41 protein-coding genes and 2 pseudogenes are annotated in these 57,671 nt (G+C 64.8%); 21 read left to right on the top strand and 22 right to left on the bottom strand.

Translation table 11 applies throughout. The features are described 5' to 3' along the window. Window positions 1–319 precede the first annotated feature (319 nt). The 3 genes from tldD to H3V53_RS19140 form a co-directional block, all read right to left on the bottom strand. Window positions 320–1,786, bottom strand: a complete 1,467-nt coding sequence (tldD, locus tag H3V53_RS19150; RefSeq protein ID WP_336599324.1) for a metalloprotease TldD — start codon at window positions 1,784–1,786, stop codon at window positions 320–322. A gap of 94 nt (window positions 1,787–1,880) precedes the next feature. Further along, window positions 1,881–2,729 carry a carbon-nitrogen hydrolase family protein gene (locus H3V53_RS19145; protein ID WP_336599323.1) on the bottom strand — a complete coding sequence of 283 codons (849 nt, stop codon included), beginning with the start codon at window positions 2,727–2,729 and terminating at the stop codon, window positions 1,881–1,883. Window positions 2,730–2,858: 129 nt separating this feature from the next. Further along, window positions 2,859–7,160, bottom strand: coding sequence for a YhdP family phospholipid transporter (locus H3V53_RS19140; protein ID WP_336599322.1), 4,302 nt, complete (start codon window positions 7,158–7,160; stop codon window positions 2,859–2,861). Between H3V53_RS19140 and glnE the strand changes: the two genes are divergently transcribed. Further along, entirely contained in the window at window positions 7,111–10,134 is a 3,024-nt protein-coding gene (gene glnE, locus H3V53_RS19135; protein WP_473766660.1) for a bifunctional [glutamate--ammonia ligase]-adenylyl-L-tyrosine phosphorylase/[glutamate--ammonia-ligase] adenylyltransferase, read from the top strand. The genes H3V53_RS19140 and glnE overlap by 50 nt on opposite strands. Window positions 10,135–10,245: 111 nt before the next feature. On the opposite strand, the gene recN is transcribed toward glnE, so the two are convergent. Both recN and H3V53_RS19125 read right to left on the bottom strand, forming a co-directional pair. Then, window positions 10,246–11,913: a DNA repair protein RecN gene (gene recN, locus H3V53_RS19130; protein ID WP_336599320.1), complete on the bottom strand. Its 1,668-nt coding sequence runs from the start codon at window positions 11,911–11,913 to the stop codon at window positions 10,246–10,248. 2 nt (window positions 11,914–11,915) lie between these two features. After that, window positions 11,916–12,818: an NAD kinase gene (locus tag H3V53_RS19125; protein WP_336599319.1), complete on the bottom strand. Its 903-nt coding sequence runs from the start codon at window positions 12,816–12,818 to the stop codon at window positions 11,916–11,918. A 284-nt stretch (window positions 12,819–13,102) separates the two neighbouring features. Here H3V53_RS19125 and hrcA point away from each other — a divergent pair, with 284 nt between their 5' ends. From hrcA to H3V53_RS19110, 3 genes are all read left to right on the top strand, one after another. Beyond that, window positions 13,103–14,122, top strand: coding sequence for a heat-inducible transcriptional repressor HrcA (hrcA, locus tag H3V53_RS19120; protein ID WP_054919064.1), 1,020 nt, complete (start codon window positions 13,103–13,105; stop codon window positions 14,120–14,122). Between the two features lie 159 nt (window positions 14,123–14,281). Further along, a complete protein-coding gene (hemH, locus tag H3V53_RS19115; protein ID WP_336599318.1) occupies window positions 14,282–15,352 on the top strand; it encodes a ferrochelatase in 1,071 nt (356 codons plus the stop codon). A gap of 69 nt (window positions 15,353–15,421) precedes the next feature. Continuing rightward, window positions 15,422–15,829, top strand: a complete 408-nt coding sequence (locus H3V53_RS19110; RefSeq protein ID WP_054919078.1) for a S4 domain-containing protein — start codon at window positions 15,422–15,424, stop codon at window positions 15,827–15,829. Here H3V53_RS19110 and H3V53_RS19105 read toward each other — a convergent pair. Continuing rightward, entirely contained in the window at window positions 15,801–15,962 is a 162-nt protein-coding gene (locus H3V53_RS19105; RefSeq protein WP_336599317.1) for a hypothetical protein, read from the bottom strand. The genes H3V53_RS19110 and H3V53_RS19105 overlap by 29 nt on opposite strands. A gap of 355 nt (window positions 15,963–16,317) precedes the next feature. On the opposite strand from H3V53_RS19105, the gene grpE reads away from it, so the two are divergent. The 5 genes and pseudogenes from grpE to H3V53_RS19080 all read left to right on the top strand — a co-directional run bounded on the left by grpE (window position 16,318) and on the right by H3V53_RS19080 (window position 22,824). Continuing rightward, window positions 16,318–16,920 carry a nucleotide exchange factor GrpE gene (gene grpE / locus H3V53_RS19100; RefSeq protein WP_336599316.1) on the top strand — a complete coding sequence of 201 codons (603 nt, stop codon included), beginning with the start codon at window positions 16,318–16,320 and terminating at the stop codon, window positions 16,918–16,920. A gap of 15 nt (window positions 16,921–16,935) precedes the next feature. Then, window positions 16,936–17,412: a thioredoxin family protein gene (locus H3V53_RS19095; RefSeq protein ID WP_336599315.1), complete on the top strand. Its 477-nt coding sequence runs from the start codon at window positions 16,936–16,938 to the stop codon at window positions 17,410–17,412. Window positions 17,413–17,565: 153 nt separating this feature from the next. Continuing rightward, complete coding sequence (gene dnaK, locus H3V53_RS19090; RefSeq protein ID WP_054919086.1) at window positions 17,566–19,518, top strand: molecular chaperone DnaK; 1,953 nt, start codon at window positions 17,566–17,568, stop codon at window positions 19,516–19,518. Window positions 19,519–19,783: 265 nt separating this feature from the next. Beyond that, window positions 19,784–20,917 (top strand): molecular chaperone DnaJ, encoded by a 1,134-nt coding sequence (gene dnaJ / locus H3V53_RS19085; RefSeq protein ID WP_054919087.1) that lies wholly within the window; start codon window positions 19,784–19,786, stop codon window positions 20,915–20,917. Between the two features lie 24 nt (window positions 20,918–20,941). Continuing rightward, a pseudogene (locus tag H3V53_RS19080) lies at window positions 20,942–22,824 on the top strand (chorismate-binding protein). Between the two features lie 326 nt (window positions 22,825–23,150). Here H3V53_RS19080 and panB read toward each other — a convergent pair. From panB to H3V53_RS19045, 7 genes are read right to left on the bottom strand one after another with little or no spacing between them, the layout of a single operon-like run. Continuing rightward, on the bottom strand, window positions 23,151–23,966 hold the full coding sequence (gene panB / locus H3V53_RS19075; RefSeq protein WP_336599314.1) for a 3-methyl-2-oxobutanoate hydroxymethyltransferase: 816 nt from the start codon (window positions 23,964–23,966) through the stop codon (window positions 23,151–23,153). Between the two features lie 43 nt (window positions 23,967–24,009). Beyond that, complete coding sequence (locus H3V53_RS19070; RefSeq protein WP_054919093.1) at window positions 24,010–24,705, bottom strand: deoxynucleoside kinase; 696 nt, start codon at window positions 24,703–24,705, stop codon at window positions 24,010–24,012. After that, on the bottom strand, window positions 24,702–25,295 hold the full coding sequence (gene folK / locus H3V53_RS19065; protein ID WP_336599313.1) for a 2-amino-4-hydroxy-6-hydroxymethyldihydropteridine diphosphokinase: 594 nt from the start codon (window positions 25,293–25,295) through the stop codon (window positions 24,702–24,704). Before folK ends, H3V53_RS19070 begins: the two co-directional genes overlap by 4 nt. A 48-nt stretch (window positions 25,296–25,343) precedes the next feature. After that, entirely contained in the window at window positions 25,344–26,954 is a 1,611-nt protein-coding gene (gene pcnB, locus H3V53_RS19060) for a polynucleotide adenylyltransferase PcnB (protein ID WP_336599312.1), read from the bottom strand. Beyond that, window positions 26,951–27,637: a histidinol-phosphatase gene (locus tag H3V53_RS19055; protein WP_054919096.1), complete on the bottom strand. Its 687-nt coding sequence runs from the start codon at window positions 27,635–27,637 to the stop codon at window positions 26,951–26,953. Before H3V53_RS19055 ends, pcnB begins: the two co-directional genes overlap by 4 nt. Beyond that, the gene (gene hda / locus H3V53_RS19050) at window positions 27,630–28,391 is read right to left on the bottom strand and encodes a DnaA regulatory inactivator Hda (protein WP_054919098.1); all 762 of its coding nucleotides are present in this window, start codon (window positions 28,389–28,391) and stop codon (window positions 27,630–27,632) included. The genes H3V53_RS19055 and hda overlap by 8 nt, the downstream gene beginning before the upstream one ends. Window positions 28,392–28,435: 44 nt before the next feature. Further along, window positions 28,436–29,512 carry an AI-2E family transporter gene (locus H3V53_RS19045; RefSeq protein ID WP_336599311.1) on the bottom strand — a complete coding sequence of 359 codons (1,077 nt, stop codon included), beginning with the start codon at window positions 29,510–29,512 and terminating at the stop codon, window positions 28,436–28,438. A gap of 97 nt (window positions 29,513–29,609) precedes the next feature. On the opposite strand from H3V53_RS19045, the gene purM reads away from it, so the two are divergent. After that, window positions 29,610–30,677 carry a phosphoribosylformylglycinamidine cyclo-ligase gene (gene purM / locus H3V53_RS19040; RefSeq protein WP_336599310.1) on the top strand — a complete coding sequence of 356 codons (1,068 nt, stop codon included), beginning with the start codon at window positions 29,610–29,612 and terminating at the stop codon, window positions 30,675–30,677. Between the two features lie 102 nt (window positions 30,678–30,779). Here the strand turns inward: purM and miaA are convergent, their stop codons facing one another. Both miaA and mutL read right to left on the bottom strand, forming a co-directional pair. Next, on the bottom strand, window positions 30,780–31,757 hold the full coding sequence (gene miaA / locus H3V53_RS19035; protein WP_336599309.1) for a tRNA (adenosine(37)-N6)-dimethylallyltransferase MiaA: 978 nt from the start codon (window positions 31,755–31,757) through the stop codon (window positions 30,780–30,782). A gap of 91 nt (window positions 31,758–31,848) precedes the next feature. Next, window positions 31,849–33,936, bottom strand: coding sequence for a DNA mismatch repair endonuclease MutL (gene mutL, locus H3V53_RS19030; RefSeq protein ID WP_336599308.1), 2,088 nt, complete (start codon window positions 33,934–33,936; stop codon window positions 31,849–31,851). 219 nt (window positions 33,937–34,155) lie between these two features. On the opposite strand from mutL, the gene H3V53_RS19025 reads away from it, so the two are divergent. Then, window positions 34,156–34,845, top strand: coding sequence for a DedA family protein (locus H3V53_RS19025; protein ID WP_336599307.1), 690 nt, complete (start codon window positions 34,156–34,158; stop codon window positions 34,843–34,845). A 147-nt stretch (window positions 34,846–34,992) separates the two neighbouring features. On the opposite strand, the gene H3V53_RS19020 is transcribed toward H3V53_RS19025, so the two are convergent. The 4 genes from H3V53_RS19020 to H3V53_RS19005 form a co-directional block, all read right to left on the bottom strand. Continuing rightward, entirely contained in the window at window positions 34,993–35,805 is an 813-nt protein-coding gene (locus H3V53_RS19020; RefSeq protein ID WP_336599306.1) for a mechanosensitive ion channel family protein, read from the bottom strand. A gap of 329 nt (window positions 35,806–36,134) precedes the next feature. Then, window positions 36,135–36,596: a hypothetical protein gene (locus tag H3V53_RS19015; protein ID WP_336599305.1), complete on the bottom strand. Its 462-nt coding sequence runs from the start codon at window positions 36,594–36,596 to the stop codon at window positions 36,135–36,137. A 300-nt stretch (window positions 36,597–36,896) separates the two neighbouring features. After that, a complete protein-coding gene (locus H3V53_RS19010; protein WP_336599304.1) occupies window positions 36,897–38,396 on the bottom strand; it encodes an MFS transporter in 1,500 nt (499 codons plus the stop codon). Between the two features lie 148 nt (window positions 38,397–38,544). Continuing rightward, window positions 38,545–39,609, bottom strand: a complete 1,065-nt coding sequence (locus tag H3V53_RS19005) for a GlxA family transcriptional regulator (RefSeq protein ID WP_336599303.1) — start codon at window positions 39,607–39,609, stop codon at window positions 38,545–38,547. A 188-nt stretch (window positions 39,610–39,797) separates the two neighbouring features. Between H3V53_RS19005 and galU the strand changes: the two genes are divergently transcribed. Next, window positions 39,798–40,730 carry a UTP--glucose-1-phosphate uridylyltransferase GalU gene (galU, locus tag H3V53_RS19000; RefSeq protein ID WP_336599302.1) on the top strand — a complete coding sequence of 311 codons (933 nt, stop codon included), beginning with the start codon at window positions 39,798–39,800 and terminating at the stop codon, window positions 40,728–40,730. Window positions 40,731–40,940: 210 nt separating this feature from the next. Here galU and H3V53_RS18995 read toward each other — a convergent pair whose 3' ends face one another. From H3V53_RS18995 to H3V53_RS18985, 3 genes are all read right to left on the bottom strand, one after another. Next, window positions 40,941–41,414, bottom strand: coding sequence for a GDP-mannose mannosyl hydrolase (locus tag H3V53_RS18995; protein ID WP_054919116.1), 474 nt, complete (start codon window positions 41,412–41,414; stop codon window positions 40,941–40,943). A 61-nt stretch (window positions 41,415–41,475) separates the two neighbouring features. After that, a complete protein-coding gene (locus tag H3V53_RS18990) occupies window positions 41,476–41,616 on the bottom strand; it encodes a hypothetical protein (RefSeq protein ID WP_336599301.1) in 141 nt (46 codons plus the stop codon). Between the two features lie 210 nt (window positions 41,617–41,826). Next, window positions 41,827–43,803 carry a glycoside hydrolase family protein gene (locus H3V53_RS18985; RefSeq protein ID WP_336599300.1) on the bottom strand — a complete coding sequence of 659 codons (1,977 nt, stop codon included), beginning with the start codon at window positions 43,801–43,803 and terminating at the stop codon, window positions 41,827–41,829. 961 nt (window positions 43,804–44,764) lie between these two features. Here H3V53_RS18985 and H3V53_RS18980 point away from each other — a divergent pair. The 9 genes and pseudogenes from H3V53_RS18980 (at window position 44,765) to H3V53_RS18940 (ending at window position 57,317) form a co-directional block, all read left to right on the top strand. Continuing rightward, window positions 44,765–45,766 carry a GlxA family transcriptional regulator gene (locus tag H3V53_RS18980; protein ID WP_336599299.1) on the top strand — a complete coding sequence of 334 codons (1,002 nt, stop codon included), beginning with the start codon at window positions 44,765–44,767 and terminating at the stop codon, window positions 45,764–45,766. A gap of 71 nt (window positions 45,767–45,837) precedes the next feature. Next, window positions 45,838–47,440 (top strand): annotated as a pseudogene (locus H3V53_RS18975) (mannose-1-phosphate guanylyltransferase/mannose-6-phosphate isomerase). Window positions 47,441–47,508: 68 nt separating this feature from the next. Next, window positions 47,509–48,894: an undecaprenyl-phosphate glucose phosphotransferase gene (locus H3V53_RS18970; protein WP_336599298.1), complete on the top strand. Its 1,386-nt coding sequence runs from the start codon at window positions 47,509–47,511 to the stop codon at window positions 48,892–48,894. Window positions 48,895–48,949: 55 nt separating this feature from the next. Further along, window positions 48,950–50,086 carry a polysaccharide biosynthesis/export family protein gene (locus H3V53_RS18965; protein ID WP_336599297.1) on the top strand — a complete coding sequence of 379 codons (1,137 nt, stop codon included), beginning with the start codon at window positions 48,950–48,952 and terminating at the stop codon, window positions 50,084–50,086. 86 nt (window positions 50,087–50,172) lie between these two features. Further along, a complete protein-coding gene (locus H3V53_RS18960; protein WP_336599296.1) occupies window positions 50,173–52,398 on the top strand; it encodes a polysaccharide biosynthesis tyrosine autokinase in 2,226 nt (741 codons plus the stop codon). 63 nt (window positions 52,399–52,461) lie between these two features. Beyond that, window positions 52,462–53,589, top strand: coding sequence for a GDP-mannose 4,6-dehydratase (gene gmd / locus H3V53_RS18955; protein ID WP_336599295.1), 1,128 nt, complete (start codon window positions 52,462–52,464; stop codon window positions 53,587–53,589). A gap of 5 nt (window positions 53,590–53,594) precedes the next feature. Then, window positions 53,595–54,650, top strand: a complete 1,056-nt coding sequence (locus H3V53_RS18950; RefSeq protein ID WP_336599294.1) for a GDP-L-fucose synthase family protein — start codon at window positions 53,595–53,597, stop codon at window positions 54,648–54,650. 103 nt (window positions 54,651–54,753) lie between these two features. Next, window positions 54,754–55,896 (top strand): glycosyltransferase family 4 protein, encoded by a 1,143-nt coding sequence (locus H3V53_RS18945; RefSeq protein ID WP_336599293.1) that lies wholly within the window; start codon window positions 54,754–54,756, stop codon window positions 55,894–55,896. 113 nt (window positions 55,897–56,009) lie between these two features. Continuing rightward, window positions 56,010–57,317, top strand: a complete 1,308-nt coding sequence (locus H3V53_RS18940; protein WP_336599292.1) for a glycosyltransferase WbuB — start codon at window positions 56,010–56,012, stop codon at window positions 57,315–57,317. Window positions 57,318–57,671: the final 354 nt, after the last annotated feature.

Here is a 57,671-nt window from a genome sequence, read left to right as displayed (position 1 = left end):
GAACTCATCAACAGGCTAAAAAGGTCAAAGTCAAAGTGGGTAGGGACGAAAAAAAAAACCGCCAGACTCGCTGGCGGTTTTTTCGGGAATTTCAGGTGCCTATGTACGTTCACACCCCTCTCGATCCGCCAGCGGTCTGAGATGCCCCAAAAAAGTAAAAATAAAACTTGGCGGACATGGCGAAAAAGGGTTGCTCGTCGAAAGGTTGATTTACTTTATAACCCGAGGTTCGCTCAGCTGGCAAGCCGCAGGCCGTGAAAATGCGGAAAATCCGCACGATTGGCGCAATCAATGCGCGAATCGTGCGAGCGACGCGAAATCAGACCGTGCCGCCAACCGTCATTTTCTCGATGCGCAGCGTGGGCTGTCCGACGCCGACGGGCACGCTCTGGCCTTCCTTGCCGCACACGCCGACGCCCGTATCCAGCGACATGTCGTTGCCGATCATGCTGACGTACTTCAGCGATTCCGGGCCGCTGCCGATCAGCGTCGCGCCCTTGACGGGATAGGTGATCTTGCCGTTTTCGATCATGTACGCCTCGGACGCCGAGAACACAAACTTGCCGTTCGTGATATCGACCTGGCCGCCGCCGAAGTTCACCGCATACAGGCCGTTCTTCACGGACGCGATGATTTCCTGCGGGTCCTTGTCGCCGTTGAGCATGTACGTGTTGGTCATGCGCGGCATCGGCAGCGCGGCGTACGACTCGCGGCGCGCGTTGCCCGTCACGGGCATCTTCATCAGGCGCGCGTTCAGCGTGTCCTGGATGTAGCCCTTCAGGATGCCGTCTTCGATCAGCGTCGTGCACTGCGTCGGGTTGCCTTCGTCGTCGATGTTCAGCGACCCGCGGCGGTTCGGCAGCGTGCCGTCGTCGACGACGGTCACGCCCTTGGCCGCAACCTGCTCGCCGATGCGCCCGGCAAACGCCGACGAGCCTTTACGGTTGAAGTCGCCTTCCAGACCGTGGCCGATCGCTTCGTGCAGCAGCACGCCGGGCCAGCCCGGTCCGAGCACGACCGTCATTGCGCCGGCGGGCGCCGGGCGCGCGTCCAGATTCACCAGCGCCGCGTGCACGGCATCGTCGACGTATTTCGACAGGAGTTCGTCCGTGAAATAGCCGTAGTCGTAGCGGCCGCCGCCGCCGCCGCTGCCGATTTCGCGGCGGCCGTTCTGCTCGGCGATCACCGTCACCGATACGCGCACGAGCGGGCGGATGTCCGCCGCAAGCGCGCCGTCGCTGCGCGCGACGAGCACCACGTCGTATTCGCCTGCGAGTCCCGCCATCACCTGCGTGATGCGCGGATCACGGCTGCGCGCCATCTGCTCGATGCGCTCGAGCAGCTTGACCTTGGCCGTCGCGTCGAGCGAATGCAGCGGATCGGACGGCAGATACAGATCGCGGCCGGACACACCCGTGAGCGTCGACGCCGCCTTGATCTTCTGCTTGCCACCGCCCGCCTTGGCGATTGCGCGGGTGGCGATCGCCGCCTGGCGGATCGCCTCGGGTGACAGGTCGTCCGAATACGCGAACGCCGTGCGGTCGCCCGACACGGCGCGCACGCCGACGCCCTGGTCGATGCTGAAGCTGCCCGATTTGACGATGCCTTCTTCCAGGCTCCACGCCTCGCTGCGCGTGGCCTGGAAGTAGAGATCGGCGTAATCGACGCGATGCGTGAAGATTTCGGCGAGCGTGCGGGTCAGCACGGCTTCGTCCAGGCCGTAGGGCGTGAGGAGCACGTCTTTGGCCGTCGCGAGGTTACGGATGCTGGGTTCGATGATGTTCATGCGAAGTTCGCTCGATTCAGGGTGTTCGGTTGTGCACGCCCGTCAGATGGGTGACGGCAGCGGCACTTTCAATGTCTCGTTGATGCAATGCAGCTCAGTTGAGCACGCGATGACGCCAGGCCGGCAGGCTCTGCCGGACTTCGTCGATCCGTGCGCGCTCGATATTGCCCGCGACGACGGCCGCGCCTTCGTCGCGCACGTCGATGATTTCGCCCCACGGGTCGATCAACATGCTGTGGCCCCACGTGCGCCGGCCGTTTTCATGCTTGCCGCCTTGCGCGGCGGCGAGCACGTAGCATTGGTTCTCGACGGCCCGCGCGCGCAGCAGCGTTTCCCAGTGCGCGCGGCCCGTCGTGTACGTGAACGCCGACGGCACAACGATCAGCGCGCAGTCGCCCATGCGCCGGTACAGCTCGGGAAAGCGTAGATCGTAGCAGACGGACAGGCCCACGCGCCCGAACGGCGCATCGAACGTGCGCACCGTGTCGCCGGGGCGGATCGTGCGCGCCTCGTCGAACGATTCCTCGCCTTTCTCGAAGTTGAACAGATGGATCTTGTCGTAGCGCGCGGCCTCGTTGCCTTGCGGATCGAACACGAGCGTCGTGTTCAGCACGCGCGTTGCTTCGGGCGCCGTCAACGGCAGCGTGCCGCCGATCACCCAGACCTCGTGCCGGCGCGCGGCATCGGCCAGAAAGCGCTGGATCGGGCCGTCGCCGTAGGGTTCACGCACGGTGAGCTTGTCGGTGTCCTTGAAGCCCATGAAGCAGAAATACTCGGGCAGCAGGACGAGCTGAGCGCCTTCGGCGGCGGCTTGCGCGATCAGTCGTTCGGCGTCGGCAAGATTGCGCTCGCGATCGGGCGTGCTCACCATCTGCAACGCGGCGACGCGGAAGGGATCGGCTGGGAGGAAAGACTTCGCGGACTGCGTATTCAGGTCGCTCATGGGCGTTCGAAAAACTCCTGCAAGGGGCAGTGCGGACAAGCGGAAAGGCCAACGGCAGCGGCGTTCGCTGGGCCGCGAAACCCGGCGCCGAGGCTTGCCCCGGGCTCGCGCCTGGCGCTGGTCGGGCCCTCAGTTCGGCGTCGCGAGGGTAGCTGGCGCGTTCATATTACCGCGATCGTCGTGCACCCGCTCGACGTGCGGCTTGGCCCACGAACCCGTGATGGAGTAGTAGCGCGCAAACGCGTGTTCGAGCGAATGCGACAGGGCGACATCGCCGACCAGCGCGGCGAGTCCGAGCAGCGGGTTGATCACGGCCGCCACGATGACACCCGCGCCCGCGCTGACGGTCGGCACGACGTGCACGGTCAGATCCTGGGTTTCGTGCGTGAGGTCGACGGTACCCTTCATTTCGACGCGCCCGGGCGCCGTCACCAGTTCGAAGTTGTTCGTCGTGCCGATGCCGTGGTCGACCGTCGCCGTGCCCGTCACGTGTTCGAACGGCAGCCCTTCGCCGATCACGTCGCGGAAATCCATCGACGCATAGCGCGCGAGGCTTTGCAGGCTCAGCACGCCAAGCAGTTTCGCGACGCCCGGATCGACCTTGAGAATCTGCCCGTGCCGCAGGTCCACGGCGACGCTGCCGTCGAGCGTCGGATAGTCGGGCTTGGTCGGGCTGCCGCGCCAGCCGAGCTTGCCCGACAGCGAACCTTCGCCCGACTTCAGCGTGCGCGGCAGGCCGGCGCGGTCGAGCAGCAGCCCCGCGTCCTTGATGTCGAGCTTGAAATCGACTTCCGTGCCGCGCCCAGCTTCGTCGTCCTGATTCGCGCCGTAGTTGCGGCCGGTGCGCCAGTTCGCCGTCGCCTTGAGCACCGCGGCGGGGTTGCTGATCTGGAGCGAATCGAGCTGCCAGACGGGCGTGCCGTTGTCCTCGAAGTTGTGCGCGTTGACTTCGAGCTTGCCAAGATTGCGCTCGCGCACGATCAGTTCGTTGACGACGAGATCGATCGACGGAATGTTCTGCGCCGGCTGGTTGATCGCGGGACCGAGCAGGTCCTTCTCGGTCGCCGACGGAATCACGAGCCGCGCGAGCCGCGCCTGCAGCGTGCCGGGCGAACCCGGCTGGGCGCCCGGCAGCCATGACACGTGGCCGGATACCTGATTCGACGCGATGTTCGCCTGCCACTGGCGGTCGTCGTGCGACGCGCCGACCACCACGCTCTCCCAATGCCGCTTGAGCAGCGTCAGCGTGCCGATGTGGATGGCGAAGCGGTTCGGCATGAACTGCGCGGCCGTCGCACTGGGCGGCACGGGCGCGACGCCCTCGTTCGCCTTGCGCATTTGCAGGAAGAGGGCGCGCCAGGCATCGGCGTCGAGCGCGTCGATGTCGACGGCGGCGATCACGCCTTCGGACGGCAGATCGGCCGGCCGGTTCACGCCGACCGTGCCGCGCACGACTTCGGGCGGTTGGCCGGGCGTGTGGCGCAACACATACGCGGCCGCGATCGGGCCGAACGTGAGGTCGGCGCGTTCCAGTGCGGCGTTGTCACTGCCGGCGTCGGAGTCGGCGCCGCCGCTGGAAGCCACAGCTGCCGCACCTGCCGCACCTGCCAATCCGCTGGCGTTGGTGTTCGCATTGACGCTGGCGGCAGTCGGCCGGAAAGTGAAGTCGAGCGGCATCGGCGTGCCGACTGGCTTGTTGAACGGCGCGGGGAAATCGAGCGCGAGCCCCGTCAGGTCCGAGTGCACGGCAAGCTCTGGCAGACGGCCCTTCGCGCCGCGCACGCTAATGCTGTACGGCGCGCTGCCGTTCATCCGCGTGAGCATTTGCGCAGGCAGGCCGCGCAGATTCAAGCCGCGCGCGGCGTCGACGGCGACTTTGCCGGACAGGTCGAGCGCGTACGTGCCCTGCTCGGTCAGCCCGCCCTTCGCGCGCAGATCGCCGCCCATGAACTGTCCTGACAGTCCGTCGATCTGCGCCGTGTGGTCGCTGAAATGCACGGTGCCGCGCAGTTGCGACAGCGGCGGAACGTTGTCCACCGAGAGTTTGTCGTTTTCGAACGCCAGCGACCCCTCCACCGACACACGCACCTTCGGCGGCGTGACGCCCGGCGGCATCGGCGGGTTGCGCGGCACCGTCAGCTTGAGTGCGAGGGCGGCAGGGCCATCGGCGTGCAGCTTTTCGGTCTGATGTTTCGACAACCCGGCGAGCGCGCTGTTGTTCACGTAATCGAGCATGTCGGCGAGTGGTCCGTGGCCGCTGCCCGTGATCACGAGGCTCGACTCGCGCCGGCCAAGGTCGTCGATCTTGCCCGTCACCTTGCCCATCGCGATGCCCTTGTAGTGCGCACGGTCGACGTCGAAGCGCAGCAGCTGTTGCTGCAGCAGGAACGTGCCGTCGATGCCGTCGAACGCGGGCCACACGTTCGGCGTGCCGTTCTTCAGCGTGCGCGGCGGATACGGCGACGGATCGAAGCGTCCGCCCGTGAACGGCGCGACGATCTTAAAGACGCCCGCATCCGGATCGCGCGAGTAGGGAAATTTCTCAAGGTTGCCGTGAATCTCGATGGTTGCGCCGCGCGAGATGCCCGCCTGCAGCCCGTGCGTCAGATAAATCCGCAGCTTCTCGCTGATGCTGGTCGGCAGATAGCGCGTGATGCGCGTGACCTGCGCGCGCTCGAAGTCGGCTTTCAGATCGAGCGAGCCGCGCCCGCTGCCGACGTTCGAATAGCTGGCCGTCGCCTTGGCCGCCGTGTCCGCGTTCGACACCCTCAGCTCCGACACATCGACCTTGAACGCCTTATGCCGCTGGCCCGGATCGATGTTGGGCGAGATCGTCCACGTGCCTTTGCCGCTCAGATGATCGAAGGTGAGGCGCGGATCGTCGAACACACCGGGCAGCGTGAGCGCCGCGTTGGCCGTATCGAGGGCGATCGAGCCGTGCTTTTCGTCGGCATCGACGCTGCCCCACAGGTTCTCGACGCCAGGAATGCCCGCGCGCGGGTGAAAGCGCGCGGTGAGGCCCGGCGGCGGCTCCTGCGCGGCGACGCTGATGCCTTGCAGATCGGCCTTGAAGCGATAGCGGACGATCGGCTCCGCGCCCGGCTCGCGATGCTCGCTCGCCGCTTGGCCCGAATCGGGCTTGCCGCGCTCGACTTCGATCGTGTAGTTCGCGACCAGCCCGCGCGGGTTGAAGCGCACGAGGCTGTTCAGGAGGCGCGTCGGCAGCGGCAGCGCGCGGCTGAATTCCGCGAGAACGCCCAGGTCGACGCGGTCGCCTGAGATGCTGATCAGCTGACCATGCTGGACGCTCGGCATCCGGTAGCGGCTCGACAGTGTTTGCAGCGCGAGAATGCGTGCGACGGGCGTGCCGTCGTCGAGCGGCGGCTGGCCGAGTTCGGCGCGCAGGTTGTTGAGGTCGAGCGTCCATTCGTCGCCGTCGTGCGCGACCGCCCACGAAAAGCGCGCGACGGGCACGTCGAGCTTCGGCTGCGCCGGCTTGACCCGCAACGCGATGTTGCTGCCCGACAGCTCGCCCGACGCGGATCGCACGCGGCCCTGCCCGAACTGCAGCCAGATCGCGTTATCGATGCGGCCCGCGTACGTCTCGATCGGGAATTCGATATAGCGGGCGAGCATGGGCAGATCGACGGGGCCCGTCGAAATGTACGCTTCGCCCGTCCAGTTGATCGGCTTGCCCATTGCCGCGAGACGCGCATGGCGAAAGTTCGCGCGGAAGTCGAGCGGGCCGAACAGCACCTTGCCGTCAGGCGGCGCCTGCAGCGCAAACCGGTGGTCGTAGCCGTCGCTGAGGATGGCGAGGCGGATATTCTGCAGGGCGATCTCGGGCGCGTCGCGGCGCGCGTCGTGCCAGCGCAGCGTGCCGCCGCGCAGGATGATCGCCTGCTGCCGAAGCAGCCATGTGCTGAACGTGTCGTTGCCGGAATGGGCGGTCGGCAGCATGACGCCCGCGACCGTCAGCGCGCCGTCCGTCTCGCGTTCGACGAGCAGATCCGGCTGATCGACGATCACGCTCGACAAGATCGGCGCGAGCTTCCAGACAGACGACCACGACACCGTTGCGCTCGCATGCGGGATGCTCAGCGCGGTCTTGCCTTCGCGGTTGCGGATGGTGACGTCGGTGACTTCGAGGCCGGGCTGGAAGCCCGTCCAGTGCGGCGCGATCTTGCCGATCGTGATCTGGGCGCGGATTTTCTCGGAGATGGCCGACTCGATTTGCGGCCGGAACGAGTCGACGCGCGGCAGCACGATATAGCGCAGCCCGAGCACGGCGAGCCCGACGACGAAATACAGGAATAGCGCAACGACGAGCAGCACGCGCAACGTGTGGCGCAGCACCGCGTGATCGCTTCCGCCTACGGGCATGACGCGTCCAGCTTCGTGCGGGTCGGCGGATGAGTTTCGCTCGGACATGCTGCGACGGGGTAGGCGTATGGTAGTTTTGCGGTCTAACGACGAAATGTATCACACGGACCTGCGGCAAAGCCTGACAGGGGCGGCTTGTGTGCGCGAGGCCACACGGCGCGCCGGCGGGTTGCGCGCACGCATCGACCATCTGAAGACAGAAACCAGCAACGAACGAGCCAGCTCCTTGATGACCGAACCCTCCCTGTTGAGTTCCAGCTATTCGCACTACGCATCGCGCGCCTATGCGGCGCAACCCGATCTCGCGTCGCGGGTCGCTGCGCTGGCGGCGGCGCCCGTCACGCGTGCGCGCATCGACGAGCGCCTCGATGCCTTGCTCGCCGCGCTGCGCCCGTCGCCCGGCGCGCATCTTTCCGAAGATGCGCTGAAAAAGGCGCTGCGCCAGCTTCGCATGGAAGTGTTCTGCGCCGTCATGGAGCGCGATCTTGCGCGCGCCGCCGACGTCGCCGAAGTCACGGGCACGATGACCGATCTCGCGGAAGCGACGGTCCAGTGCGCGATGTCCGTCGTGTCCGCCGATCTCGAAGCGCTGTACGGCGAGCCGCGCGGTTCGCAGGGAGAGCGGCTGGCGCTGGGCGTGGTCGGCATGGGCAAGCTGGGCGGGCGCGAGCTGAACGTGTCGTCGGATATCGACCTGATCTTCGTCTACGAAGACGACGGCGAGACGACGGGCGGCCAGCGCTCGTCCATCGCGACGCAGGACTTCTTCACGCGCCTGGGCAAGCGGCTGATCGCGGCGCTCGCCGAGGTGACGGCGGACGGCTACGTGTTTCGCGTCGACATGCGGCTGCGGCCGAACGGCGATTCCGGGCCGCTTGTGTGCAGCCTCGGCATGCTGGAAGAGTATTTCTACGTCCAAGGGCGCGAGTGGGAGCGCTATGCTTGGATCAAGGGCCGGCTCGTGTCGGAGCACGACAGCGACGCGGCGCGCCGGCTGTCGCGGCAGCTCGACGCGATCGTCAAGCCGTTCGTGTACCGGCGCTATCTGGACTTCGGCGTGATCAGCGCGATCCGCTCGCTGCATCTGCAGATTCGCCAGGAAGCGCAGCGGCGCGCGTCGATGCGTCCCGACAAGGCCGACGACATCAAGCTTGGACGCGGCGGCATCCGCGAGATCGAGTTCAGCGCGCAGGTATTCCAGTTGATCCGCGGCGGTCAGGATGCGGGCTTTCGCGTGCGCCCGACGCTCGCCGTGCTGCGCCATGCGGCCGCGCGCGGTTTGATCGCGCCGAACGTGTGCGCGGACCTGTCGGCCGCGTATCTGTTTTTGCGCGAGCTCGAGCATCGGCTGCAATACCGGAACGACGCGCAGACGCACGCCATGCCCGTCGATCCCGGCGAGCGCGCGCATCTGGCCGGGGCGATGGGTTTTGCCGACTACCCGTCGCTGATGGCGACGCTGGAGGCGCACCGCGAACGGGTCGAACAGCAGTTCGACCAGATCTTCGCCGACAAGGTGAGCGGACAGGGCGGCTGCGGCGCGCCCGAAGACGGCGCGGGCGTCTGGGTCTGGAGCAGCGCGCTCGCCGACGACAGCGCCGACGAGGCGCTTTCCGCGCGGCTCACGGAGCTCGGCATCGATGCGCCGGGCGAACTGCTCGCGCGGATGAAAGGCGTGTGGCAGTCGTCGCGTTACGCGGGGCTGGCCGAGCGCAGCCGCCAGCGCTTCGACATCGTCGCGCAGCGTGCGCTCGAGGCCGCGCGCACGCTGGAGCCGCCCGAGCGGCGCGCCGGCATTCTCGCGCGCCTGTTCGATCTGCTCGAAGCCATTTCGCGGCGTGGCGCGTACCTCGCACTGCTGACGGAATATCCGCAGGCGCTGCATCGCGTGCTGTCGGTGCTCGGCGCGTCGCGGTGGGCAGCGGGCTATCTGATCCGCCATCCGCAACTGCTCGACGAGCTGCTCGACGACGAAGCGATGGCGAGTCCGTTCGACTGGCCCGAGTTCAAGCGCAGCCTGCGCCTGCGGCTCGCGGCCGCCGACGGCGTCGAGCAGCAGATGGACTTGCTGCGCCACGCGCACCAGGCCGAGGTGTTCCGCATTCTGCTGATCGATCTGGCGGGCAAGCTGAGCGTGGAGCATGTCAGCGACCGGCTGTCGGAGCTCGCCGACGCCGTGCTCGACGTGACCATCGAAGCCGTCTGGAACCAGCTCGCCAAGCGGCATCGCGAGGTGCCGCGCTTTGCGATCATTGCGTACGGAAAGCTGGGTGGAAAGGAACTCGGCTACGCGTCGGACCTGGATCTGATCTTTTTGTACGATGATCCCGACGACGCCGCGTCCGACGTCTACGCAACCTTCACGCGCCGGCTGATCACGTGGCTCACGACGGCCACGGGCGCGGGCACGCTGTTCGACGTCGATCTGCGGCTGCGTCCGAACGGCGAGTCGGGTCTGCTGGTCACGGATCTCGACGCGTTCCGCCGTTATCAGCTGCGCGAGGGCGACGCGGCCAACACCGCGTGGGTCTGGGAGCACCAGGCGCTGACGCGCGCGCGTTACTGCGCGGGCGATCCGTCGATCGGCGCGCGGTTCGAGGCGATTCGCGAGCAGGTGCTGACGACCCCGCGCGATGCCGCGACGCTCGCCGCGGAAATCGTCGACATGCGGCAGCGTGTCGAGGACGGACACCCGAACCGCACCGAGCTGTTCGATCTGAAGCACGATCGCGGCGGCATGGTCGATATCGAATTCGCCGTGCAGTATTGGGTGCTGCTGCACGCGGCGCGCGATCCGGAGCTGATCCGTAACACGGGCAACATCGCGCTTTTGCGCGAAGTGTCGCGGTTCGGGCTGATGAGCGGCGAGGAGGCGGATACCGTCGGCGCGGCTTACCGGACCTATCGGAAGCTGCAGCACAAGCTGCGGCTCGACGGCATGGAGAAGGCGCGCGTGGAGCCGCAGACGGTTGAAAAAGAGCGCGAGGCCGTGCTGCGGCTGTGGAAGCGGGTGTTCGGTTAAGGCGTGATGCGGGCGCGGCTTGATTGGGCCCGAGGCTGCGGGCTCGCTGGTGCTTCGTGCGTTTCGTGCGCTGCACGGCTGGCGCGGGTCGCGCCGCCGCGTTTGCAAGCCTCACGCCGTGGTCAGCATTTCCTTCGCGTGCTTGCGCGTGGTGGCCGTAATTTCCAGGCCGCCCAGCATTCGCGCGACTTCCTCGATGCGGCTCGCCTTGTCGAGCGACGTGACCGTGCTGAGCGTGCCGCCCTTGCCATTGCTGCTCTTTGCGACCTGGAAGTGACGATCGCCGCGCGCGGCGACCTGCGGCAAGTGCGTCACGCATAGCACCTGACGCTGCTCGCCAAGCTGGTGCAGCAGACGTCCCACCACTTCGGCGACGCCGCCGCCGATGCCCGTGTCCACTTCGTCGAAGATCAAGGTGGGCGTGGGGCTGGCGGCGCTCGCGATCACGGCGAGGGCGAGGCTGATACGCGCGAGTTCGCCGCCCGACGCGACCTTGGCGAGCGGCCGCAGCGGCACGCCTGCATGGCCGGCGACGCGGAATTCGATCTGCTCCATGCCATGCGCGCCGCCTTCGGGCTGCGGCACCAGCGCGACTTCGAAGCTGCCGCCCACCATCGACAGTTCCTGCATGCCCGTCGTCACGGCAGCGCCGAGCGCCTTCGCGGCCTTCGCGCGCGCCTTCGACAGCACCTTTGCTTCGGCGGCGTAGGCCGCTTTTGCTTTGGCTTCGGCGGCACGCAGCGCGTCCAGGTCGGCGGCGGCGTCGAGCTTCGCGAGCTGCTCGCGGCGCTCCTGATGTTCCTGCGGCAACGTTTCGGGCTGCAGCCGGAATTTGCGCGCGGTCGAATGCAGCGCGTCGAGGCGCTTTTCCACCTGGGCCAGGCGGTCGGGGTCGAGGTCGAGCCGCTGCGCATAGTGGCTCAGCGAATACGCGGCTTCCTGCAGCTGGATTTCGGCGGGCTCGAGCGCGGCCAGCGCGTCGTTCAGCGCGGGATCGATCTCGGCGAGATCGCGCATCTTCGAGACGATCGACGACAGATGGCCGATCATCGCGTCGTCGGATTCGGATAGCGCCGACAGCGCGCCCTGCACGCCGTCGATCAGATTGGCCGAATGCGACAGCCGCCGATGCTCGGCGTTGACTTCTTCCCACTCGCCGGGCTGCGGCGACAGCTTGTCGAGTTCGGCGAGCTGCCAGGCAAGGCGCTCGCGTTCCAGTTGCAGTTCGCGGTCCTTGCTCTGCGCGGTTTCGACGGCCTGTGCCGCGTCGCGCCATGCGCGCCACGCGCGGGTCACGGACGCCGTGGTGTCGAGCAGCCCCGCGTGGGTATCGAACAGTTCGCGCTGCGCGTCGGGCCGCATCAACAGTTGATGCGCGTGCTGCCCGTGGATATCGACGAGCATCTCGCCGACTTCGCGCAGTTGCGTGAGCGTGGCCGGCGTGCCGTTGATGAACGCGCGCGAGCGGCCGTTTGCATCGACCACGCGGCGCAGCAGCACTGTGTTGCCGTGCTCCGAATCGTCGGCGGCGAGCGCCTGCTCGTCGAGCCATGCGTCGACGAGGGGATGCGTGTCGAACTCGGCCGTGATGTCCGCGCGGGCCTCGCCCGTGCGCACCACGCTCGCATCGGCGCGCGAGCCGAGTGCCAGCGCGAGCGCGTCGATGAGGATGGATTTGCCGGCGCCCGTTTCGCCGGAGAAAACCGTAAAGCCGCTGTCGAATTCGAGGTCGAGCGCGGCGACGATGACGAAGTCGCGTATCGAGAGGTGGCGGAGCATGTTCAGTCTCTCGGATCGTCTTCGTGCGAAGGATACTCGTTCCAGTGCAGCTTCTTGCGCAGCGTCGCGTAGTAGCTGTAGCCGACGGGATGCAGGAAGGGCACCGTGTGACGCGAACGGCGTACGTCGATCGTGTCGTTCAGTTCGAGTGCCGTGAAAGACTGCATGTCGAAGTTCACGTTAACGTCCCGGCCCGAGATGATCTGGATGCTGACCTTCGACTCGTCGGGAATCACGATCGGGCGGTTGGACAGCGCGTGCGGCGCGATCGGCACCAGCACGAGCCCCTGCAGCTGCGGATGCAGGATCGGCCCTTGCGACGACAGCGCGTAAGCCGTGGAGCCCGTAGGCGTCGCGACGATCAGGCCGTCCGAGCGCTGGTTATACATGAAGCGCCCGTCCACCGACACGCGCAGCTCCGCCATGCCCGAGAAGCCCGAGCGGTTCACGACGACGTCGTTAAAGGCGAGTGCGTGGTAGATCGGCTGGCCGTCGCGCATGATCCGCGATTCAAGCAGCGTGCGCTCTTCCCGCTCGAAACTGCCTGACAGCATCTGCGGGATGATCTCGCGCATGTCGGAGAACGGAATGTCCGTGATGAAGCCCAGCCGGCCGTGGTTGATGCCGATCAGCGGCGTCTTGTACGGCGCCAGTTGCCGTCCGATGCCAAGCATCGTGCCGTCGCCGCCGAGCACGATGGCGACGTCCGCGCGCGCGCCGATTTCGGCGGGGCGCAGCGCGGGCCATTGCGAGACGCCGATCTCCTGCGCCGTCTCCGCCTCGAATGCGACTTCATAGCCGAGCTTTTCCAGGCACGTGGCGAGCGCGGTCAACGGCTCTCCGATGCCCGGCGTATTGCTGCGCCCGACGAGCGCAACGGTCTTGAACTGGCTGTTAGCTTGCATGCCGGCATTACACCATAGGTGCGACCTGAAAAGAACCGTCGACGGCAGCGGCGGTGCGGCGGCCCGGGCGGTTGCGCCGAGGCCGCGTTACGCCGTCCAGCCTTCGGCCGATTATCGTTAGAATGGTGAAGTCCTCATGACAGACGTGATGGCTGCATAGACAAATGCGATGCGGCTCGTGCGCGGGCGGGGTGCCGCGCGAGGTGCGCCGGGCAGCCGGCCGGACGCGCCGCGAGCCGCCGCGCGCTCGCCGCGATGCGGTGGTTACGCTAAAATTTTTCGCCATGCTAGATCCTCGCGCACAAACCCTCCTGAAAACGCTGATCGAGCGGTATATAGCCGAAGGTCAGCCGGTCGGCTCGCGCACGTTGTCGCGGTACTCCGGGCTCGAGCTGAGCCCGGCTACCATCCGCAACGTGATGTCCGATCTGGAGGAGCTGGGGCTCGTCATCAGTCCGCATACGTCCGCTGGGCGGATTCCCACACCGCGAGGCTACCGGCTGTTCGTCGACACGATGCTGACCGTCGAACCCGCCGCCGACGAAGATGCCGTCATGCGCGCCGTCAAGACCACGCTGCAGCCGGGCGAGCCGCAGAAAGTGGTGGCGGCGGCCGCAAGCGTGCTGTCCAACCTGTCGCAGTTCGCGGGTGTCGTGCTGACGCCGCGCCGCAGCCACGTGTTCAAGCAGATCGAGTTCCTGCGTCTGTCCGACAAGCGGATTCTGCTGATCATCGTGACGCCGGAAGGCGACGTTCAGAACCGCATCATGGCGACGCAGCGCGATTTCACGCCGTCTCAGCTGGTCGAGGCATCCAATTACATCAACGCGCACTTCGCGGGCCTGTCGTTCGACGAGGTGCGCCGGCGTCTTCGTGAAGAAATCGACGAATTGCGCGGCGACATGACGACGCTGATGCACGCGGCCGTCACGGCGAGCACGGACGTCACGGATACGGGCGAAACCGTGCTGATTTCCGGCGAGCGCAATCTGCTCGAAGTGGCCGATCTGTCGTCGGACATGGCGCGGCTGCGCAAGCTTTTCGATGTGTTCGATCAAAAGACGAGTCTCCTGCAGTTGCTCGATGTGTCCAGTCACGCGCAAGGCGTGCAGATTTTCATTGGAGGCGAATCGAACCTCGTTCCCATCGAGGAAATGAGCGTGGTAACCGCGCCGTACGAAGTGAACGGCAAGATCGTCGGCACGCTCGGCGTGATAGGCCCGACGCGCATGGCCTACAACCGCGTGATTCCCATCGTCGACATCACGGCGCGCCTGCTATCGTTGACGCTCAGCCAGCAATAGAGCAGATCCATCCGGCAATGCTGCGATGGTGTTCATCATGCGCGGCGTTTTTGGCCTTGCCAATTGGCCGAATGGCCAGGTATCGGCGGCAGACCGCGCCGCTATAATGAGCTTCAGTCCATTGCGTGCCGCGCGTCGCGCGGCTCTTTCCTTCTGCCTATGCGCTTCGATCTCGAGCGGCCGTCGCAGTCCGCTGCGGCACATCGTGTCGCCGTGTTGCTGATCAATCTTGGTACGCCCGACGCGCCCACGCCTCGCGCCGTGCGGCGCTATCTGGCGCAGTTCCTGTCCGATCCGCGCGTCGTCGAGATTCCGTCGTTGCTGTGGCAAATCATCCTGCGTCTGCTGATTCTGCCGTTTCGAGGCGTAGCTTCGGCGAAGAAGTACGCGGCCGTGTGGATGCCGGAAGGCTCGCCGCTGCGCGTGCACACTGAGAAACAGGTAGAAGGGCTGCGGCATCTGCTGCAGCTGAACGACTATTCCGTGATCGTCGATTACGCGATGCGCTACGGCACGCCCGGCATTCCCGCCATGCTCAATCAGTTGAAGCTGGCGGGCGCCGAGCGCATTTTGCTGATGCCGATGTACCCGCAGTATTCGTCGTCGACAACGGCCACTGCCTTCGACGACGCGTTCGCCGCGCTCAAGCGCATGCGCAACCAGCCGGAAATCCGCACGGTGCGTCAGTACGCGGATCATCCCGCCTATATCGCAGCGCTCGCCGCGCAGGTGAATCACTACTGGCATGCGCACGGCCGCCCGGATTTCGCGGCGGGCGACAAACTGGTGCTGAGTTTCCACGGCGTGCCGAAGCGCACGCTCGATCTGGGCGACCCGTACCACGAGCAATGCCAGCAGACGGCGTCGCTGTTGATGCATGCGCTCGGGCTCACGCCCGTCGAGTGCCGGGTTACGTTCCAGTCGCGTTTCGGCAAGGCAGAGTGGCTGCAACCCTATACGGCGCCGACGCTGAAGGAACTGGGTGCGGCGGGCGTGCGCCGGGCGGACGTGTTCTGTCCGGGTTTCACGGCCGACTGTCTGGAAACGATCGAGGAGATCGGCATGGAAGTGCGCGACGAATTCGTGCACGCCGGCGGGAAAGTTTTTCACGCGATTCCCTGCCTGAATGCATCGCACGCGTGGATCGCGGCGCTCGGCGAAATCGTTGCCCAGCACCTGCAAGGCTGGCCGGTGCAGGCAAGCGCGCCGCAAACCGTGCCCGTTGCCTGAATTGTCATGTCCGGCATGCAATCTGCATCCGGACGACAGCTAACGTTTGAAAAGCCTGAAGAAGGACCGATGAACTACAAGATCTCTACCGAACCGGGCGCTCGCTTGCGCATCGACAAGTGGCTGTGGGCGGCGCGCTTCTTCAAGACGCGCTCGCTGGCTGCTGATGCCGTCGAGAAGGGGCGGGTGCGGATCGGAGGTGCGACCGTGAAGCCGGCCAAGGACGTGCGCGTCGGCGATCGGGTCGACATCGAGATCGAACGGATCGTGTGGCAGGTGGAGGTGCTGGGCGTGTGCGACGTGCGCGGCCCGGCGAGCGTCGCGCAGACGCTCTATGCGGAAACGGAAGAGAGCCGGCTGCGGCGCGAGCAGGAGCACGAGCGGCGCAAGACGTATCGCGAGCCGACGGCGGGGCTACATGGCCGGCCGACAAAACGCGACCGGCGCGTCATCGACAAAATTTCCAGTGGGGGTTGAACAGTTGCTCGATGGTCGCGTGAACGCCGCCATATTCGGTCGTGTGGTCGTTCACTACCCCGGACATGCAGATGGTCGTGGTGCCGGCGACGAGTACCAATGCGACCACCGATATTGCGAAGGTCAGTTTCACGGTACTCCCCTTGGTTGAAGGCGGAAACGGGCTATTCAGCTGGTGGTAAGGCTGGCGTCAGGTTAGGGTTAACGTGCCTTTTCGGACGCACAAGTTGAGTTTAGGTCACTCGCGCAGCGCGCTCAATCTCAATATGATGCCGCGCTCGAAATGGTTGTTACGCCGCATTTCGTGGCCCCCGGACGGTGCAAAAAGCTCGGACGGGAGCCTTGAAATGCCGTTCGCGTGCCCTTATTTGCACCGTTAATGCGCGGCCGGCATGTTGTATCGGCGCCACGCCTGCTGGACAACGTCCCAGGCGAGTCCCGTTAGACTGCCGCCGTTTTTTGGCCTTCATTTTTGAAACTTCAGCGACATGGAAAACACGCAAGAGAATCCGACGAGCCAGAATCCCACGCCCGCCGACGACGCCGCGCGCCAGGCCGCAGAGGCCGTATCGGGCGAGGCTCAGGCCCAGCAGCCGGAAGCGGCGGCTGCCGAACAGCCCGCTCAGGCGGCACCCTCGGCGGCTGATGCCGCGCTGGCCGAAGCCCAGGCAAAGTTGTCCGAACTGCAGGAAAGCTTCCTGCGCGCAAAGGCGGAGACGGAGAACGTCCGGCGCCGCGGTCAGGAAGACGTCGCCAAGGCACATAAATTCGCCATCGAGAGTTTTGCCGAGCATTTGCTGCCCGTCGTCGACAGCCTCGAAGCCGCCGTCGCGCATTCGACCGACGATCTGGCAAAGGTCCGCGAAGGCGTCGAGCTGACGCTGCGCCAACTGACGGGCGCGCTGGAAAAGGGCAAGGTGGTGGCGCTCAATCCCGTCGGCGAAAAGTTCGATCCGCATCGCCATCAGGCCATTTCGATGGTCCCGGCCGATCAGGAGCCGAACACCGTCGTCGCGGTGCTGCAAAAGGGCTACGTGATTGCCGACCGCGTGCTGCGTCCGGCGCTCGTCACGGTCGCGGCGCCCAAGTAAGGCATCTGTCGCGTCATGGCCGGCATCCCCGTCGACAGCACCGCGTTCGCGGTGTTCGACATGCAGGAACTCACCGCCGATACCTTCGACGCTGGCCTTGAGTCGGCGGGCGAAGAACTGGCCGTGGTGTTCTTCTGGGGACTGGACTGTTTCAATTGCGAGATCGCGAAGAAGGCGATGCTCGCGCAGCCGGACGCGATTCGCGCGCTCGGCCTGCGCTGGTTTCACAGCAACGTCTATCAGCATCGCGATCTCGGGCGGCGCTTCGTGCTGCATGGGGTGCCGACCTGGTTCTTCTTTTACCGGGGCAAGCGGCTCGGCCGGGCCACGGGCTGGCATGGACTCGCGCAATTCGAAGCTGCAGTCGGCGCGGCTCGTGAGAAAATCCGCGCGGCCGGCGCACGGGCAACGGAAAGCGTCGGCGCGCAGGCTGCGTCGCCCGCTTCCGGCAGCGCGGCGGAGTCCGGCGCGCGCGGCAGACAGACCGATTGAAAAAATTTAATGACCGCATCGGTTAAGGGGTCTTGAAAACGATGCGGCTGCACTTATGTTGGGTGCAGGATGAAATTCAGGGGCGGGGCGCCCGGGGGCCAGATGGGCCAGCCAGCGATGCCCGCAGCGATCAAAGTCAGGAGATTAGTAAAAATGGGCAAAATCATCGGCATCGACCTCGGCACCACCAATTCGTGCGTGGCGCTGATGGAAGGCAATCAGGTCAAGGTGATCGAGAACTCGGAAGGCGCGCGTACCACGCCGTCGATCATCGCCTACATGGACGACAATGAAGTCCTCGTTGGCGCGCCCGCCAAGCGTCAGTCGGTCACGAACCCGAAGAACACGCTGTACGCGGTCAAGCGCCTGATCGGCCGCCGCTTCGAAGAAAAGGAAGTGCAGAAGGACATCGGCCTGATGCCGTACAAGATCGTCAAGCACGATAACGGCGACGCATGGGTCGAAGCGCATGGCAACAAGCTCGCGCCGTCGCAGGTGTCGGCGGAAGTGCTGCGCAAAATGAAGAAGACGGCTGAAGACTACCTGGGCGAGCCGGTCACGGAAGCCGTGATCACGGTGCCGGCGTACTTCAACGACAGCCAGCGTCAGGCCACGAAGGACGCAGGCCGCATCGCCGGTCTGGAAGTCAAGCGGATCATCAACGAACCGACGGCGGCTGCCCTGGCGTTCGGTCTGGACAAGGCTGAAAAGGGCGACCGCAAGATCGCCGTGTTCGACCTGGGCGGCGGCACGTTCGATATTTCGATCATCGAAATCGCGGACGTGGACGGCGAAATGCAGTTCGAAGTGCTGTCGACGAACGGCGATACGTTCCTCGGCGGTGAAGACTTCGACCAGCGGATCATCGATTACATCATCGGCGAGTTCAAGAAAGAGCAGGGCGTCGATCTGTCGAAGGACGTGCTCGCGCTGCAGCGCCTGAAGGAAGCGGCTGAAAAGGCGAAGATCGAGCTGTCGTCGGGCCAGCAGACGGAAATCAACCTGCCATACATCACGGCGGATGCGTCGGGTCCGAAGCATTTGAACTTGAAGATCACGCGCGCCAAGCTGGAAGCGCTGGTCGAAGACCTGATCGAGCGCACGATCGAACCGTGCCGCATTGCGATCAAGGACGCAGGCGTGAAGGTGAGCGACATCGATGACGTGATTCTCGTCGGCGGCCAGACGCGTATGCCGAAGGTGCAGGAGAAGGTCAAGGAGTTCTTCGGCAAGGAACCGCGCCGCGACGTGAACCCGGACGAAGCCGTTGCAGTCGGCGCTGCAATCCAGGGCCAGGTGCTGTCGGGCGACCGCAAGGACGTGCTGCTGCTGGATGTGACGCCGCTGTCGCTGGGCATCGAAACGCTCGGCGGCGTGATGACGAAGATGATCAACAAGAACACCACGATCCCGACCAAGCACGCTCAGGTCTATTCGACGGCAGACGACAACCAGGGCGCCGTGACGATCAAGGTGTTCCAGGGCGAGCGCGAAATGGCGGCGGGCAACAAGCTGCTGGGCGAGTTCAACCTGGAAGGCATTCCGCCCGCACCGCGCGGCGTGCCGCAGATCGAAGTGACCTTCGACATCGACGCGAACGGCATTCTGCACGTCGGCGCGAAGGACAAGGCGACGGGCAAGGAAAACCGCATCACGATCAAGGCGAACTCGGGTCTGTCCGAAGCCGAAATCGAGAAGATGGTGAAGGACGCGGAAGCAAACGCGGAAGAAGATCACAAGCTGCGTGAACTGGCCGATGCCCGCAACCAGGGCGACGCGCTGGTCCATAGCACGAAGAAGGCGCTCACCGAGTACGGCGACAAGCTGGACGCGGGCGAGAAGGAAAAGATCGAAACCGCGCTGAAGGACCTCGAAGACACGCTGAAGAGCGGCTCGGCCGACAAGGCTGCCATCGAAGCGAAGATCGAAACGGTCGCAACGGCGTCGCAGAAGCTCGGCGAAAAGATGTACGCCGACATGCAGGCGCAAGGTGCGGCGGGCGCTGCGGGCGCGGGCGCAGCGGCCGGCGCGGAAGCAGCGGGCGGCGCGAGCCAGCAGGCCGATGACGTCGTCGACGCCGAGTTCAAGGAAGTGAAGAAGGACTAAAGCCGGGTCGCTGTTCGAAGACCGCAAGGCTGCGCATGGTGAGATGCGCAGTCCGGCTGCAAGAAGGTTGGGCGCCTGGCAACATACAGGCGTTTGAACCGGTCACGCGCCTGGCGAGCCTTTTGGCTCTCCGGGCACATTTGTTTTATGGAGGGCGCGGCTTTTGACCCGTAATCGAGGGCAAAGCTGCTGTCTTACGAGTCGCGAGACTCCAGCATTCAAGAGGAGCCGCCGCGCCGCATCGCGCGGATGGCGTTGAACCGATATGGCGAAACGGGATTACTACGAGGTTCTGGGCGTCGCAAAGAACGCGAGCGACGACGAAATCAAGAAGGCGTATCGCAAGCACGCGATGAAGTACCACCCTGACCGCAATCCGGGCAACAAGGATGCGGAAGAGCATTTCAAGGAAGGGAAGGAAGCCTATGAAATGCTGTCAGACTCGCAAAAGCGTGCCGCCTATGACCAGTATGGGCACGCAGGCGTCGATCCGAACATGGCGGGCGCGGGCGCCCAAGGCTTCGGCGGTTTTGCTGACGCATTCGGCGATATCTTCGGCGACATTTTTGGCCAGGCAGCGGCCGGCGGACGCGGTGGCCGTGGCGGCCCGCAGGTGTATCGCGGCGCCGATCTGCGCTACAGCATGGAAATCACGCTCGAGCAGGCCGCGCACGGCTACGACACGCAGATCCGCGTGCCGAGCTGGGTGTCGTGCGAAATCTGTCACGGCTCAGGTGCGAAGCCGGGCACCAAGCCGGAAACCTGCCCGACCTGTAACGGCTCGGGCGCGGTGCGGATGTCGCAGGGTTTCTTCAGCATCCAGCAGACCTGTCCGAAGTGCCACGGCACGGGCACCTATATTCCTGAGCCTTGCACGCACTGCCACGGCGCCGGCAAGACCAAGGAAACCAAGACGCTGGAAGTGAAGATTCCGGCGGGCATCGATGACGGCATGCGCATCCGTTCGGCCGGCAACGGCGAGCCGGGCATCAATGGCGGCCCGTCGGGCGATCTGTACGTCGAAATTCACATCAAGCCGCACACTGTCTTCGAACGCGACGGCGACGACCTGCATTGCCAGATGCCCATCCCCTTCACCAAGGCAGCGTTGGGCGGCGAGATCGAAGTGCCGACGCTCGCGGGCCGCGCGAGCTTCACGGTGCCGGAAGGCACGCAGTCGGGCAAGACGTTCCGTCTGCGCGGCAAGGGCATCAAGGGTTTGCGCTCGAGCATCGCTGGCGATCTCTACGTGCATGTCCAGGTGGAAACGCCCGTCAAGCTCACGGACTCGCAGCGAGAACTGCTGCAGCAGTTCGAAAAGTCGCTCTCGGAAGGCGGCGCGCGCCACAGCCCGCAGAGCAAAAGCTGGTTCGACCGGGTCAAGAGTTTCTTCGACTAAGGCATTCTGAAGTTGGCGGCATGCATGACGCCTTACGAAACGGCGGATCGCGAACCAGGCTCCGTGTTCGCGTTGCTGGACGACTGCGACTCGACGGCAAGTCGCCCGTCAAGCCGTTTATACACGGGCTTTCGGCACGAGCGCGTCTGCACTGACGGCGCTCAACTGGATGCCGTCTGCGCAGCGGCGTGCGCCGATGTCGACAGCGGCCTGTTCGCCGTCGTGCTCGCCGACTATGAATTCGGCCAGGCTTTGCAACAGAACACGCAGCGTGCCAACGGCGCGCTGCGTTTTTTATTGTTCGATGACTGCCGCAAGATGTCGCGAGACGAGGTCGACGCGTGGCTCGCGCTCTACGACAGCGGTGCCGTAGAGCCGTCGGTGGCGGGCATCGGCGGCGTGCAGGCGAGCGTCGACGAAGCAGAGTTCGGGCAAGCCATCGGGTCGATTCACGATGCCTTGCGCGCCGGCGATTCGTATCAGGTCAACTACACTTACCGGCTGAATTTCGATGTGTTCGGCGCGCCCGCTGCGCTGTTCCGGCGGCTGCGCGCGCGGCAGGCAGTCCAGTACGGCGCGCTGATCGCGTTGCCCGACGACGGCTGGATCGTGTCGTGTTCGCCGGAGCTGTTCGTCGACAAGAAGGGCGCGTCCTTGCGCGCGCGGCCGATGAAGGGCACGGCGCCGCGTTCGGCGGATGCCGCGGCGGATCGAGCAGCCGCCGACTTTCTGGCCAACGATCCGAAGAACCGCGCGGAAAACGTGATGATCGTCGATATGCTGCGCAACGATCTGTCGCGTGTCGCCGAGACAGGCACCGTGAAGACGCCCGCGCTGTTCTCGATCGAGCCTTATCAATCGGTGTGGCAGATGACATCGACGGTGACGGCGACGTTGCGCGCGCGCACGTCGTTCGCGGACGTTCTGCGCGCGCTCTTTCCGTGCGGCTCGATTACAGGCGCGCCCAAGCACAGTACGATGCAACTGATCGAGCAGCTCGAATCGACGCCCCGCGGCCTGTACACGGGCGCCATCGGCTGGCTCGACGCGCAGCCGGATCTCGGCGAGGCGGTTGGCAAGCAGACGGGCGACTTCTGTCTGTCGGTCGCGATCCGCACGCTGACGCTTGGCGCAAAAACGCGCGACGGCGCGCGGCGCGGCGAGATGGCATCGGCGCGGGTATCGTGCTCGACAGCGTCGCGCACGACGAATACGCGGAGTGCAAATTGAAAGCACGTTTCCTGACGGAGGCCGATCCCGGTTTCCAGCTGTTCGAAACGATGTTCGCGACGCGTGACGGCGGCGTGCGGCATCTCGACCGACATCTCGCCCGGCTTGGCCATAGCGCCCGCTGGCTGGGCTTTTCCTGCGACGAAGCCGACGTCCGCGCGAAACTCGGCGCGCAATGCGACGCGCTGCGCGGCGGCGACGCGCCGTACCGGATGCGGCTCACGCTCGACAAGAGCGGCACGGTGGAAATCACCCACGCGCCGCTCATGCCGCTGCTCGAAGAGACCGTCGGCGTGATGCTCGGTTGGGAACACGGATTCTCTGCGCTGCAGGCGGCCGATCCGCTGCTGCTGCATAAAACGACGCGTCGCGCGGAGTACGACCGGGGCTGGCGCGAAGCCGAATCGCACGATGCGTTCGACACGCTGTTCTTCAACGATCGCGGCGAGTTGACCGAGGGCGGCCGGTCAAACGTTTTCGTGATGCTGGATGGGAGATGGTGGACGCCGCCGTTGTCGTCGGGCGTGTTGCCGGGCGTGATGCGCGGCGTGCTGCTCGAAGATCCCGACATGCAGGCGGGCGAGCGGATTCTGACGCGTGACGATGTGATGAATGCGCAGGCGCTGATGCTCTGCAATGCGTTGCGTGGGGCGCTGCCGGCGCGGATTGTCGCTTGATGGTTTTAGCCGGCAACACGCGGCACGCGCATCAGGCGTGATGGCGCTGAAACAGGCGCCCGATCTATTCGGCGAGCCGCGCATGCCAGGTTGCGCCCGATTCGTGCGAATGGTTGGCGTAGTCACGGATGCTCGTGACGTCGATCGGGCAGAACGGGCTCATGGGCGTTACTCCGTCGGGGCGCGAGGCACGCATTGAAGAGAGCACGAAGATAGAGGACCCGGCTTTCACACCGAATCGGACCGCTCTTAAAAGACCGGCGATGATCCCACGGACCGATCCGACGTTGGGGCATAAAAAAGCGGCGCCATGCCGCTTTCTTGCGTCAGAACATATGTTCGGGCCCCGGAAACGTCCCCTCCTTGACGGCCCGCACATACGCTTCGATGGCGGCCAGAATGCTCGGCTGGCCTTGCATGAAATCCTTCACGAAACGCGGACGCTTGCCGGGGAAAATGCCCAGCATGTCGTGCAGCACGAGCACCTGACCCGAGCACTGCGCGCCTGCGCCGATGCCGATGGTCGGAATGCGCAATTGCTTCGTGACTTCAGCGGCGAGCAAGGTGGGCATCGCCTCCATCACCAGCAGTTGCGCGCCCGCGTCCTGCATCGCGCGCGAATCGCGCAGCAACTGGCTCGCACCCGCTTCCGTCTTGCCTTGCACCTTGAAGCCGCCGAACGCGTGCACCGATTGCGGCGTGAGCCCCACGTGCGCGCACACGGGCACCGAGCGCTCGACCAGAAAGCGCACGGTGTCCGCAAGCCATTCGCCGCCTTCCAGCTTCACCATTTGCGCGCCCGCCTGCATCAGCTTGACGGCGCTCGCGAACGCATCGGCGGGCGTGCCGTACGTGCCGAACGGCAAGTCGGCGACGATCAGCGCCGACGGCTTGGCGCGCGCGACGCACGCGGTGTGATAAGCGATCTCGTCGAGCGTGACGGGCAGCGTCGTGGATTGTCCTTGCAGCACGTTGCCAAGCGAATCGCCGATCAGCAGCGTGTCGACGCCCGCGCGATCGAGTAGTGCCGCGAAGCTCGCGTCGTAGCAGGTGAGCATGACGATTTTTTCGCCGGCGTCGCGCATCGCCTGGAGTTTCGGAACCGTGACGGCGCTGCGGCTCGTCTCCTGCAAATAGGTCATGGGTCAATCCGTTGGAAGTGAGACTGCAGGCTACAGCCACACGCTATAGCGCGCTGCCTTTGACAAAGAATTCCTTGCGCCCGCGCATCGCTTCGATGCGTTCGACGAGCAGGGCAAGATCCGCGTCGGAATCGAGCGGATTCAGATGTTCGGCGTTGACGGTGAGAACGGGTGCGCCGTCGTAGTGATAGAAGAAGTCGTTGTACGCGTCGCATAGCGAGCGCAGGTAGGCATCGGAAATCTGCAATTCCATCGGCACCGCACGCTTCTGGATGCGCGAGAACAGCACTTCGGGGCTGGCCTGCAGATAGACGATCAGATCGGGCGTGGGTCCCGGCTTGTCGAGCTTCGCCGAGAGCGCGCGATATAGCTGGTACTCGTCGTCCTGCAACGTGAGGCGCGCGAAGATGTCGTTCTTCTGCGTCATGAAATCAGTGATGAGGCGCGCGCCCGCCGTGCGCAGCGCGTCGATATCCAGCACCTGCTGCGCGCGCTGCAACGCGAACGCGAGTTGCGCGGGCAGTGCATAGCGGGACGTGTCGCGATAGAAGCGCTCGAGAAACGGATTGTCCTGCGGACGCTCGAACAGTTCGTGCATCGACCAGCGCTGCGCGAGGCGCCGCGCCAGCGACGTCTTGCCAACGCCGATCGGCCCTTCGATCGTCAGATAGCCGTGCGGCGGACGCAGGTCGGGCGCCGTCACGGTGAGGGGCGGCGTGGTGTTCGGCAGTGAACTCATCGGCAGGGGCCTTTGGGGGCGTTGTCAGCGGCGTTGTCACCGGCGTTGTCCGCCGCGCCGTCAGACCGAGCGGAGGAACCGGCGGCCGTATTGGGCGCGAGACATTGACACGGGGACTTCAGCTTCTCGATCCGCTGATCCATGACGGCGGCCAGAAACGCATCGGCGCGGCCGCGTTGCGGAATGATCAGCGTGGGCTCGATTTCGACGAGCGGGACGAGCACGAACGCGCGCTCCGTCATGCGCGGGTGCGGCACGATCAGGTCGGGTTCGTCGATGGCGTGTTCGCCGTACAGCAGGATGTCGAGATCGAGCGTGCGCGGCGCATTGCGAAAGGGACGTTCGCGGCCGAAGTGATGCTCGATCGTGTGGCACAGTGCGAGCAGATGCCGCACGGGCATCGTCGTGTCGAGCTTCACGACGAGATTCAGATAATCGTCGCCGCCCGCGTCGATCGGGGCGGTGCGATAGAAGCTCGATTTCGCGAGCACGGTGATGGTGTGCTGTTGTGCGAGACACACCACCGCGTCTTTCAGGGTCTGGCGCGCGTCCCCGAGATTCGCGCCGAGGCCCAGATAGGCAACCGTCATGGCATCACTTCCTGCAACTTGCGTTCGACGGCGCGTGCCCGAACCGCGTCAGTCCTCATGCGGGCCGTCGTGGCCCGCATCGTCGGCTGCGCGGTTTGCTGGACCCGTGCCGCCCTCCATTCCGTCGCCCTGTTTGCTGCGGTTTCGGCTATTGCTACGCCGCCGTCGTTTTCTGGGCGCCCGGTCCTTCCCGCCTTGCGAAAGTAGTGCTTCGCGCGCGGCAGCGTCTCCTTCGATGAACTCCGTCCACCACGAACCGACCGACTCATCCAGTTCGCCCGATTCGCAGCGCAACAGGAGGAAATCATACCCCGCTCTAAATCTTTGGTGTTCCAGCAGCTTCAGCGCGCTGCGGCCCGAGCGCTTTTCGAGCCGATGCTGCAAGCCCCAGATTTCGCGCATATCCGACGAGAAGCGCTTGTGGATAGCGAGTTTCTCGGTCTGCATGTCGAGCACGTCGTCCATCGCGCGATGCAGCGCGGGCACGGGGTATTCGCCGTTCGCCTCGTATTGCTGCCAGCGCTGCTGCATGTCGTGCCACAGCAAAGTGGCGAAGAGGAAGCCCGGCGACACCGGCTTGCCGGCGCGCACGCGCGCGTCGGTGTTGTTCAGCGCGAGCGTGATGAAGCGCTCGCCTTGCGGCTGTTCGAGCACGACGTCGAGCAGCGGCAGGAGACCGTGATGCAGGCCTTCCTTGCGCAGCCGCTGCAGGCACGCGAGCGCGTGGCCCGACAGCAGCAGCTTGAGCATCTCGTCGAACAGACGCGCGGCGGGTACATTGTTGATGAGGTCGGCGAGTTCGGTGATGGGCTCGCGCGTCGCTTCGTCGATCTCGAAACCGAGCTTCGCCGCAAAACGCACGACGCGCAGCATCCGCACCGGGTCTTCGCGATACCGCGTAGCCGGGTCGCCGATCATGCGCAGCAGGCGCGCGCGGACATCGGCCATGCCATTGTGGTAATCGAGCACGGTCTGCGTGGCCGGGTCGTAGTACATCGCGTTGACGGTGAAGTCGCGACGCGTGGCGTCTTCGTGCTGCTCGCCCCAGACGTTGTCGCGCAGCACGCGGCCGCTCGCGTCGACGGCGTGCGTGCGGCGGTCCAGCTCGTCGCGCTTCAGACGCTTGGGCGGCGCGGAATCGGCGGCGGGCGGCGCATCCACCAGCGCGCGGAATGTCGACGTTTCGATGATTTCCTGGCCGAACTGCACGTGCACGATCTGAAACCGCCGGCCGATGATGCGCGCGCGGCGGAACAGCTTCTGCACCTGTTCGGGCGTGGCGTCGGTGGCGACATCGAAGTCTTTCGGTGCGATGCCGAGCAGCAGATCGCGCACCGCGCCGCCGACGATGAACGCGCGAAAGCCCGCCTGCTGCAGGCCTTCCGTTACGCGAATGGCGTTGCGCGAAATCAGCGATGGGTCGATGCCGTGAATCTCGGAGGAGATGATGACGGGCACGTCCGGCTCAGGCACGGCGGCCGCGGCTGGCTTGCGCCGGGAGCCGCCTTTCGATGAAGCGGCTTTCGATGCAGGGCGGCTCGCGCGGCCATTGTGCGCGTGTTCGTCGCGCGCGGACTCGTCGGGTTCTGCTGACGGCGCGGTCTCGTCGACGGACTCGGCGTCCTGTCCGAACAGCTTGCGAATGAGTTTCTTGATCACGTGGGTTGAAAGAGTTCGAGGATGCGCCAGCCTTGCTTTTGCGCGTGGGCGCGCAGCGTGTCGTCGGGGTTGGTCGCGATCGGGTCCGTGACCTTTTCGAGCAGCGGAATGTCGTTATGCGAATCGCTGTAGAAATAGCTGCGCTCGAAGTCCGACCACGTTTTGCCTAGCGACGCGAGCCATTCTTCCGTGCGGACGATCTTGCCTTCGCGGTAGCTCGGCGTGCCTTTGGGGAAGCCGGTGTAGTCCGATGCCGGATGGCCGTCGATCGTCTCCACTTCGCACGCGATCAGCTTTTCGACGCCGAACGCTTCCGCGATAGGCGCCGTGATGAACTCGTTGGTCGCGGTGACCATGCAGCACAGGTCGCCCGCATCGCGGTGCTGGCGCACCAGTTCCATCGCGGCCGGGACGATTGCCGGCTTGATGACTTCATGCATGTACTGGTCGTGCCAGATTTTCAGCTGCGCGCGGGGATACTTTGCGAGCGGCGTGAGCATTGCCACGAGATACGCGTGAATGTCGAGCTTGCCGGCCTTGTAGTCGGCAAAGAAGCGATCGTTTTCACGCGAGAAGCTTTCGGCTTCGACAATGCCGAGTTTCACCATGAAGCGGCCCCATTCGTGGTCGCTGTCGGTGGGGATGAGCGTGTGATCGAGGTCGAAGAGAGCGAGATTAGCCATGGGGGACTATTTTACTTGAAGCGGATGACGAGGCTTGTAGCGCCGCACGGCGCGGATTGTCGGCGTTGTCCGGCGACGCGAGCATGGTGCGCAGCAGCGGCAGCGTGACGGCGCGTTTCTGCTCGAGAGAAAAGCGGTCGAGCGCGTCGAGCAGCGCCATCAGGCTTGGCATATCGCGGCGAAAATGGGTGAGCAGGTAGGCGGGCACGTCGTCGGCGAGATTGATGCCGCGCTCGCGGGCCGCGCGCTTCAACACGGCCGCCTTGCCTTCGTCGGCGAGCGGCGCGACATGAAACACGAGGCCCCAGCCCATGCGCGTGCGCAGGTCTTCGCGCACGTCGAGGCCCATCGGCGCGGCGTTGCCCGCGACGACGAGCGCGCTGGTCGGATGCGCGCGCACCTCGTTGACGAGATTGAACAGCGCGATCTGCTGCGCGCCCGACAGACGGTCGCAATCGTCGACGGCATACAGCGCGACGGTGGGATCGAACGCGAACGCCGCGAGGCTGCTCTGCGGACCGGCGTAGCGCGCATGTCCCGGCGGAGCGTCGTGCACGAGCGCCTCCAGCAGATGCGTGCGGCCGCTGCCCGTTTCGCCCCAGACATAGAACGTGCGGTCCGCGACGGGACCGGCCGCGAGCGCCGCGTCCAGTCCGCGCAGACGCGTGACCAGCTCGGCGTTGGCGCCGGCGAAGAAGTTGTCGAATGTCGATGGCGGCGGGGTGCCGAGATCGAGCGTCAGTTGGCGCGACACGATAGATAAGCCGTTAATAAACCCTAATCAGACCCGACCTGCGATCAGTTCTTGTAAAGCGAGCTCGACAGATAACTCTGCCGCAGCTCGCGGAACGCGACCGACAGGATCGCGCTCGCGGGTAGCGCGAGCAGCACGCCGAAAAAGCCGAACAGCTGGCCGAACGCGAGCAGCGCGAAGATAACCGCAAGCGGATGCAGGCCGATCCGTTCGCCGACGAGCCGCGGCGTCAGGAAAAAGCTTTCGAGTATCTGGCCGACGCCGTAGATCACGGCCACGGCGCCGAAGCCGTACCAGTTGCCGAACTGCAGCAGCGCGGCGAGCAGCGCGAGCGCGAGGCCCGTCGCGAAGCCAATGTACGGAATGAACACGGCGAGCCCCGTGAATATGCCTACGGGCAGCGCGATTTCAAACCCGGCGATGTACAGCGCAACGGCGTAGAACACGGCGAGCACGCCCATCACCAGCAACTGGCCGCGCAGATACTGCGACAGCATGTGATCCATGTCGCGCGCGAGGTGGATCGTCTTCGCGAACCAGCGGCGCGGGATGAAGCCGCGCACGCGCGCGAGCATCGCGTTCCAGTCGTACAGCAGGTAGAACAGCACGAGCGGCACCATGACCACATTGCCGACGATCGTGATCATCACGTTCGAACTGGTGCGGATCGACGTCCACGCGTACAGCGCGACCGTTTGCGCACTGCCTTCGAGCTGGCCCATCACCATGTCGCGGATGCTGACGAAGTCGAGCGAATCGCTCACGCCCAGCACGGCGAGCTTCGGCGTGAGCCAGCCGTGCAGATGCGAGAAGAACATGGGCACCTGCTGGCGGAGCTGCGGCACTTCCTTTTGCACGACGCCAAGCACGAGCAGCACCAGCAGCGTGACGATGAGCCCGAACAGCAGCATCATCAGCAGCGCCGCGATCACGCGCGGCACGCGGCGGCGCGTCATCCACGCGACGCCCGGCTGCAGGATATAGGCGAGGATCGCGCCGAGCAGAAACGGCGTGAGCACCGGGCTCAACAGCCAGAGCAGAATGCCCACGGCGAGCGCAATGGCAAGCCAGATGAAGGCGCGGCGCTGATAGGGCGTGAGGATCGGACTGTTTTGCTGCAAAACGGGGTTCCCTGGTGTCGTGTCGGCGTCTCAAATTCCAGCCACGCGGCCGGCATCGGGTAAAATCGCATTTTACCGACCTTCGAGCTCTCCCCCCATGAATCAACCGAAATCCGCCCCGAATTCCACTGATTCGGCCCAAGGTCTGTCGTATCGCGACGCCGGCGTGGACATCGATGCGGGCGACGCCCTCGTCGACGCGATCAAGCCCTTTGCCAGGAAGACGCTGCGCGACGGCGTGCTGGGCGGCATCGGCGGTTTCGGCGCGCTGTTCGAGGTGCCGAAGAAGTACAAGGAGCCCGTGCTCGTGTCGGGTACGGACGGCGTCGGCACCAAACTGAAGCTGGCGTTCCAGCTGAACCGGCACGACACCGTCGGCCAGGACCTCGTCGCGATGAGCGTGAACGACATTCTCGTGCAGGGCGCCGAGCCGCTGTTCTTCCTCGACTACTTCGCGTGCGGCAAGCTGGATGTCGGCACGGCGGCGACCGTCGTGAAGGGCATCGCGCAGGGTTGCGAACTGGCGGGCTGCGCGCTGATCGGCGGCGAAACGGCTGAAATGCCGGGCATGTACCCCGACGGCGAGTACGACCTCGCGGGCTTCGCGGTCGGCGCGGTGGAAAAGAGCAAGATCATCGACGGCAGCAAGATCGTGCCGGGCGACGTCGTGCTGGGTCTCGCGTCGAGCGGCATTCACTCGAACGGCTATTCACTGGTGCGCAAGATCATCGAGCGCGCGCAGCCGGATCTCGACGCCGATTTCGACGGCCGCACGCTCGCCGAAGCGCTGATGGCGCCGACGCATATCTACGTGAAGCCGTTGCTCGCGCTGATGCAGCAGCTCGAAGTGAAGGGCATGGCGCACATCACGGGCGGCGGTCTGGTCGAAAACATTCCGCGCGTGCTGCGCGAGGGATTGACGGCCGAGCTCGATCACCGCGCGTGGCCGCTGCCGCCGCTGTTCGGCTGGCTGCAGAAGCACGGCGGCGTGGCGGACGCGGAAATGCATCGTGTGTTCAACTGCGGCATCGGCATGGCCGTGATCGTATCCGCCGCCGATGCCGACACGGCGACGGGCCTGTTGTCGGCGGCCGGCGAGCAGGTGTGGAAGATTGGCGTGGTGCGCGAGAGCCAGGCAGGCGAGGCGCAGACCGTGGTGGTTTGATCCGCGTCGACAGACAGCGTGTCGAAAAGCCGTTTGGCCAGGTGGTCGGACGGCTTTTTTGTTTTTGCCCGCAGCGCGGTTGCCCGCGCCAGTCCGCGAGCCTTACCGCGCCACGGCCCGCTCGATGGCCTGCACCGCCTGTTGCGTCGCGTCGCTCGCGCAGCAATCGATCACCACGCGCTCCGGTATCGCGCGCAGCCACGTCAACTGCCGCTTGCAGAGTTGCCGCGTCGCAAACACGGCCTTGTCGCGCATCGTGTCGTAGTCGGTTTGGCCGTCGAGATATTCCCACGCCTGCCGATACCCCACGCAGCGCATCGACGGCAGACCGGGATGCAGATCGCCGCGCGCGCGCAGCGCTTTCACCTCATCGATGAAGCCGTGCGCAAGCATCGCATCGAAACGCTGCGCGATGCGCGCGTGCAGCACGCTGCGATCGGACGGCTCGAGCGCGATGGGCACGAAACGGTAACGCTTGGCCGCGTCCTGCTCGCGAGCGGGCGCGGCGAGCAGCGCCGACATCGGCTGGCCCGTCAGCATGAACACCTCTAGCGCGCGCTGGATGCGCTGCGAATCGTTCGGCGCGAGGCGCGCGGCCGTGACGGGATCGACGGCGGCAAGACGCGCGTGCAGCGCGGGCCAGCCTTCGCGCGCGGCATCGGCGTCGAGCGCGGCGCGCACATCGGCGTCGGCAGCGGGCAGGTCGTTCAGACCTTGCGTGAGCGCCTTGTAGTACAGCATCGTGCCGCCAACGAGTAACGGCACATTGCCGCGCTCGATGATCTCGCCCACGAGCCGCAGCGCATCCGCACGGAAATCGGCGGCGGAGTAGGCATCGGCGGGATCGACGATATCGATCAGATGATGTGGCGCGACGGCGCGTTCCTCCGCGGACGGCTTCGCAGTGCCGATGTCCATCTCGCGATAGACCAGCGCCGAATCGACACTGACGATCTCGACGTTCGCGCGCGCGGCGAACGCCAGCGCGGCGGCCGTCTTGCCGGAAGCGGTCGGGCCAAGCAGGCAGGCGATGGGCGGCGCGAGCGGCGAAGTGATCGGCTGGGGTGCGTGCTGCGTCATGACAGGCGGGGCGGACGTGGCGGACTTGGGCGGCGAGGGCGCAGGAACAAAGGCAAGGACAAGGGCATAAACGCGGACAGGGCGAAACCGCTCACTGCCCGCGCATGAACAGCCGGTCGAGATCGGCGAGCGTCAGCTGATACCACGTGGGCCGTCCGTGATTGCATTGATCCGCGCGTTCCGTCGCTTCCATCTGGCGCAGCAGCGCGTTCATTTCGTCGAGCGTGAGGCGCCGGTTCGCGCGCACGGCGTGATGGCAGGCGAGCGTGCCGAGCAACTCGTGCTGGCGTTCCGTTAACACGCGCGAGCCGCCGTACGCGTGCAGATCGGACAGCACCGCGCGCGCCAGCGCCTGCAGATCGGCGTCCTTCAGCAGCGCGGGCACGGCGCGAATCGCGATGCTGGTCGGCGACAGCACGGCGAGATCGAAGCCGAGCGCATCGAGCGTCTCGCGTTCTTCTTCGACGACACCGATCTCGACGGCATCCGCCGTCATCGAGACGGGAATCAGCAGCGGCTGCACGGCGATCGTGCGATCGGCGAGCGCGTTCTTGAACTGCTCATACAGGATGCGCTCGTGCGCGGCGTGCATATCGACGATCACGAGGCCGCGCGCGTTCTGCGCGAGCACGTAGATGCCGTGAATCTGCCCGAGCGCGAAGCCGAGCGGCTGCTCGTCGTGCGCGTCGAACTGCTGCGGCGCAAACGTCTGAGGCTGCTGCTGTTGCGCAAAGCCGCCGAAGGGTGGGCGCGCGTCGGTTTCGCCCGCCGTGTCGGGCGCGTCGCGCAGTTCGAGCGACGTCGAGCCGTGCGCGGTGCCCGCGCCGGTGTCCTTGCGCCCGAACAGCGCGTCATACAGCGCAAGCGGCTGTGCGACGGGCAGCGTGCCTTGCGTCATGCGCGCCTGGCGCAACCACGTGTTGCCGGGCTGCGTGCTGCCGCCGTCGCGGACGTTGAAGCCGCCGCCGAGCGGCGTCGATCCAAACGAGGCCGGCGTGCCCGGCGCAGCCGCCGGCGACGCGAACGGCATCGGCTCGATGCGCGCCGCGTGCCCGCCCGCCGTCGTTTCCGGCGACGCACCCGCATGCCGCGCGAGCGCGCGCTGCACGGCATGGAAGACGAACTGGTGGATCGAGCGCGAGTCGCGGAAGCGCACTTCGATCTTCGACGGATGCACGTTCACGTCGACGGCCTCCGGCGGCAGATCGAGGAACAGCACATACGACGGAAAACGGTCGCCGTGCAGCACGTCCTCATAGGCGGCGCGCACCGCGTGCGTGAGCAGCTTGTCGCGCACGAAGCGCCCATTGACGAAAAAGTACTGCTGGTCGGCGCGTCCGCGGCTTGCCGTCGGCAGGCCCGCGCAGCCGTAGACGGCGAGCGGTCCCGCCGCCTCGTCGAGGGGCAGATGGGCGGTTGCGAACGTTTCGCCGAGAATCTTCGCGACGCGCGTCGCGGGCTCGCTGGCGTTCCAGTGCTCGACGGCGCGCCCGTTGTGGAGCACCGAAATCGCGACGTCAGGCCGCGCGAGCGCGGCGCGCCGGATCATTTCGAGGCAATGGCCGAGTTCTGTCTGCTCGCTCTTCAGGAACTTGCGGCGCGCCGGCGTGTTGAAGTACAGCTCGCGCACTTCGATCGTCGTGCCGCGCGTGCCGGCCGCGGGCGATAGCGAACCCGTCTGCGCGTCGATGCGCGTCGCGTGCGAAGCGTTGCCGGTGCGGCTCGTAATGGCCATTTCCGACACCGACGCAATCGACGCAAGCGCTTCGCCGCGAAACCCGAGCGTCGCGACGGCTTCGAGTTCGGCGAGCGAGCGGATCTTGCTCGTTGCGTGGCGCATCAGCGCGAGCGCCAGTTCGTTCTCGGGAATGCCGCAACCGTCGTCGGTGATCGAAATGCGCTTGACGCCGCCTTCGTCGAGCAGGATGCGCAGCGTTTTCGCGCCCGCGTCGAGCGCGTTTTCGAGCAGTTCTTTTACCACGGAAGCGGGCCGCTCGACCACTTCGCCCGCGGCGATCTGGCTGATCAGCTGGTCGGGCAGCGGCTGGATCGCGCGCAGCGGGCGCGGCGCGGAAACGTCGTCGGCGCTGTCGGCGGCGCCCGGCACCGGACGGGCGTCGGGATTCGCTCCAGCAGGCGTACCGGCGGACGTTTCGGAAGAGTCGGGGATCGAGGACATGGCGAAATTATAGCGATTCGTCGCAGCGCGCCTGAACGTGCACACAACGCTCGACTTTTTTTCAAGACGTCATGGCACTTTCGGTATCATGGCGCGGTCAATTTCCTGCCCCGGACGCAAGCTCTCGTCGGCTGTGCCGCGCGAGCCGCGCCGCACGCGGCAATGTCGGCGGGCCGCTGTCCCCGTCATGTCAGCCATTCGTTTTTAGAGGACGATTTTTTGGACACGCTGCTGCAATTCATCAATCTTGTCCTGCATATCGACAAGTTTCTCGGAGTATTCATTCATCAGTACGGCGCGTGGGTGTACGCGGTGCTGTTTCTGATCGTGTTCTGCGAGACGGGCCTCGTCGTGCTGCCGTTCCTGCCTGGCGATTCGCTGCTGTTCATCGGCGGCGCGTTCTGCGCGACGGGCGAAATGAATATCGAGTTGCTGATTGTGCTGCTGCTCGCGGCCGCCGTGCTCGGCAACACGGTGAACTACATGATCGGCCGCGCGATCGGGCCGAAGGTGTTCAACTCGCACATTCCCGTGCTCGAACGGTTTCTCGATCGCGAAGCGCTGCGCAAGACGCACGACTTCTACGAGCGCCACGGCGGCAAGACCATCGTGCTCGCGCGCTTCATCCCTGTGGTGCGCACCTTTGCGCCGTTCGTCGCGGGCGCCTCGGAGATGAGCGTCAAGCGCTTCCAGCTCTTCAACATCGCGGGCGCGCTGTTCTGGGTGCTGTTGCTGACGCTGCTCGGCTTCTTCTTCGGCAACATTCCGTTCATCCGCCAGTATCTGAACGTGATCGTGCTGGTCGGGATCGGCGCGGCGATCGTTCCCGTCGTGATAGGCGCGGTGTGGAAGGTGTTGCGCAACAAGCGCCAGCCGGCGCGCCCGGCCGACAATCACAGCCGACGCTGACCGCCAGGTCCCACGCGCTCGCCGCTTTCACGCGATGCGGGCTGTGGGCCTAGGCATCCCGTCCCTCGGCGGGCATGGCGGCGCCGCGCCGTGCCATCGTCACAAGCCGCCAATGCTCACAGCCGTCAATGCGGCGACCATGCGCCGCTACGAAGCGGCGCGTCGCACGACAGGTGTCTCGGGTGTCGGATAGCCCGCTTCGCGGAATGTTTCCACGATCGCGCGGTTCGTATCGAAATAGACCTGCCAGTAGTTGTCGTTGTGCGTATAAGGCCGCACGCATAGCATGGGGCCTTCCGGCGTGAACGACAGCACTTCAATATCGGGCGGCGGATTCTGCGCGACATTGGGAATGTTCTCCACGGCGGCGCGCAGCCGGTTCGCCGCGTCGACGGGGTCCACGCCGTTCGCGACCTTCGCCGTCAGTTCGACGCGCCGCACCGGTTGCGCACTGAAGTTGGAAATCACGCCGGAAAAGATCGTGTTGTTACCGACGATGGTCAGCACGTTATCGGGCGTGATGATCGTCGTGCCGAACAGGCCGAGTTCCTGCACCGTACCCGTCACGCCGCCCGCCGTCACGAAATCGCCGACCTTGAATGGCCGCAGCACCTGCATGAACACGCCCGCTGCGAAGTGCGCGAGCAATCCGCCCCAGGCCGTGCCGATCGCGAGGCCCAGGCCCGCGAGCAACGCCGCGAACGATGTCGTCTGCACGCCGAACACCTGCAATATCGCGAGCACGAGCAGCAGGTTCAGAATGGCGCCGAGTATCGAGCCGAGATAATGCGCGAGCGTCGGGTCGACCTTGCTGTTGCGCCCGAGCAGCTTGCGCATCAGGCTGATGACGAGTCCGATCACCCATCGCCCGATGATCCACAGAACGATCGCACCGAGCACCTTGGTCCCGAAGTCGATGCCCCGGGTCATCAGAAAGACGCGTACGGCTTCGATATCCACGATTCCCTCGCTTGAGTAGTCGGTTGGCGTTTGACTGACTGCGTGCGCGCGGCGGCGCAGTGGACGCGGAACCGACCCGAAGCGAATCGGCAGGAAGAGGTGACGCCGCGTCGGTCGTGCGAGCTGCACGACGTTGTTATCGGTACGGCGAACGGCGTGGACTGGTGAAGTGTTCGAACTGATGCGATATGGTGCGATATGCGAGAAACGGTAGCGTACCTGCCGCCGCCTGCAATCATCGATTGTTATAGGCGACGGCGCCGCCGTTAGCAAGACATATTCCCGGCTGAAAAGGCCGCCGTCGTGCAGGCGAGGCGGCGGCATCGAGCCTACATCGGCAGTTGCGAACGGGTGTACGGCGAGGTGCCGATGATGGCGCGCGCCTGCGCGCGTTCGGCCGCCTTGCGGCTGCGCATGCGCGACAGGCCAAGCGCGACGCCGCACGCCGTCAGATAGGCGGCTGCGCGCACCAGGAAGGCTTCATTTGTGCTGAACCTGCCGTAGCGCGCCTGCGAATCGGCGAACACGAGCCAGGTCAACACCGTGTCGAACGCGAGCGCGATGGCGATGAAGACGACGAACAGCAGGTAAGCGTTCGCGTGCGTGCCGGGCCTGATCCTGTTGACGACGCAACAGACCGACAGCAGCGCGGCCAGGATGATCAGGTTCGAAATCAGATCGAGCAGAAAATTGATCATGACATGCAGATGAAAGCGATCGTTTGCGAATGCCGCTCGCAAGCGGTGATCGATATGCCGCAGCCGGCGCCCGGTGCGTAGCGGCGGGATCATTGCACGTCTTCTCATCTCGATAAATGCAAATGTACGGACTCCGGATCAAGACGTTGGAAGCGCACGACAGGCCGTGATTTTTCGCGCTTCTCGAAAAGCCGGACGTAAAAAAAGGTCTCCGGTTGCCCGGAGACCTTTTGTTCTTGCGGTTCGATCGCGGCGGCGAGTCGTTTCGCCGTCACAATCCGGCACGAATCGCGCGGCCTCGCGTTATTGCTCGAGCGGCTGTGGATCGAGCGGCTGTGGATCGAGCGGCTATGGATCGAGCGGCTATGGATCGAGCGGCTATCGCGCGAGCGTCTATTGGGTCCGTGATCCGGCGCGCGCGAAGTCTTCCGCGTCGACGTCGTAGCCCGACGGCTCCCAGCGGATCGAGAGCAGCGCGATCAGGCCGGCCAGCGGCGCGACGGCGATGATCCAGAACACGCGCGTATGCAGCGCGGCCGCGAGCACCGGGAACAGGAACAACGAAACCGTCGAGCTGGCGCGCATCAGCGTCTGGTTGAAACCGACGCCCACGCCGCGCAGCGAAGTCGGGTAGCTCAGCGACGCGAACGTCATGCTGTGCGAGCCCGGCCCGAAGCCCTGGCCGAACAGGAACAGCGCGAGCATCGCGATTGCAACGGCGACCTGCACGCCGCCCGCCGGCTTGCCGACCACCGCGAGACCGACGAGCGCGACCAACTGGCACGCGTAGCCGAGCACCGTGAGCTTCCATGCGCCGATCTGGGGCACCGTACGCACGGCAATGATCCCGCCGACGAACGCAAACGCGAGATTGAGCACCAGCGACGCAAGAATCGTCGTGAGCATCGACTGGGCGAGGAAACTGGAGATGATCACGGGCAGGCCGAACGCCACCGCGTTGTAGGCGAACGACGACGCAATCGCGATCACGGTAGCGAGCACCGTGCGCTTCCGATAGACGCCCCTCAGCAGCGTGCCGTAGTTCTTCCATGACGCGGCGCGCACATGGCTTCGCTTCGCGTTGGCAGCGGCATCCGGCGCGACGTCGGCATCGATGCCATAAGAACGCTTGAGAATCTGCGCGGCGCCTTTGAGATCGCCCTGGTTCGCGGCCCACACGGGCGACTCGCTCATATAGCGGCTGCGGATCACGATGATGGCGATCGCGGGCACGGCGCCGAAGCCGAGAATCAGACGCCACAGCAAGGGCTGATGCGATTCGGGCAGCGTCGCGTAGAACGCGAGCACGAGCAGATACGACACGCTGATGGCGGCATACCAGACAGGACACCACATCGCGACGCGCGCTGCCTTGTTGCCTTTGCCCTGGAGCCGCGAGAATTCGGCGAGAAACGCCATCGCGACAGGCAGGTCGATGCCAACGCCAAGCCCCATCACGAAGCGTGCGCCGCCCAGCACCCACGCGTTCGGCGCGAACGCGCATGCGAGCGCGGCGACCACGAAGAAGAACATGTCGGCCATGAAGACGCGATAACGGCCGATGCGGTCGGTCAAAAAGCCGCCGAGAAACGCGCCGACAATCGCGCCGAACGTAATCGCCGAGGCGACGAAGCCGGTGCCCGCGGGCGTCAGCGAGAATTCGCGCGCGACATCCTTGAGGCCGAACGCAAGTGCGCCGAGATCGTAGGCATCGAGAAACACGCCGCCGAGCGCGATCGCGACGACGATGCGCGCGTCGCTGCCGATGGCGGCGCCCTGGTTGACGAGTGCCGAGACGTCGGCGGCGGAACGGATGACAGGCTTGCTGTGCGTGCGCGACGCCGTCGAAGCGGCCTGCGCGACGCCTGGTTCGGGCGCGAGAGTAGTGGACATGCGGCTGCCGCGCGAAAAACGCGCAAAAAGAGCGGATCGTACGGGCGCGCCTGCAAGCCCGCCAACGTTATTTTTGTTATTAGCTCATGCCAGTCGTCATGCCGGATGCATCGTCCCGACATGTGGGAACGTGCTGCTCTTGCGGGCGTCAGTTCTTCGACAGGCTGTGCCGATGCGCTGCGCGATAATCGGTCGGCGAAATCGACAGGCGCTTGCGGAAAATCTTCGCGAGCCCGTCGCCGCTGCGCACGCCGCAGCGGCGCGCGATGCCGTCGATCGACATGTCGGTTTCCGCCAGCAGCAGGCAGCTTGCGTCGAGCCGCGCGCGCAGCAGATATTCCGACGGCGTGAGCCCCACTTGCGCCTTGAAGCGCCGCAGGAAGTTACGCTCGCTCATCTTCGCTACTTCGGCGGCTTCCGCTACCGAGATATGGCGCGTGTAGTTCTCGCGTATCCAGTGCGCGGCCGTCGTGATCTTGCGGCTGATGCCCTTTTTTTCATCGTCGTCGAGAATCGCGTCGAGGCGGCGCGACGCGCCCGACAGCGCCCGCTCCGAGACGAGCCGCGCCATCGGCGTGCCGTGATCGCGCTTGATGACGGTGAGGGCGGCTGCAATCGAACGAACGGGTGCGTCGACGTCGATCGACGCGCCGGGTTCGATCTGCCATTGCGTTTCGTTGGCGATGGGCGCGGCGGGCGTGCCCGGCGCGTCGGCGGCACCCGGCATGCTGCGCCAGCCGCGCCGCTCGAACGCGAGGTCGGCGGCGGCGAGCACGCCCAGGCCCTCGTCGAGCGCCTTGACGACGCGGATCTTCGGCGCGATGGCGCGCAGGCGCCGGATCAGCCGCTCGTTCGCTTTCGCGCGCGACGCGCCCGGGCCGCCGACGATGAACAGCGTATCGAAGCCGTTCAGAAGCGGCCCATTGAGGCTCTCGGTCCATACGCGCAGCGAGCAGCTGCTGATGACGCTGCCGCCCATCTCGGACAGCATCACGATGGAATACGAGGGCTCGATGCCCGGATTATCGGCGCCCGACTCGTCGGCCTGAGCTTCGTTGGCGAGTCGGAATGCGTCCGCGAGCAGACAAACGTCGCTTAACGGAAATCGTTCAAAAACGAGAATACCGATACGTTTGACCATGTGCCCGACGTTGACGACTGCGCTCGACGAGGTTGAATCCAGCCACCGACTCACCGCGTGCTGATATCGCATCGTCTGTCTCCAGTGCCGAGGACGGCGAAAGAATGAAGGTCTGCGTGCCTTGCGTCCATCATAGGCCGACACTTTTGAGCGCTGAACATTCAAGTCGGAAAATACCGAGAAGTTGGCAGATCGGCTCGATATTCGCGGAATACGCTGGCGTATCGATGCTTGTCAATCAACTCATAAGAGGCGCGAACATGCTCAGCATACGCAAGGCGGTGTTTCCCGTGGCCGGTCTCGGCACGCGGTTTCTCCCGGCGACCAAGGCCAGCCCGAAGGAAATGCTGCCCGTCGTCGACAAGCCGCTGATCCAGTACGCGGTCGAGGAGGCGATCGCCGCGGGCATCACCGAGATGATCTTCGTCACGGGGCGCAGCAAGCGCGCGATCGAAGATCACTTCGATAAGTCCTACGAGGTCGAGTGCGAGCTGCTCGCGCGCGGCAAGCTCGCGCTGCTGGAGCTGGTGCAGAACATCAAGCCGAGCCACGTCGAATGCTGCTACGTGCGCCAGTCCGAGCCGCTCGGGCTCGGCCATGCCGTGCTGTGCGCGGAAAAACTGGTCGGCGACGAGCCGTTTGCCGTGATCCTCGCCGACGATCTGCTCGACGGCGAGCCGCCCGTGCTGTCGCAAATGGTGAATCTCTTCAACCACTATCACTGCTCGATCGTCGGTGTCGAGGAAATCGAAAAACACGAATCGCGCTCGTACGGCGTGATCGACGGCAAGCGCTGGGACGACCGGCTCTTCAAGATGTCGGGCATCGTCGAAAAGCCCGCGCCGCAGGAGGCGCCGTCGAATCTCGGCGTGGTCGGCCGCTACGTGCTGATGCCCGCGATCTTCGAGCGTCTGCGGCGCCAGCAGGCGGGCGCGGGCGGCGAGCTCCAGCTGACGGACGCGATCCAGGCGCTGCTCGGCAGCGAGCAGGCGCTCGCGTATCAGTACCACGGCAAGCGCTATGACTGCGGCAGCAAACTTGGCTATCTGAAGGCGACGGTCGAGTTCGCGCTGCGCCATCCCGAGGTCAAGGACGCATTCGATGCCTATCTGCGCGGTCGCATGAGCGGCGAGCCCGCCGCGCAGGGCGAGGGCCCGCAGGAAGTGCTCGCCGATCTTCTCTCGCGTGTCTAGCGCGCGCGGGTTCATGGCGCGCGCGCCTGAGACCGCTTGATAGCGCTCGAGCACAGCACGGCGCGGCGGCATGGTCCGCCGCGCCGTTTTCATTCGACGGCGCTACACCCTTCGCGCTTGTTGCTCCTGTAGCTCACGAGCGCAGACGCGCGTTTCCGTTCGGGGACTCGATATGGGGCGACGCAGCGCCAAACGCCCCGTTCGCGCGAATCAGCGGAAGTACGCCTTGGTGTTCTCGTGCACGTCGTCGCGCGCGAGCAGCGCTTCGGGCGTGAGCCAGATGTAGCGGCTGTGCTGATCGAAGCGGCCGACCGAGGCCGTGTTCTCGAGCGTCAGGAAATAGGCGATCACGACATAGTGCGTAGTGATTTCCTCAGCGCCCGCAAAATTGTCCTTGTACAGATGCTCGAACAATCCGCCGAAGCGCGCGGCCGAGCGCTCCATTCCGGAGATGCCCAGCTCCGCGTCGACGATGCGCGTGAAGGCGGCATCGAGCCGCTCGTTCTTGCAGATGCGTCCGCCCGGCACGAACCACGTGCCGAGCGCTGGCCGGTTGCGTCGATGCCCGACGAGCACGCGGCCCGCGTAGTCCGAAACGATCAGGTCGATCGACACGAGCGGCGTCATTCGCACGACCTGAAGAAAATCGTCTGCTTCGAGAAAATCGGCGCAAGTGGCGGCCATGTCGCTGTCTCGTCGTGTGGTTTGTTTGAGGGATGAAGCCGTCTAATGCGGCGTGCCGTCTCTATTGGTCCCGGTCGCTGGTGAAGAGCTTCGATGTGGTGCCGAACAGCAGGGCAATCACGACGACCACCCCCGCGCACAGCAGCAGCGCGGCGGCCAGCATCGCAACCACCACTACCATGATCCAGCCCAAACCGGTCATTCCACCGCTCCGTTGTCGTAGCGCGCGTGCGCCGCGACGCTTGCGGCATTGACGAGAGTCTAGACGCAGCAATAATTTGCCGTGCTGTCGCCTGACGCCTAAATCCCGTCTCGTATGGCCAAATCGTCGTGCCATGCATGAGCGGCGGCGGACCCTAGCATGGCCCGCTGCTTCGCTGTCCACACGAAACCCAAGCCCGCGCGATGCCGCTCACGGCGCGACGTAACCCGCCGGTGTCGTGACGTTGGCCTTCATCACGCTCGCATTCGACGACACCACATACACGGGCGATTCCGTCAGCGCGAGCGTCACGTAGCCGTCCTCGTATGCGACGCTCGTCGGATTGCCCATCATGTCGAACACGGTTACCTTGCCCGCGCTGCCCGGCGCGTCGACCTGCAGACGCCAGTTCACGCCCGCGGCGGGATCGAAGTGCGTCGACTTGTTCCACTTCGCGTTGTCGTGCGTCCAGGCGGCCGTGATGACCTTGCCGTTGTTCAGACGCTGGAACGCGTAGGCATATACGTTGGCAGGCGTGCGTTTGATGGGCCCGAGGGTCGCCGTGCCGTCGATCAGCCGCGTCATCGCCGCAATCGCCGAAGCGGCCGGCTTCGGGCTGATCGTGCTGGGACCATATGCGCCCTTCGGATGATCGAGATCGAAGAACACGCCGTAGCCTGGCGTGGCGTCGGGGAAATCGTTCGCGTAGAAAATGTAGCTGACGTCCGCGCCCTCGCCGAGCAGGATCAGATGCGTGCGCGCGACCACGGCGCCTTGCGCATACAGCACGTCGCCCGAAGGGTAGTGCGGCCCATACTGCTCGCCGACGTCGTAGCTGATGCCTGTTTCCGTCGCGAACAGTTTCGCGCCAGGACGGTACTGATCGGCCATGACGCGGCGCAGCGCGCGCATCGATGTCGGCAGCGCATAGCGGGCCTGTTGCGGATCGCTTGCGTTCATCAGACGCTCGGGCGGATGCGACGGGCTGTTGCCGTTGGGATCGTAATAGCCGTGGATCGCCACGCCATCCAGATACTTGGCCAGGCCGAGCGGCGCGAGGCGCTTCAGCGATTCGATGTTGCCATCCACGGAGCCATACGTCGGGCCCATCACGACGCCCGTCGGATCGGTTGCGTGAATGCCGTCGTAGACGGCCTTGTACAGCTCGACGAAGTGCGCATCGGTGTCTTTCCACGGCAGGCCGCCGCCTTCATCGGGTTCCCACGTCACCTGATAGTAGTTGCTCTGTTGCGTCGGAAAGACCGTTGCGCGCACACGATTCGATTCGGTGCCCACACGCTGCATGTATTCGCGCAGCGCGCTCGTCGACTTCGGCAGATAGCTGTGCGTCTGTTTGCCCGTCGGGCTCGCCCAGCCCGGAAAGCCGTCCAGCTGGATGAGCCGCAGCAGGTCGCCTTTGCGCAGCCACGGCTCCAGTTGCCGCGTGGCGGGATTAAACGTGTCGGCGCGATCGGGTTCTTCCCTGTACCAGTTGCGGTTGTCGTTGATCCACGCGAGGCCGAGCCGCGTATAGAGCGGGCGATAGCCGTCGCCGTCGCAGCAGTGCTGGCCGGGTCCGATATAGGCGCTTCCCTGGCCGCCGAAGCGATGCCAGTCCGCGCGCGCGAAATGCACAGGCGGCACGCTCGCCGACACGTCGGGCAGCACGCCGAACGTTGCGATGCCTTCGGGGCGCGTGCCGCGCGACGGCAATTGCCCATGCGCCTGTTCGAGCGATGCCGACACGGCGAAATAGCCGGCTAGCGACGATACGCAATTCAATGTCGCCTGATGCGCGCCTGGCGCGACGCCATAGGTTCCGCTTGCCCGCACGGCGCCCCACGCATCGCGTATTTGCCATGCGAGCTTGTCTTCACGCGACGCGCGCGTGGTGATGACGATCGGGAACGAACGGTCGAGCGGAAAGAGCCGGCTGCCGTCGCTGTTCGGCGTGTCGGCTTCGATGAGATCGCCGTTGGCGTTGGCCGCCGCTGTTTCTGTCGAACGGTTGCAACGCAGTACCTGGGAATTGGCTGCGTGCGGCGGCGCTGCTGGCGACGGCGCTGTCGTTGGCGGCACGCTCGCGTCGGAGGCTGTCTTGGTGTCGGCGCGCTTTGCGCTGGCTTCGCTATCGGCCGACGCCTGGTCGCAACCGCTCGCCATCGCTATCGACAGCGCCACGATCATCAGGCGAAAAGCGGGCGACGTACTGCGTGAAATTGAGCATCGCGGATGCGATGCGCGTGTGCTACCGGTTCGATGGTCGCCATCAGTCATTATTTCTCCAATAGGTATGGATGACCGGCCAAACGCAATTGCGCGACCAAGATTACACCGTCGACTTAGCAGGAATTCGACGTTTTCTAGTGTGGGGGCGCAAGTTTCGTGGCGGATGGATGCGAATGTTGCGTCGGTGCGACGCTGGATCGTGGCGTGAGATGACTAGAGCGGTCCATCCGCCTCGCATGAGCGCTGGCCACCGTACGACAAGGTCTTGAGGAGTCCTGGCGCGTGCCCACGGACACCTCTTTTGCCCGTTTGGCTGCCCCTTGTTAGCGCCCATGCGACTTCTTGCAGTGCCTGGTGTTTCGCGTTTGAAACATTAATCGATTTATTTATGGGGGAACTCAAAAAGAAATAGAAGAAATTATTCGGATTGCCTTTGGCTTTCTTATAATTCCTAATTCGTGCACTTGTGTGCGAGATTTCATCATATCAATAAAGCTTTGATTTCACATAATTGGAATGACTATTTGCGCCGAATTCCGGTTATAAGCGATCCGTTACAAGTAACTATTGCAGGGCGAATTGTAAAACCGAAAAAATTGCTGCGCATTTGATATGAGGAAATGGCTATTGCAACAATTTGTAACGCTTTGTACGAGGCCTGGCGTGATGTTTGACGGTATCTCGTTCGTCTTATGAGATGTTGAAATTGGCAAGGGAATTCGGGTCGCGATAATCGGCTTTGCTGATTGCCGAAATCCGGGTTGAAAGGCTTTGTTCGTCCATCGGACCGAATACGCCAATACATCGTCAGTTTCAGTCAGTAGCCGCCGGGATTGTTTTTTTAATGCGTATGATGCACTGCACATCGCATGCATTTATCTGTTTCTTTCCACGCCGGAAAGGGCAAGGGGGAAGAGTCATGGCGTATGCAAGTCTGGAATCTCCGATGGTCGGCTGGGTACGAGCGCCTGAGCGCAGTGCGCACTACGCGACCGCCACTCGCCACATTGCAATTCTGCTGTTCGACGGATGCTCCCTCCTTGGCGCAGGCATCGTCGCCGAGGTATTTCACGCAGCAAACGAACTGTCCGCATCCGCCAGTCACGGCTGGACTTACGACGTCAGCTTTCTCTCCGCGGCAGGCGGCAATATCACCTGCTCGTCATCCATTCGCGTCTGGACGGACGGACTCGACGCGCGCCATTACATGGGCTTCGATGCGCTGTTCGTGGCGGGCGGCAAAGGCGCGCGCAGCGCGGCCCGCGACGAACGGCTCATTGCGTGGTTGCGTCGCGTGCATGCGAACACGAGCACCGTGCGCCCTATCGGCGAAGGTCGCTCGCTGCTCGACGCGGCCTGCATCAACGGCTCGGCGCAGCGCGACTTCGGCAGCTACACGGTGCGCGAAGAGCAGGACGAACGTAACGGCAGCGAAGCGAACGACCGTCTCGAATCCATGAAGAGTGCGCTGATGCTGATCAAGCGCGATCTCGGCATCGACGTCGCCCGCAATGTGGCCGAACGCCTGATGCCCGACGCCGGCGACAGCCTGATGTCACTATTGGGCGACAGCACGGGCAAGAGCCCTGCCGACAAGGTGCGCGCCGCGGCGCGCTGGCTGCAGGAAAACTGTCAGCGTTCGATCTCCATCGCCGATGCCGCCCAGGTGGCCGCGATGAGCGAACGCAACTTCCTGCGCCGCTTCAAGATGGAAGTGGGCGTGACGCCCTCCGATTACCTGCTGCACGCACGTCTTGCGATTACCTGCAGCCTGTTGACCGACTCCGAACTGCCCGTCGACAAGATCGCGCGGCGCACGGGCATGGGCAACGGCGACCGCCTCGCCAAGATCTTCCGCAAAAGAATGAAAGTCTCGCCGACGGAATACCGGATGAAAACCCGGCGCGAGGCAGGCATCTAGTCGCGCACGAAACGAGAACCATTCGGATCGTCATGCCTCGCCGTCAAAAGCAGACATTAAGGAGTACATAAATGATAGTCGACGAGAACAATCCGACGAATGCGTCGGCGCCGGGCAACCCATTGCCGGACTGTACGCATATCGTGCCCGTGATACTCGCGGGCGGCTCGGGCACGCGGCTGTGGCCGATGTCGCGTGAGAACTTCCCGAAGCAGCTGATCGGCGTCGTCGGCTCGGAGTCGCTGCTGCAGGACACCGTGCACCGGATGGAAGGTTTCCCGGCGGGTTGGGAAGTGTCGAACGCACCTATCGTCGTGTGCGGCGAGGAGCATCGCTTCGTGATCGCCGAGCAGTTGACGTGCAACGGCTGCACACCGCGGCTCGTGGTCGAACCGGCGCGCCGCGACACGGCGCCCGCGCTTACGCTGGCGGCCGCGCTGGCCTGCGCGAACGGCGACGACGCGATTCTCGTCGTGATGCCCGCCGATCACGCTGCGCGACGTGCGCGCGCTGCAGCGCGCGCTTCAGGTTGCCGCGCGCCATGCGCAGCGCGGCTCGATTGCGACGCTCGGCGTGCCGCCGCGCGCGCCCGAAACGGGCTTCGGCTATATCCGCGTCGGCAGGAAGCTCGACGACGATGCGCGCGAGATCGACGGCTTCGTCGAAAAGCCTGCTGCCGAACTGGCAAAGCAATACGTCGCGCAGGGTTCGTACTGGTGGAACAGCGGCATCTTCATCGTGCGCGCGAGCGTGTGGCTCGCGACGCTGCAATCGCTGCAGCCCGACATGCACGCCGCGTGTCTCGCGTCGTTCGTGCAAGGGAAGTTCGACGGCACGACGTTCCGGCCCGCCGCCGACGCGTTCACGCGTTCGCCCGCCGACTCGATCGACTACGCCGTGATGGAGCGCCTGAATGCCTCGGCAGGCTGGACCTCCGCGGGCGTCGTGGTGCCGCTCGACGCGGGCTGGTCCGATCTCGGCTCGTGGGATGCCGTGTGGGCCGCGCAGCCCAAGGATGAAAACGGCAACGTCGCGCGCGGCCGCGTGATGTTCGAAGGCGCCGTGTCGAGCTATGCGCATTCGGAAGGGCGGCTCGTCGCGTGCGTCGGTACGACGAACGTGGTCGTCGTCGAAACGGCGGACGCCGTGCTGGTCGCCGATCGCTCGCGCGTGCAGGACGTCAAGGGCCTGGTTGCGCGCATCAAGGCGCAGAAGGCGCCCGAAGCCGACGCGCATCGCAAGGTGCGCCGTCCGTGGGGCTTCTACGATTCGATCGATCACGGCGACCGCTTCCAGGTGAAGCGCATCGTCGTCACGCCGGGCGCGAAGCTGTCGCTGCAACTGCATCACCATCGCGCCGAGCACTGGATCGTCGTGCGCGGCACGGCGCTCGTCACGCGCGGCGAAGAGCAGTTCCTGCTGACGGAAAACGAGTCCACCTATATCCCGCTCGGCGTGCGTCACCGGCTCGAAAACCCGGGCAAGGTGCCGCTCGAGATCATCGAGGTGCAGTCGGGCTCGTATCTGGGCGAAGACGACATCGTGCGCTTCGACGACACCTACGGACGCTGCGGGCAAACGCAGACCCAAAGCCAGTTGCCGGCCGACAGCCAGCAACAGGGGCAGGGCGAGAGTCAGGGCGCGGGGCAGAGCCCGACTCGCGCCGCGGGCTAGATCCGCGGCGTCGCAGCACGCACCACCCGAACGACAGGTAACGAACGACGAATGGCAGGGTGAACGATATGCGGGACTTACAGGACTTTTTCGCGCGGGTCGCAGACGTGGCGCTGATTCTGCTGGGCGCCGTCGTCGCATCGCAGATCCGCTTCGACGAATTCTCACAGCGCGGCTTCTACGACGCGTTCGTTCTCTTCTCCGCGGCATTCGCACTGGCGATGTTTCCGGCGTTCGGCGTCTATGCATCGTGGCGTGGCCGCTCGAAGCTCGCACTCGCGGGACAGGTTGCCCTCGCGTGGGTGGTCGTGCAGGGCTGCGCGCTCGCGCTGATGTATTCGCTGCATCGCATCGACATCGTGTCGCGGCTGTGGTTCGCGTACTGGACGGCGATGGCGGGCGGCCTGCTGATCGCGTGGCGGCTGATCGCGCATGCCGTGCTCGCCCGCGCGCGCCGCGCCGGCTGGAACCTGCATCAGGTGGCGATCGTCGGCAGCGGCGGGCATTGCGACCAGATCCTGCGCCGCATCGAATCGCAGCCGGCCACGGGGTTTCGCGCAACGGCCGTGCTCAACACGCATCCTGAGGATTCGCCGCTCACCAACCCGCGCGTCAATTGCTTCGATTCGCAGCAGGCGTTCGCCGACTACGTGCGCAGCAACGACGTGCACGAACTGTGGCTCGCGCTGTCGCTCACCGACGAGCGCACGATCTTCCGTCTCGTCACGGAGTTTCGCAACGACCTCGTCAACATCCGCTTCATGCCGGACGTGCGCAGTCTTGCCCTGTTCGACACCAGCAGCGTGATCGATCTGCTTGGCGTGCCCGCCATCAACCTGGTCGCGTCGCCGCTGTCGTCGCGCGCGCTCTTCAAGAAAGAGCTGTTCGACCGCGTGTTCGCCGCGTGCGCGATCATCGGCCTCGCGCCGCTGTTGATCGCGATTGCGATTGCCGTGAAGGTGTCGTCGCCGGGGCCCGTGTTCTTCCGGCAAAAGCGCAAGGGCGCGGACGGCCGCGTGTTCAGGATCTACAAGTTCCGCTCGATGCGCGTGCATACCGAGGAAGCCGGCAAGGTCAGCCAGGCGACCAAGGGTGATCCGCGCATCACGCGGGTGGGCGCGTTCCTGCGCCGCACCAGTCTCGACGAGCTGCCGCAGTTCTTCAACGTGCTGCGCGGCGATATGTCCGTGGTCGGGCCACGCCCGCACGCACTCGAACACGACGATCTGTATCAGAAGGTCGTGGCCGGCTATATCCATCGGTATCGGATCAAGCCGGGTATTACAGGCTGGGCACAAATAAATGGTTTTCGTGGCGAAACCGATCGCATCGAGAAGATGGAGCGGCGCGTCGCGCATGACCTGTATTACCTGGGGCATTGGACGTTCTGGCTCGACATGCGGATCATCGGCGCCACGATCGTCAAAGGCTTCATTCATACCAACGCGTACTGAGTCGGGGAGCAAGCCAATGAAAAAGGACCAAGCTCCCTCGTTAGGAGGAACTGCCATGAATCGCATTCGAACAGGCGTATGCGTCCCGTTATTGCTGTCGATCTCGGTGGTGTTTTCAGCTTGCAGCATCGTTCCCGGACAACGAATGGTTTCGCCGCCCACGCTGCCCGAAACGGGCGGCGAGTACAGCAGCGAGCCTGAACAGAACGTCCAGATTCCCGTCACCGACATCAACCTCAAGCTGTTGCGCGACATGAAGGGCCAGACGTCGGAACTGAACCAGCAGATCGCCGGGCTCTTCAGCCCGAAGGCGCCCAGCTACAAGCTCGGGCCGGGCGACGTGCTGCAGATCACGGTCTGGGATCACCCTGAACTGGCGGCCGCGCTCGGCCAGCCGGCGCAGCAGCTCAACAAGAGCGACCCGGGCCTCGGCTTTCTCGTCGACGCCGACGGCAATATCCAGTTCCCGTATGCGGGCACGATGCACGTCGCGGGCAAAGATGCCACCACGGTGCAAAAGGAGTTGTACAAGAAGCTGAGCGTCGTCTATTCGAAGCCTGAAGTGACGGTGCGCGTCGCGTCGTTCCGTTCGTCGCAGGTGTATGTGGACGGCGAGGTGCACGCGCCCGGGCCGGCGCAGATCAACGACATTCCGATGTCGTTGACGGAAGCGATCAACCGCACGGGCGGCTTCACGCCGAATGCCGATCAGAGCCACGTCGAGCTCACGCGCGACGGCAAGACGTATGAGATCAACGTGCCCGATCTGATCCGGCGCGGCCGCGTTCCGACCTCGATCTATCTGCAACCTGGCGACCTGCTGCGGGTCGGCGCGCGCGACGAGTACGGCGTCTATCTGATGGGCGAAGTCAACAAGCCGGCGACGATCCTGCCGATGCGCGACGGACGGCTCACGTTGGCCGAAGCGCTGTCGCAGGCGGGCAGTCTGAACCCGAACACGGCTTACGCGAAGCAGCTCTTCGTGATCCGCAACTCGATGAGCGAGAAGCCCGAGATCTACCACCTCGACGCGACGTCGCCGACTTCGATGGTGCTCGCGAACCAGTTCAACCTCGAACCGAAAGACGTCGTGTACGTCGACAACAACGGTCTCGTGAAATTCAACCGCGTGCTGAACCTGCTGTTGCCTGCGATCAACGCTGGCGTGACGGCGGCACTGCTCGCGAAGTAGGCGGCATGACATGCGTTGCGTGGTGCGGCAACGGGGTGCATGCACGCAACGCTTTCAACACTGTCGGTACTTGATGGATCACGCAAATGGCTATCAACTTTGACAATCGCTATACGGACGTCAGTCCGGACGAGATGCACCTGACGGATTATCTGCAGGCCATCGTCGCGAACTGGCGCTCGATCCTGCTGATCACGCTGGCCGTCACCGCGCTGGGCACCGCCTATGCATTCCTGGCGACGCCCGTTTATCGCGCGGACGTGCTGTTCCACGTGGTCGACAAGGCCGAGAACAACAACAAGCAGGACGGCCTGCAGCCGCTGACGGGCATGTTCGATACGAAGCCGTCGACGGCAGCCGAGATCGAGTTGATGAAGTCGCGGCTCGTCACGGAAGAAACCGTCAAGAAGCTGCACCTCGACATCTCCGCGCGGCCGCACACGCTGCCTTTCATCGGCGGGATGCTCGCGCCGCTGATGAACGGCAAGTGGGGCATCAAGCTGCCGCCGTCGATGCAGCTGTCCAGCTACGCGTGGGGCGACGAAAGCATCAAGGTGTCGCGCTTCGACACGGCGAAGGACATGTACGACAAGGACTTCATGCTCGTCGCAGGGCAGAACGGCGACTTCGTGCTGAGCAATCCCGACGGCGTCGCGATTCTCGAAGGCAAGGTCGGCGAGAACGTCGTGCGCGAAACGCCGTCCGGCCCGATCTCGCTGCGCGTCGACGAAATGGTCGGCGCACCGGGCACGCGCTACGAACTGACGCGCGCCTCGACGCTGACCACGGTCGAACGCCTGCAAAAGTCGATGGACGTGGCGGAATCGACGCTGCAATCGGGTGTGATCCGCGCGAGTCTGGAAGGGCAGAATCCGAAGCTCACGGCCGACATCATGAACAGCATGGCCAACGAGTTCATCCGGCAGGATGTGGAAAGCCGTTCGTCGGAAGCCGAGCACATGCTCGCGTTCCTCGACCAGCAATTGCCGCAACTGCGCAAGGAACTCGACGCCGCCGAGCAGCGTTACAACACGTTCCGCAACCAGCACGGCACCGTCGATCTGAGCGAAGAAAGCCGCCTGCTGCTGCAACAGATCGTCGACAACAAGACCAAGCTCGTCGATCTGCAGACGCAGCGCGCGGAGATGTCGCAGCGCTTCACGGCGAACCACCCGGCCGTCGCCGCGCTCGACGCGCAGATCGCCGCGCTGCAGGGCAATCTGTCGAAGATGGGCAAGAGCGTGCAGACGCTGCCCGACACCGAGCAGACGGCGCTGCGCCTGTTGCGCGACGTGCATGTCGACACGGAGCTGTACACGAACCTGCTGAACAGCGCGCAGCAGTTGCGCATCGCGAAGGCGGGCCAGGTCGGCGATGTGCGCATCGTCGACTTCGCCGAAGCGCCCGACGATCCCGTGCGTCCGAAGCGCCTGATCGTGATTCTCATCAGCTTGGGCGGTGGTCTGCTGATCGGCATCGTGTTCGCGTTCGTGCGCAAGTCGCTGTACGGCGGTGTGGAACGTCCGGACGAACTGGAAGCCGCGCTCGGCGTGCCGGTGTTCGCCGTCGTGCCGCGCAGCGAACAGCAATTGCGCCTGCAGCAGGACGTGATGATGCGCCGCCGCGGCCTGCACGTGCTCGCCGAACAGGCGCCGCAGGACATCGCCGTCGAAGGCGTGCGCAATCTGCGCACCTCGCTGCAGCTGACCGTCGACGACGTGCAGAACAACGTCGTGATGCTGACGGGCTCGCGCCCCGATGCGGGCAAGTCGTTCCTGTCGGTGAACCTGTCAGCGCTCGTCGCCTCGACGGCCAAGCGCACGCTGGTGATCGACGGCGACATGCGGCGCGGCGACGTGCATTCGCACTTCGGCCTGCAGCATCAGCCGGGTCTGTCGGATGTGCTGCGCGGCGGCGATCTGCAATCGTCGATCCAGCGCGAAGTGTTGCCCGGCCTCGACGTGCTGACCAAAGGCTCGCTGCCTTCGCATCCTTCGGAGCTGCTGATGAGCAAGCGCTTCGAGACCATGCTCGACGAGCTGAAGAAGCAGTACGACCTGATCATCATCGATACGCCGCCCGTCCTCGCCGTCACGGATTCGACCGTGATCGGCAAGCACGTCGGGACGACGTTGCTCGTGATTCGTCATGGTCGCCATCCCGTCGGCGAGCTCGCGGAAACCGCGAAGCGCCTGCGCAATGGCGGCGTGAATTTGCAAGGGGTGTTGTTGACCGACGTACCGCAGGCGGGCGCGTTCATCGGCTCGGGTTATCGCGGCGGCTACTACGGTTACGAAAGTATCGCAGGCTAAACAACGCGATTCCTGTCCGGCGGGCGGCGGGGCCGCCCCGACGACATCAATGAGGAGAATACAATGACTCAAAAGGTTGCCTTGATTACGGGCATCACCGGCCAGGACGGCTCGTATCTGGCCGAGCTGTTGATCGACAAGGGCTACGAGGTGCACGGCATCAAGCGTCGCTCGTCGTTGTTCAACACCGACCGGATCGACCACCTTTATCGCGATGTACACGACCCGGACCAGCGCCTGCAACTGCATCACGGCGACCTGACCGATTCGACGAGCCTCTTGCGCATCATCCAGCGCGTCGAACCGGATGAAGTCTATAACCTCGCGGCGCAAAGCCATGTCGCCGTATCGTTCGAAGAACCCGAATACACGGCCAATGCCGACGGCATCGGCACGCTGCGCCTGCTGGAAGCGATCCGCATCTGCGGCTTCGAGAAGAAGACGCGCTTCTATCAGGCATCGACGTCGGAACTCTACGGCCTCGTGCAGGAAGTGCCGCAGCGCGAAACCACGCCGTTCTACCCGCGCAGCCCGTATGCCGTCGCGAAGCTGTTCGCGTACTGGACTACCGTCAACTATCGCGAGGCGTACGGCATCTACGCGTGCAACGGCATCCTGTTCAATCACGAGTCGCCCGTGCGCGGAGAGACCTTCGTTACGCGCAAGATCACGCGCGCCATCGCGCGCATCGCCGTCGGCCTGCAGGATCAGCTGTATCTCGGCAATCTGTCCGCGCTGCGCGACTGGGGCCATGCGCGCGACTACGTCGAAATGCAATGGATGATGCTGCAGCAGGAATCGCCGGAAGACTACGTGATCGCGACGGGCGTGCAATACAGCGTGCGCGAATTCGTGCAGCGCGCGGCGGCCGAATTGGGCATCACGGTGCGCTTCGAAGGCAGCGGCGTCAATGAAGTGGGCATCGTCGAGCATGTCGAGCGGCGCCAGCGCAGCGAGATGCGCGTGCAGGCGGGCGACGTGATCGTGCGCGTCGATCCGCGCTACTTCCGTCCGACGGAAGTCGAGACGCTGCTCGGCGATCCGTCGAAAGCGCATCAGAAACTGGGCTGGAAACCCGCGACCTCGTTCGAATCGCTCGTCAAGGAAATGGTCCTGTCGGACTACCAGATCGCGCGGCGCGATGCACTCGTCACGCTGGCCGGCTTCAAGGCGCTGGAACATCACGAGTGACGCCCATGGACAAGAACGCACGCATCTTCGTCGCGGGGCATCGCGGGATGGTCGGCTCGGCGCTCGTGCGCAAGCTCGAGGCGAGCGGCTATCGAAATCTCGTGTTGCGCACGCATGCCGAACTCGATCTCACCGATCAGGCGGCCGTCAACCGCTTCTTCGAGAGCGAGCAGATCGACGTCGTGCTGCTCGCGGCGGCGCGCGTCGGCGGCATTCTGGCCAACGCGACGCAGCCGGGCGAGTTCCTCTACGAGAATCTCGCGATCGAAACCAACGTGATTCACGCGGCGTATCGCGCGAATGTCGACCGGCTGGTGTTCTTCGGTTCGTCGTGCATCTATCCGAAGATGGCGCCGCAGCCGATCCGCGAGTCGTATCTGCTGACTTCGGAGCTGGAGCCGACCAACGACGCGTACGCGATCGCGAAGATCGCGGGCCTCAAGCTGTGCGAGGCGTACAACCGCGAGTACGGCACGCGTTACGTCGCGCTGATGCCGACCAATCTGTACGGTCCGAACGACAACTACGACCTCAACCACAGCCACGTGCTGCCCGCGCTGATCCGCAAGGCGCACGAAGCGCGCCTGAACGGTGACGCGACGCTGTCGGTGTGGGGCAGCGGCACGCCGCGGCGCGAGTTCCTGCACGTCGACGATCTGGCGGCGGCGACTCTCTTCGTGCTCGAACACGACGTGCACACGGGGCTCTTCAATGTCGGTGTCGGCGAGGATCTGAGCATCCGCGAACTGGCCGAGACGATCTGCAACGTGGTGGGCTTCGAGGGCGAGCTGAAGTTCGACGCGAGCAAGCCGGACGGCACGCCGCGCAAGCTGCTCGATGTGTCGCAACTGGCGCAGATGGGCTGGCGCGCGAGCATCGGCCTGCTTGAAGGAATCGGCGGCACGTATCGCGAGTTTGCCGCGACGTATGACGAGAAGTACGGAGACAAGCAGGCAGGCAAGCACGCAGACAAGCAGGCAGACAAGCAGGTGGACAAACGCGAGAGCGCGCCCGCAGCCCAGTTTGGCGCCCCTTCGTTGGCAATGGCCGCTCGCGCCTGAAGAACCGCTCCTGGTGACGGACGTCGCTTGGGACCGGGATAAGGGCGACGTCCGTTCTTTTTCAGGAGAACGCCAGTTTTGAACGCATGAGGACTGCAAGAACATGAACGCGTCAGTCACGATCTTTCACAACGTGGTCTGGTCACGGCACAAGGGCGCCGTGTTCTCCGCGTTGCATCACATCTCGGCATCAGGCGCGATACGTTATTCGATGGTGCAGATCGCAGACACGGAGCACGACCGCATCGGTTTCTCCGAGGTCGACTATTCGTTTCACCGCTATCCCATGCACAAGCTGTTCGACGGCTGCTACGAGGACGTGCCGCGCGCGCGTCTGACGGCGCGCCTCGTATGGGAAGTGCTGAAAGCGAAATCCGATCTGATCGTACTGCCCGGCTATCACCGCCCCGAGTATTGGGCGATGCTTATCGCGTGCATCCTGACGGGCAAGCGCCGTGCCGTATTCTGCGATTCGACGGGGCGCGATCGCCCCAAGCGTCTGATCACATCGATTCCAAAGCGCGTGTTCTTCTCGCTGTGTGACGGCTATTTCGGATTCGGCGAGCGCAGCCGCGAGTATCTGATGTCGCTTGGCGCGAAGAGCGACAAGATCTTCATTCCGTGTCAGGCGGCCGCGCTGCCCGTCACGTTTTCGCCGGAGCGCGCGCTCGCCGAGCGCGTGCGCTATCGCGCGGGCAATACGCCTGTGTTCCTGTTCGTCGGACGGCTGTCGGAGGAGAAGGGCATTACGACACTGATCGACGCTTTCGCGGGAATCGCGAAGCGCCTGCCCGATCCGCAGTTGCGCATCGTCGGCACGGGGCCGCTCGAGGCGGACCTGCGCAAGCGCGTGACGGAGCTGGGTATGGACCGCTCGATCACGTTCGTCGGCAGCCTGCAGGACGAACCGCTGTCGCGTGAATACTACGGTGCGACCTGTCTCGTGCTGCCGAGCCGCAGCGAACCCTGGGGACTCGTCGTCAACGAGTCGCTCGCGCACGGCTGTCCCACCGTCGTCAGCGAGAGCTGCGGCTGCGTGCCGGAACTCGTGCACGAAGGCGTGAGCGGCTACGCGTTCACGGCGGGCGATACGGCGGCGCTGCAGCGCACGCTGCTGAAAGCGACGGAAGCATTCGCCGATGCACACGGGACGGCGCAACGCTGCATGGACGTGATACGGCGCTTCGATCCGCCGTCCGCTGCCGCGAACATTGCGCGCGGCTGCGCGCTGATGCTGGAGGCCTGAGATCGAACGAACGGGCGTCGCCGGCCGAGCGTGCCGGCGACGCACCGGGCGATGGGGTTGGGGGGCAGCGCCCTGCGCGCTCGCATGGCGGATACTCGTCGTGGATGTCAAATATGAAGATCCTGATCTATGGTCTCAACTACGCGCCCGAGCTGTCGGGCGCGGGCAAGTACACGGCCGAGATGGCGCAGATGCTGGCGGAGTGCGGTCATGAAGTGCGGGTCGTGTGTGCGCCGCCGTACTACCCCGACTGGAAAGTCGCGGATGGTTATTCGATGTGGCGCTACCGCCGCGACACCGTGCACGGCGTGCGCGTCTGGCGCGCGCCGTTATGGGTGCCGTCGCGGCAAAGCGGTGTGAAGCGGATGGTGCATCTGGCGTCGTTCGCGTTGTCGTCGCTGCCGCTGCTCGCGCGGCAGGCCGCGTGGCGGCCGGGCGCCGTGATGCTGATTGCGCCGACGATGGCCTGCGCGCCGGGTGCGCTCGCCCTCGCGCGTGTCACGGGCGCGAAGGCCTGGCTGCATATCCAGGACTACGAAGTCGATGCCGCGTTCGATCTCGGCCTCGTGAAAAGCGCGCGCGCCGCGCGCATCGCGTACTGGATGGAGCGGCTCGTTCTGCGACGCTTCGACGTCGTGTCGTCGATTTCGAACCAGATGGTCCAGCGCGCCGTCGTCAAGGGCGTCGACGCCGGGAAAACCGAGTTTCTGCCGAACTGGGTTGATACGCGCGATATCTTTCCGCTAGGCCGCGTCAGCGACTACCGCGCGACGCTCGGCATTCCCGAGCGCAATATCGTCGTGCTGTACTCGGGCAACATGGGCGCGAAGCAGGGCATCGAAACGCTGGCGGCTGCGGCGGCCGCATTCGACGGGCGCGACGACATCAGCTTCGTGTTCTGCGGCAGTGGCGCGGCGCGGGCCGATCTCGTCAAACGGTGCGAGGGCTTGCGCAATTGCCGCTTCCTGCCGCTGCAGCCGGCCTCGTCGCTCAACGAGCTGCTGAACGTCGCGGACATTCACGTGTTGCCGCAACGCAGCGATGCCGCCGACCTCGTGATGCCGTCCAAGCTGACGGGCATGTTCGCAAGCGGCCGGGCCGTGATCGCGATGGCGCGGCCGGGCACGGCGCTGCACGAAGCCGTCGTGAACAACGGCGTGATCGTGCCGCCCGAAGATACGGGCGCGCTCGTCGATGCAATCGCCGCCCTCGCCGCAGACGAAGCGCAACGCGCGGCGATCGGCGCAGCGGGACGGCGCTACGCGGAAACGATGCTGTCGCCGCTCTCGACGCTGCTGACGCTCGACACGCGACTCGCCGCGCTGACGGGCGACGATGCAACGGGAGCGAAGCCGGTGACGACGCCGCTCGCGAACGGCACGATCTTGACGACGCGGGTGGAGGAGTCGGAACTGGAATGACGGCGTGCCCGGCGGCACGCCGGGTTCATACGTCGGGTGGGTCAGGCAATGAAGCGCCCGCCTGCGAGCTGCACGCAGACAGTTCGCAGGGGGCGCTTTGTGTTTGCGCCGAAGGCAGAGGCGAGGACGTTCAGATGCGAGGCGCGAGTTCGCGCAGCGAGCTGGATCGTTCCACGCCGCGCATCGGCGGCGTGCGTGCTCACCAGGGCGACTTGAAAATCTCGCGTCCCGCGCGATTGCTATACGGGCTGTTATACGTCGCAAGTCGCGGCGGCTCGTGGTCTCTCTCACGCGGCTGCGCCGATTGACAGGTTCGTTGGCGAGGTGCTAACAACCTTTTGTGGGCTGGGAGCC

Source organism: Paraburkholderia bengalensis, assembly GCF_037126505.1.
GTDB lineage: Bacteria > Pseudomonadota > Gammaproteobacteria > Burkholderiales > Burkholderiaceae > Paraburkholderia > Paraburkholderia bengalensis.
The sequence above is the reverse complement of the archived record's forward strand: the minus strand, read 5'-3'. Positions and strand labels throughout refer to the sequence as shown.

Excerpts from the sequence above, each read along its gene's own strand:
- tldD (WP_336599324.1), bottom strand. The coding sequence starts at position 1,786 with ATGAACATCATCGAACCCAGCATCCGTAACCTCGCGACGGCCAAAGAC.
- H3V53_RS19145 (WP_336599323.1), bottom strand. The coding sequence starts at position 2,729 with ATGAGCGACCTGAATACGCAGTCCGCGAAGTCTTTCCTCCCAGCCGAT.
- glnE (WP_473766660.1), top strand. The coding sequence starts at position 7,111 with ATGACGCGTCCAGCTTCGTGCGGGTCGGCGGATGAGTTTCGCTCGGAC.
- H3V53_RS19140 (WP_336599322.1), bottom strand. The coding sequence starts at position 7,160 with ATGTCCGAGCGAAACTCATCCGCCGACCCGCACGAAGCTGGACGCGTC.
- recN (WP_336599320.1), bottom strand. The coding sequence starts at position 11,913 with ATGCTCCGCCACCTCTCGATACGCGACTTCGTCATCGTCGCCGCGCTC.
- H3V53_RS19125 (WP_336599319.1), bottom strand. The coding sequence starts at position 12,818 with ATGCAAGCTAACAGCCAGTTCAAGACCGTTGCGCTCGTCGGGCGCAGC.
- hrcA (WP_054919064.1), top strand. The coding sequence starts at position 13,103 with ATGCTAGATCCTCGCGCACAAACCCTCCTGAAAACGCTGATCGAGCGG.
- hemH (WP_336599318.1), top strand. The coding sequence starts at position 14,282 with ATGCGCTTCGATCTCGAGCGGCCGTCGCAGTCCGCTGCGGCACATCGT.
- H3V53_RS19110 (WP_054919078.1), top strand. The coding sequence starts at position 15,422 with ATGAACTACAAGATCTCTACCGAACCGGGCGCTCGCTTGCGCATCGAC.
- grpE (WP_336599316.1), top strand. The coding sequence starts at position 16,318 with ATGGAAAACACGCAAGAGAATCCGACGAGCCAGAATCCCACGCCCGCC.
- H3V53_RS19095 (WP_336599315.1), top strand. The coding sequence starts at position 16,936 with ATGGCCGGCATCCCCGTCGACAGCACCGCGTTCGCGGTGTTCGACATG.
- dnaK (WP_054919086.1), top strand. The coding sequence starts at position 17,566 with ATGGGCAAAATCATCGGCATCGACCTCGGCACCACCAATTCGTGCGTG.
- dnaJ (WP_054919087.1), top strand. The coding sequence starts at position 19,784 with ATGGCGAAACGGGATTACTACGAGGTTCTGGGCGTCGCAAAGAACGCG.
- panB (WP_336599314.1), bottom strand. The coding sequence starts at position 23,966 with ATGACCTATTTGCAGGAGACGAGCCGCAGCGCCGTCACGGTTCCGAAA.
- H3V53_RS19070 (WP_054919093.1), bottom strand. The coding sequence starts at position 24,705 with ATGAGTTCACTGCCGAACACCACGCCGCCCCTCACCGTGACGGCGCCC.
- folK (WP_336599313.1), bottom strand. The coding sequence starts at position 25,295 with ATGACGGTTGCCTATCTGGGCCTCGGCGCGAATCTCGGGGACGCGCGC.
- H3V53_RS19055 (WP_054919096.1), bottom strand. The coding sequence starts at position 27,637 with ATGGCTAATCTCGCTCTCTTCGACCTCGATCACACGCTCATCCCCACC.
- purM (WP_336599310.1), top strand. The coding sequence starts at position 29,610 with ATGAATCAACCGAAATCCGCCCCGAATTCCACTGATTCGGCCCAAGGT.
- miaA (WP_336599309.1), bottom strand. The coding sequence starts at position 31,757 with ATGACGCAGCACGCACCCCAGCCGATCACTTCGCCGCTCGCGCCGCCC.
- mutL (WP_336599308.1), bottom strand. The coding sequence starts at position 33,936 with ATGTCCTCGATCCCCGACTCTTCCGAAACGTCCGCCGGTACGCCTGCT.
- H3V53_RS19015 (WP_336599305.1), bottom strand. The coding sequence starts at position 36,596 with ATGATCCCGCCGCTACGCACCGGGCGCCGGCTGCGGCATATCGATCAC.
- H3V53_RS19010 (WP_336599304.1), bottom strand. The coding sequence starts at position 38,396 with ATGTCCACTACTCTCGCGCCCGAACCAGGCGTCGCGCAGGCCGCTTCG.
- H3V53_RS19005 (WP_336599303.1), bottom strand. The coding sequence starts at position 39,609 with ATGCGATATCAGCACGCGGTGAGTCGGTGGCTGGATTCAACCTCGTCG.
- galU (WP_336599302.1), top strand. The coding sequence starts at position 39,798 with ATGCTCAGCATACGCAAGGCGGTGTTTCCCGTGGCCGGTCTCGGCACG.
- H3V53_RS18995 (WP_054919116.1), bottom strand. The coding sequence starts at position 41,414 with ATGGCCGCCACTTGCGCCGATTTTCTCGAAGCAGACGATTTTCTTCAG.
- H3V53_RS18990 (WP_336599301.1), bottom strand. The coding sequence starts at position 41,616 with ATGACCGGTTTGGGCTGGATCATGGTAGTGGTGGTTGCGATGCTGGCC.
- H3V53_RS18985 (WP_336599300.1), bottom strand. The coding sequence starts at position 43,803 with ATGATCGTGGCGCTGTCGATAGCGATGGCGAGCGGTTGCGACCAGGCG.
- H3V53_RS18980 (WP_336599299.1), top strand. The coding sequence starts at position 44,765 with ATGGCGTATGCAAGTCTGGAATCTCCGATGGTCGGCTGGGTACGAGCG.
- H3V53_RS18970 (WP_336599298.1), top strand. The coding sequence starts at position 47,509 with ATGCGGGACTTACAGGACTTTTTCGCGCGGGTCGCAGACGTGGCGCTG.
- H3V53_RS18965 (WP_336599297.1), top strand. The coding sequence starts at position 48,950 with ATGAATCGCATTCGAACAGGCGTATGCGTCCCGTTATTGCTGTCGATC.
- H3V53_RS18960 (WP_336599296.1), top strand. The coding sequence starts at position 50,173 with ATGGCTATCAACTTTGACAATCGCTATACGGACGTCAGTCCGGACGAG.
- gmd (WP_336599295.1), top strand. The coding sequence starts at position 52,462 with ATGACTCAAAAGGTTGCCTTGATTACGGGCATCACCGGCCAGGACGGC.
- H3V53_RS18950 (WP_336599294.1), top strand. The coding sequence starts at position 53,595 with ATGGACAAGAACGCACGCATCTTCGTCGCGGGGCATCGCGGGATGGTC.
- H3V53_RS18945 (WP_336599293.1), top strand. The coding sequence starts at position 54,754 with ATGAACGCGTCAGTCACGATCTTTCACAACGTGGTCTGGTCACGGCAC.
- H3V53_RS18940 (WP_336599292.1), top strand. The coding sequence starts at position 56,010 with ATGAAGATCCTGATCTATGGTCTCAACTACGCGCCCGAGCTGTCGGGC.